We start from the raw sequence: 57,671 nt of genomic DNA, 5'->3' as shown, positions 1-57,671 counted from the left end.
CGCCAGAAACACGCTTTAGGGCAAAATTTTCGCGATGCTTGCGCTCTCGGCGCAGCGTGATAGTTTAATCTTAAAATAAAACGCTCTCTAAATGAGATACGGGGAATATCGTGATGCCGACTACGAGCTATATGCACCGGCTTTCGCCGTCCATCGATTCGTTCCAGGACACCATGTCCGGGCTGCTCCGGCCTTGCCGCATCTCGAAGAAATCCAGCCGGACCTACCGCACCGAAGTCGCCCACGGGCGCATGCGGCCCTTCGGCCTGACGGCAATCCGCGTCGGCGGCCATGCCCGCATCGAGGTGGACGCGCATAATGATATGACCTTGTTGCAGGTTCCGTTGCAGGGCATCTTCGTTTCACGCGACCGGCGCGGCGACGAGCTTTTGTATCAGTCGGGCATGAATGCGCAGCTGGTCGATGCGCATTCGGCCATCGACCTTGAGTTTCACCCGTCCACGCGCATGCTGATCTTCAGCCTCAACGATACCCAGATCGATATACTGGGCGGCAAGGAATTCATCGAGCAGTTTACCCATAACAAGCGGGTCGTGTCATTCGATACGCCGGTCGGCCATGCCTTCTATCATCTGGCGCATTTCGTCATGAACGAGATCGAGAAGGACAAGGAAGCTTTCTTCCATGGCGGTCTGTCGGAGCGGCTGGAGGACAGCCTGATGGCGTCACTTGCGGCGGCGCTCGATACGCAGCCGCGTGCACGACCGCTGATGAGCGCGGTGCCGAGCTATGTCCAGCGCGCCGAAAAATTCATGCTCGACAATCTCGACAAGCAGCTGACCTTGCAGGAGCTTGTCGATGCAACAGGCACCAGCGCCCGCACCTTGCACCGCACCTTCCGCAGTGTCCGGGGCAACACGCCGCTCGGTGTGTTCAAGAACATGCGGCTGGACAAGGTGCATGCGGAACTTGCCCGCGGATATGCCGGGCCCGGTGATATTACGCGCATCGCCATGGCCTGGGCTTTCAATCATATGGGCCTGTTCTCCGCCGATTACCGCCAGCGCTTTGGCTATCTTCCGTCGGAAACGGTGCGCCGCGCGCAATAGGGTTGCGGTTGCTACAAGTGGTCCTCCCGATAACAAAATGTTGCGCAATTGCGCCGGTCCGTGGCAACGGACCGTGCTTCCGTTGTGGGATCAAGCCCCTTAAAATTGGAGGTTCGAAACCGCTTCGGGAATGAACGAATGACACGACAGTTGCATCTCACCGCCTTCATGCGCCCCGTCAGCCTGCACACTGGCGCTTGGCGATATCCGGGAGCCTATCCCGACGCCAATTTCAATTTCCGCCATCTGAAGTCTTTTGCGCAGAAGCTGGAAGCCGCCAAATTCGACGCCTTCTTCATGGCCGATCATCTGGCCGTGCTGAACATGCCGGAAGAGGCGTTGAAGCGCAGCCACACCGTGACATCTTTTGAGCCGTTCACCTTACTGTCGGCGCTGGCGGCGGTGACGGATAGGATCGGTCTGGCGGCAACGGCCTCGACAACCTTCGATGAGCCTTACCATATCGCCCGGCGTTTTGCCTCGCTCGACCATATCAGTCAGGGGCGGGCGGCATGGAACATCGTCACGACCTCCAATCCCGATGCGGCGCTCAATTTCGGCAAGGAAGAGCATCTCGTTCATGGCGAGCGCTACAAGCGCGCGCGTGAATTTTTTGATGTCGTGACGGGATTGTGGGACAGTTTTGCCGATGACGCATTTTTGCGCGATCAGCAATCCGGCATCTTTTTCGACCCATCGCGTATGCATGTTCTCGAGCATAAGGGTGACGACTTCAATGTGCGCGGCCCGCTCAATATTGCGCGCCCGGTGCAGGGCTGGCCGGTGATCGTGCAGGCAGGCCAATCGGAGCCGGGACGCCAGCTGGCCGCAGAGACCGCCGAGGTTGTCTTCTGCGCGCCGCGCGGATTGTCGGATGCAAAGAAACTTTATGCTGATCTGAAGAGCCGAGTTGCAGCCGCTGGGCGAAATCCGGACCACCTCAAAATATTGCCCGCCGCCTTCATCGTGATAGGTGACACGATTGAAGATGCAAAGGAAAAGCGCGCAAAGCTTGATAGTCTGGTGCATTACGACAGCGCCATCGCATCGCTGTCGATTGCCATCGGGCACGATGTATCCGGCCTCGATCCAGATTCATATCTGCCTGAACTGCCCGATACCAATGCCAGCAAGTCGAGCCAGGAACAGGTGTTGAAGCTGGCGCGCGAAGAAAAACTGACGGTTCGCCAGCTTGCCCAGCGCTATGGCGGCTATTCGGGTCTGGCTTTTGTGGGCACGCCCGAAAGTGTCGCCGACGAGATGCAGCAATGGCTGGACGAGGCCGGTTGCGACGGCTTTACGGTGGTGTTTCCGTTCGTGCCGCAAGGGCTGGACGACGTGGTGGAAAGACTGGTGCCGGAATTGCAGCGGCGCAATATTTTCCGCAGCGATTATGAGGGTTCTACCCTGCGCGAACATCTCGGACTACCGCGCCCAAGAAACCAGTTTTTCGGATAGAAAAACCATAACGAAAACACCGCAACCGATCAGGCGTGATCGGCTACGGTGTTGTCAGTTTCGCTCGGCTCGGATCAGTTTGCTGCACCAAAGACGCTGTAGCAATTGCGTCCCTTGCCCTTGGCCTGATAGAGCGCGATGTCGGCATTGCGCGCCAGATCCTGTGGGGTGACGCCGTCACGCGGCGCAACCACCGCGCCGATGCTGGCAGAAACATCCAGAACGATGCCGTGAATGATAAACGGTTCGCGGAATGCGTCGACAATCTTTGCTGCAACGGTTTCAATCTCGTCTGGGCCGCTTAACGTTGGCAGAACGACAGCAAATTCATCGCCGCCAACCCGGACCGGCAGATCGCTGGCGCCAAGAGTGGAGCGCAGACGCCGCGCGGCCTCAATCAGCAGTGCATCGCCCATAATATGTCCATGCGTGTCGTTCACGGCCTTGAAGCGGTCGAGATCGATCAGCAGCGCGCCGACGGATTTTCCCTGCTTCAGCGCATCTTCGATCATCGGGATCGCCAGCTCATAGAGCGCGCCGCGATTATAGAGTTTCGTCAGCCGGTCAGTCAGCGCCAGACGCTTCAGGGCGATGGAATCGTCATTGAGAAACTTGTTGGTCTTTTGCAGGCGCAACAGCCCGCTGGCGATGCTGGCAAAGTCTTCCAGCCTGGCCAGTTCGCTTTTGGAAATCTGCCGGGGCTTGTTGTCGAGAATGCAAAGCGAACCAACGGTCAGGCCCGCATCCACCGAAACCGGCGCCCCTGCATAGAACCGGAAGAGCGGTTCGCCGGTGACATAGGGCATGGTGCAGAAGAAACGGTCTTCAACCATATCCTCGACCACGAAGCTCTTGCCGCTTTCCACCACGAATGTGCAGGCGGTCATCTCGCGCGGGCAGCTATCCACATGCTGACCGGCATTGGCCGCGACGCGTTGCCAGTCCTGATCGATGATGTTGAGCGCAGACGTGCTCGCGCCAAAAGCCTCCTTGACGAGACCGACAAGCGTGTCGAGTTCTGGCAGGCCGATGCTGGACAGGGAGACGAGGCTGCGAACGCTTTCGAGCCGTTCGACTTCATTGGCCGGAATGGAAAAGCTTCGTTCCGGCTGTGTGAAGCCCTGCGCACCTGTATTCATCATCGTCACCATCATGCATTTCTCATCCCGCCCAGATCATAGATAGGCAATACGACAGCAACAGCAAGCAAAGCCTGCTCATGGTGAAGAAGTTTGAACAAAATTTGTAGTGTGCTTATGCCGCCTCGATATCGCGAACCGGCGGATTGCCGTAGAGGCGGCTATATTCGCGGCTGAATTGCGAAGGGCTTTGATAGCCCACCCGATGTCCTGCCGTGCCTGCATCCAGTCTTTCAACCAGCATCAGCCGCCGCGCTTCGCTCAGCCGCAGCTGCTTTTGATACTGAATCGGCGTCATGGCTGTGATCGACTTGAAATGGTGGTGGAAAGACGACGGGCTCATATTCACATATTCGGCCAGCTGTTCGATGCGCAGGGGTAGCGCAAAATGCTGGCGCAACCATCCGATGGCGCGCGCAATCCGGTTGGCCTGGCTGTCCACGGTGGCGATATTGATCAGGCGGTCGCCGCTGGGGCCGGTCAGCAGGCGATAGAGGATTTCCTGTTCGATCAGCGGCGCCATGACCGGAATATCCTCCGGGCTGTCGAGAAGGCGCAAGAGCCTGATCACCGCATCAACCAGCCCGGCAGGTGCAGCGTTGACGCTGATGCCCCACTGGTTTTCCGATTGGGAGATGCTTCTGCGAATATCACTGCGGCCAAGCAGATCGACCAGTTTTTCACTGTCGATGGCGAGTGAAAGGCAAAGATGCGGCGCCTCCGCGCTGGCTTCGACCACCCGCCACGTGACCGGCAGATCAAGCGAGGTGACCAGATATTCTCCCGTAGCATAATTGATCGTGGCCGACCCAAGGCGCAGCGACTTCGAACCTTGAAGAACCATGGCGAGACACGGGCGATAGCTGCCGTGGCAGGGAACGCTCGGCGTCGAACGCCTGCTCAAGGAGAGGCCGTCGATCGCGGTTCTGCACTCGCCATCGGTTTCGATGAAGCGCTTGGCGAGCGAAGCCAGCTCCCTATATGCATCGACGGGTAAGTTCATGGGCACCTCGGTTTGTCAACGATCCGACATGGTCTTCATTTATCCAGTTCGGAAAACGAAACCAAGAGACAGGGTAGGTCATGCGGGCCAGATTTGCAGGATTATGCAAGAAGCTTGCAGGATCGGTCTACCCTCTTTCCTCAGGTTCACGGCATAGTCAATCATCTCATCCTTCCCCAATTTTCCCTGAAAAACGGAGTTTATTATGGCTATTGCAAGAGGTTATGCCGCAACCGATGCGGATCAGCCGCTGGTGCCGTTCACATTTGAACGTCGTGAACCCAATGCCGACGATGTGGTCATCTCGATCCAGTATTGCGGTGTGTGCCATTCCGACATTCATACGGTTCGCAACGAATGGAAAAACGCCGTTTATCCAATCGTTCCCGGCCATGAAATTGCGGGCGTCGTCACGGCTGTCGGCGACAACGTGACCAAGTTCAAGGTTGGCGACAAGGTCGGCGTCGGCTGCTTCGTGGATTCCTGCGTTGGTTGCGCAGCACGCGACGTTGATAACGAGCAATATCTGCCGGGTCTCATTCAGACCTATAACTGCGATGACGCAGAAGGAAAGACGCGCACGCAGGGCGGCTATTCCGACCAGATCGTCGTCAAGGAAGGCTATGTGCTGTCCATTCCGGACAATCTGCCGCTCAATGCCTCGGCCCCGCTGCTTTGCGCCGGCATCACGCTTTATTCGCCGCTCCGCCACTGGAATGCGGGCCCGGGAAAGCGCGTGGCCATCGTCGGCATGGGCGGGCTTGGCCACATGGGCGTCAAGCTGGCCAGTGCGATGGGCGCACATGTCACGGTGCTGAGCCAATCGCTTTCGAAAAAGGATGACGGCCTCAAGCTCGGCGCAAAGGAATATTACGCCACCAGCGATGCTTCGACCTTCGAGAAGCTCGCAGGCAGTTTCGATCTGATCATCTGTACGGTTGGCGTCGCCATCGACTGGAATGCGTATCTCGGCCTGCTCAAGGTCAATGGAACCATGGTGAATGTCGGCGCGCCGGAACATATGGTGCCGGTCCATGCCTTCTCGCTCATTCCGGGCCGCAAGAGCCTTGCCGGTTCGATGATCGGTTCGATCAAGGAAACCCAGGAAATGCTGGATTTCTGCGGCGAACACAACATCGTCTCGGAAATCGAGATGATCAATATTCAGGATATCAACGAGGCTTACGAGCGCGTTCTGAAAAGCGACGTGCGCTATCGCTTCGTAATCGATATGGCTTCTCTGGCAGCCTGATAAAATAAGCGGCGGGATCTATTGGTCCCGCCTTTTTCATAGCGCCGCAGGAACAGGCTCTCAGAACTGGAGTACCTGGCTTAGCACCAGCACCGTGCCGACGGCACACGAACAGGCGAAAAGCGTCAGCTCCGAAGCGGTCAGCCGGTCGATCCAGATCGGTCGCTTCAATGGTCGGTTTGTTCGCGATGGTGTGTGGGCGTGCAATTCCGCTTTTGCCCCATTATCCTTTTTCATTGAACTGCTGTGCATTTTTCATTTTCTCCCCCATCCAACGCCAACTGCGTTGGGTCGCCGCAAGATCGGCGCATGTTTACTAAACATTAACCAATTTTCCGGCGGCGGGAAACAGCGAAATTGGATGAACCAACACGCCCGTTTGGCGAATGACCATGCAAGTCCCGCTACGCTTCAAGCGCGGTAGCTTGTCTGCATGGTTGCAATCGGGCCCGGCTTCTGGTCAAAGCCTGCAACGGTTTGCAGAAATGTCAGAACAAGACCCGAAGCAGGATTTGTTGAACCATGCCCGATAATGGCGCATCCGCACCATTCATTGCTGTCAATGGCGTCGGTTATGCGATAGCCGGGCGGCCAATCCTGCACGGTGTTTCGCTTCACTCCAATGCGCGCAGAATGGGCATTGTCGGCAGAAACGGCTCCGGCAAGAGCACGCTTGCGCGGCTTCTGGCGGGGCTGCTGAAACCAACGGAAGGCGCGATCCGTATCGCTGGCCACGATATTTATGAAGACCGCAAGGCCGCGCTTTCAACCGTCGGCATCCTGTTTCAAAACCCCGAACACCAGATCATCTTTCCAACGGTCATCGAGGAAATTGCATTCGGCCTGCGCCAGCAGGGCGCGACCAAAGCCGATGCGCGCACGATGGCGACCAAGGTACTGGCCGATTTCGGCAAGGACCATTGGGCCGATGCTGCCATCCAGTCGCTGTCGCAAGGGCAGAAGCATCTGGTCTGCATGATGGCGGTGGTCGCCATGCGCCCGGCGCTGATCATTCTCGACGAACCTTTTGCCGGTCTCGATATTCCGACACGGCATCAGCTGGCGCGCTATCTGAACGGCGGCGAGGCGCGCCTTCTGCACATTTCCCATCACCCGGAAGACCTGCACGGTTATGAGGAAGTGTTCTGGATCGATCAGGGCCAGATCCGGGAAACCGGGGATGCGCAAACGGTTCTGACCCGTTATGTTGAAGAAATGATCCTTCAGGGCAAGAGCGATGATCTCTCTCACCTCTCCCGTTAAAACACGCGCGCATCAATGGCCGGTGGCGGCCAAGGTGGCCGCGCTTTGCATCGCCACCACGACGCTTTTCATGGTCACGTCGGTCTGGTTCCAGCTTGGCGCGCTGGTGGTCTGTCTCGCGCTCTACGCCCTCCCGGGGCGCGTATTCTTTCGCGCCGGCTTGCAGGCCATGCGGCCGGTTCTACCCTTTGTTGCGGTGATTTTTCTCTGGCATCTGGCTTTCTACACCGCGCTTGAAGGGGTGGAGATCACGGTGCGCGTGGCCACGATGATTGCGCTCGCCAATCTGGTGACGATGACGACACCGCTTGAAGATTTCGTGCATCTGCTCCGGTTCTTAAACACGCCTATGCGCCGCCTTGGCCTGCCGACGAAAATTCTCGAAACGGCCATCCCGCTGGTGATACGCTTTACGCCGGTGCTGATTGTCCGGGCCAGACAGCTTGTTGAAGCCTGGCGCGCCCGGTCGCGCAGGCGTCCGGGCTGGCAACTGGTGCTGCCGCTGTCGCTGGCGGCGCTCGACGATGCCGATCATGTTGCCGAAGCATTGCGTGCTCGCGGCGGAACTCTCAAGTAAAGGCTCCCCTATGGAAAGAAATGTCGCCCACGTGGCTCTGTTTGCAGCGCTGATCTGCGCACTCGGATTTCTGCCAGCCGTTACGCTCGGCTTCGGCGTGCCGATTACCGCGCAAAATCTTGGCGTCATGCTGGCCGGTGCTGTGCTGGGGCCAAAACGCGGTGTTGCCGCTGTGGCGCTGGTCATTCTTCTGGTGGCAATCGGATTGCCGGTTCTGGCGGTCGGACGCGGCGGTCTCGGCGTTTTTGCCGGCCCGACGGTCGGCTTTCTGCTCGGCTGGATACCGGCGGTTTATGTGACCGGCCTTTTCATCGAGCGTGCACCCATCACCAATCTCGGCGTGTCCACCTTTCTCGGCGCGGTGCTGGGCTGTATCGGGGTGCTCTATCTGTTCGGCGCTATCGGCATGTCGCTGATCCTTGCAAAGCCTTTTCTTGAAGCGGTCAAGCTCCTTGCCATCTTCATTCCGGGCGATCTGGTCAAGGCTGTCATCACCGGTGTTCTGGTGTCGGCACTTGCCAAAATACGACCGCAGGATATTCATCGCGGTCAAACCATACGCTGAAAAGCTGTGCGTTCACGGTAACTTGTATCGCGCCGCAAAGCAGATCGGTATTCCTGATGCTTTCTCCAATTGGAGAGATTACGATAATTCTTCGTAGCGAATCGATGTCGAGCTTGGGAGACATTGCATGGCAGCAGAGACCGGTGCGGCGCGTACCATTCGGACCATTGTTGAAACCATTCAACCGCAATTGAATGTCAAACTGTGGGACGGCACCCAGATCGGCGCTTTCGACGGGCCAACGCTGGCGATCAAGGACCCCTCGGTCGTGCGTCAGGTGGTGTTGAAGCCGAATTACGACACGCTTATCAGTCTCTGGACCTCCGGCGCGGTGGATATCGAAAACGGAACCATCTTCGATGTCGCAGAAACAAAGATCGACGGTCATCTCAAGGAGCGCATCAAGGCGCTGCCGAAATGGCAGTTGCTGAAAGGCATTCCATCACTGCTCTTTGCCGGAAAGGCGAAGGACCAGGCGAATATCGACGGAAAGTCGCCCTTCGTCAGCGGCTCCAACAAGGAAGCGATCACCCATCACTACGATGTGTCGAACGAGTTCTATCAGCTGTTTCTTGATGAACGCATGGTCTATACCTGCGCCTATTTCACCGACTGGCAAAACAGTCTGGATCAGGCGCAGTATGACAAGCTGGACCTGATCTGCCGCAAGCTGCGCCTGAAACCGGGCGACCGCTTTCTCGATATCGGCTGCGGCTGGGGCGCGCTTTTGATCCATGCCGTGCAGAATTACGGCGTGATCGGAACCGGCGTTTCTCTGTCGGAAGCGCAAACGGCACTCGCCCGACAAAGGATCAAGGCTGCCGGGCTGGAAGACAAGATCACCATCCACATCAAGTCTTATACCGAGCTTGATCAGGAGTTCGACAAGATTTCTTCCATCGGCATGTTCGAACATGTCGGCATTGCCAATTATGATACCTATTTCAAGTCTGTGCGACGTTTGCTGCGGCCGGGCGGCCTCTATATGCATCACGCCATCACCCGCCGGATGAAGAAGAACAAGAAGAGCTTCAACCGCAAAAGTGCGGAACATCTGGCGCTGGTAAAATATATCTTCCCCGGCGGCGAGCTGGACCATCTGGGCATGACCGTCGAGAATCTTGAAGGCCATGGCTTCGAGGTGCATGACGTGGAAAATCTCCGTGAGCACTATGGGCGCACCTGCCGCCTGTGGGCGGAACGGCTTCATGCCAATTTCGACAAGGCTGTCGCCGAGGTCGGTTATCCGAAGGCGCGGCTCTGGATACTTTATCTCGCGGGCTGTGCGCTGGCGTTTGAACGCGGAACAGTCCAGATCAACCAGACACTTGCCTCGAAGCGTAAACGCGGCATTTCGGCTGTGCCGCAAACCCGCGCGGATATTTATCAGAGTTAAACAGGTGGAGCAGAAAGCCCCGCCTGCCGCCTGAAGGATTATCGGACTTCGCGGTCGATATCGCGCCGCAGCACGAAGGCCGTGGTGATGTCGTCCACGATATCATGGGCGGCAACGAGGTCGCGCACGCGGTTGAGGTCGTCGATTGTCGCCGCTTCCAGCTCGACAACCAGATCAAGCTGCCCGCTGACCGATGAGACGCGGCGGACTTCAGCGTGCTGCGCCAATATGTCGAGAAGCGCCAGCGCAGGCGTGCGTTTCAGGCTTACGAGCAATATGGCGCGGATGAAATTGGTATCGATCTCGCCAATATCCGCGCGATAGCCGCGAATGACGCCGCTGCGTTCCAGATTTGTGACGCGCTCGCTGGTCGCGCTGCGGGACAAGCCGATACGACCGGCCAGCGTCTTCAGCGCGATGCGCGCTTCCTTGGACAGAATTGCCAGTATTTCGCGATCTTTCGCGTCAAGTTCCCGCATCGTTACCCTATACGCATGACCGGACATATGCCGGTCCATTCCGACAAAGTGCCGGTTCTTCCGACAGGATACTTGATGCCCGAAAACGCATTGCGTGCCAAGGTTCTGATAAGAAATCTAAACTGGAAACGCACTATCCATGACCGATCTGTCCCATCCGAACCCGCAGTTTTCCGCAGCCGATGCCGAGAAGCTGGCCATTGAAGTCTTTGGTGTCACTGCCACGGCATCGCCGCTCGACAGCGAACGCGATCGCAATTTTCGTCTGGAGACCGGAACGGATGCCGACTGGATTTTAAAAATCGTCAATGCCAGCGAGCCGCAGGTCGAAAGCGAATTCCAGACCGCGCTTCTGCAGCATCTGGCCAGTGCCGATGCGAAGCTCGCGGTTCCGCATCTGAAGCCAAGCCTTTCGGGCGATGTGCTTGCATCGGCTGTGGCGAGCGGTGGCGAGCGCCATGCCATGCGGCTGGTCGGCTGGCTGCCGGGTGTTCCCCTCGCGGAAGTCAAACGCACGTTTGGGCTGATGCGCAATCTCGGTCGCGCGCTTGGCGAACTGGATCATGCCTTGCAGGGCTTCATCCATCCGGGCGCCGTGCGCGATCTCGATTGGGATTTGCGCCATGCGGCCCGTACGCGCACGCGCCTGCATTTCGTCGGCGATGCCGACAGGCGTTCGCTGCTTGAGCGCTTCATCGTGCGTTTTGAAAACCGCGTCGCGCCGAAACTGTCGCGCCTGCGTGCACAGGTCATCCACAATGATGCGAATGACTGGAATGTACTGGTCAGCACGAGCGACCATGAACAGATTGCCGGATTGATCGATTTCGGCGATGCCGTTCACACGGTTCTGATTGCCGAAGTCGCCATTGCCTGCGCCTATTCCATTCTCGACATGGAAGATCCAATTGGTGCGGCAGCGGCACTGGCCGCCGGATTCCACGAAAAATACCCGCTCAAGGCGGAAGAAATCGACGTTCTGTTCGATCTCATCGCCATGCGTCTTGTCACCAGCGTGACCTTCTCTGCTTCGCGCCACGACAAGACGGACGACAATCCATATCTGGCGATCAGCGAGGCTCCGGCCTGGCGTCTTCTGGAAAAGATGGACGCGATGAACCCGCGTTTTGCGACCGCTATTCTGCGCAAGGCCTGCGGCTTCGACGCTATCGAGGGTGCAGGCGCGGTTCGCAAATGGATTGCGGATAACAGCAAGACCTTTGCGCCGATTGTGCATCCGGCACCGGCAACCATGACCAAGGCGCTCGTGCCATATGGCGATGAAACGCATGTCATGACGGTTGCCTCCGCTGAACAGCGCGCCAGGGAAGCGACGGAATGGTGGGATAATTTCTGCACTTACAACAACGTTCAGCTCGGTATCGGCCCCTGGGGCGAAAAGCGCACTGTCTATACCGACACCGCGTTTGAATCGCGTTTCATCGAAGGGCAGCGCCGCATCCACCATTTGGGCGTCGATCTGTTCATGCCTGCCGGAACGCCGCTTTACACGCCGCTGGCCGCAACGGTCGTCAGCGTTGAAATCGAACGCGAACCGCTCGGCTATGGCGGTCTCGTCAAGCTTGAGCATCGCCCGGAAGGCTGCCCGCCTTTCGTGACCCTCTGGGGGCATATGGCACATGAGGCGCTCGGTCGTCTCAAGCCGGGCGAGAGGCTGGAAGCTGGCGATCTCGTCGGCCATATGGGCGATATTCACGAAAATGGCGGGTGGACCCCGCATCTGCATTTCGAAATGACGACGGATATCAATCTGTCGGCAACCGAAATTCTGGGCGTCGGCGAAGCGGCCTATCTCGACGTCTGGGCCGATGTTTTCCCGGATGTGGCGGGGCTGGCGGGCATTCCGCCGGAGACCTTCCATCAGGATGGACGCACCCGCGCAGAAATCATCGCGAAGCGCAAGGAAATACTGCTGCCGAACCTGTCGATTTCCTATTCCGAGCCGATCAAGTTCGTGCGCGGCGAGGGGACGTGGCTGATCGACAATTACGGTCGCGCCTATCTCGATTGCTTCAACAATGTTTGCCATCTGGGGCACGCCCATCCGGAAGTGGTGGAAGCCATCGCCCGTCAGGCGGCGCTGCTCAATACCAACACCCGCTATCTGCACGACAACATCGTGGCCTACGCCGAACGGCTGACGGCAACCTTGCCGGAAGGACTGACGGTCGCGTCCTTCGCCTGCTCGGGTAGCGAAGCAAACAGCCTGATGCTGCGCATGGCACGCAATCATACGGGCCGCAAGGAAGCCATCGTTCTCGACTGGGCCTATCACGGCACCACGCAGGAGCTGATCGATCTCAGCCCCTACAAATACAAGCGGAAGGGCGGTAAAGGGCGACCGGATCACGTCTATGAGGCGGTCATTCCCGACAGCTACCACGCGCCGGAAGACTGGCCGCTGGAGGAACATGGCAAGCGCTTTGCCGAGAGCATTGCCGAACAGATCGACACCATGCGCAAGCAGGGTCGTGCGCCGGCTATGTTCTTTGCGGAATCGATTCCAAGTGTCGCCGGTCAGGTATTCCTGCCAGAAGGCTACCTCAGGGAAGTCTACGCTATGGTTCGTGCCGAAGGCGGACTTTGCGTTGCCGACGAAGTGCAGGTCGGTTTCGGTCGCGTCGGCAGCCATTGGTGGGCGTTTGAAATGCAGGATGTGGTGCCGGATATCGTCACCATGGGCAAGCCGATTGGCAATGGCCATCCCATGTCGGCTGTGGTGACCACCCGTGAAGTTGCAGACAGCTTCAATAACGGCATGGAATATTTCAACACCTTCGGCGGCAATCCGGTGTCCTGTGCCGCTGGTCTTGCAGTCATCGACGTGATCGAACGCGACAAGCTGCGCGAGAATGCGCTGACTGTCGGAAACTATCTCATCAACGGTTTCCGTAAGATGCAGCAGCGCTTCGATATTATCGGCGATGTTCGCGGTCAGGGACTGTTCCTCGGTATCGAGCTTGTCACGGATCGCAAGACCAAGGCGCCAGCAACGGCGCTGGCCCGCAAGATCAATGACGGCGCGCGCGAACGCGGCATCCTGATGGGGACTGAGGGTCCGCATGACAACGTGTTGAAGATGCGCCCGTCCATGGTGTTCAGCCGCGCCAATGCAGATCATTTGCTCAGCGTTCTGGCCGACAGTTTCGAGGCTGCGTTGAAGTAAAGCCTCCAACATCAGGGCCGATTTTCAAGGCCGCATTCCGATCCGGTTTGCCGGGTGGGAGTGCGGCCTTTTCTTTTAAAATCGCGCCCTCGACCGCCGACAATATGCCGGTCATTTCCGGCAATGTGTCGGGCTGGCAGTCATATTGCAGGATGCTTGGAAACAAGGCCTGTGCCAAGCTCTGTCGATGAAGGTTGATGGCAAACCATAAGCCTAACAATAAGACCAATCCAGAGGAAACACCAAAGCCATGAATAGCAAGCTCAAGACCATGTTTGCGGCTGCAGCCGTAGCACTCGCCGCCGCCTTTTCCGCCATGCCAGCGCATGCGGATGAGCTGGAAAAGCTCAAGGAAACCGGTGAGTTACGCGTCGCCATGAGTGGCGCCTATCCTCCGTTCAGCTTCACCAATGCCGATAATCAGGTGGTAGGCTTCGATGCCTCCATCGGAACAGAAATCGCCAATCGTCTGGGCGTGAAGGTCAAGCTCGTGACCACGCCATTTGACGGTATCATTGCAGGTCTTCTGGCCAAGAAATACGATGCTGTTGTCGCCTCCATGACCATCACCCCAGAGCGTGAAAAGGCCGTCGATTTTGTGGGACCCTACTACCATGCGGGTCGCACGGTCGTGGTCAAAGAAGACGCCCCAATCCAGAAACTGGAAGACCTCAATGGCAAAACCGTGGGTGTGACCATGGGTGATGCCCATGAGAAGTGGGCCAAGGCACAGGGCGACCTCAATGTTCGCACCTATAAGGGCCTGCCGGAAATGTTGATTGATCTTGATGCAGGCCGCATCGATGCTCTTGTCATGGACAGCATTCCGGTGAAGATCGCGGTGAAGGAAACCGGCCAGAAGGTTCGCATTCTGGATACGCCGAATATCGAAGGCGGTCGTGAGGCGCTCGGCATTGCCATTCGCAAGAACAATCCGGAACTCAAGGCTGCCATGCAGAAGGCACTCGACGACATGCTCGCCGATGGCGGCTACGAGAAGATCTCGATGCAGTGGATCGGTAGCGATATTCGCTAAGCTGGCTTTTAATCCGGCCCGGTTTATCCGGGCCGGTACATGCGATCTTCCGGAGTAGTTCTATGGATCTTGCGTTAATGCGGCACGTCCTCCCGTTTTTTCTGGAGGCGGCATGGGTAACTGTGCAGATTTCCGTGCTTGCTCTTGTGTTGGGATTCGTCATTGCGGGCATTCTGGTCGTCGGACGCCTTTCTAACAGCTTTGTTCTGCGTTTTTTGTCCGGCGCCTATGTCAGCATTTTTCGTGGAACGCCCTGCCTCGTGCAGCTGTTCGTGCTTTATTTCGGTGGCCCGCAGATCGGGCTCGAACTGGAGCCCTATGCGGCGGGTGTCATCGGTCTGGGGCTCAATATCGGCGCTTACATGGCCGAGTCTATTCGCGGCGCAATTGCAAGCGTGGATCGGGGCCAGGACGAGGCAGCCCGCTCGATTGGGTTTGGCCGCGGCCAGACGCTGCGCCTCATCATTCTGCCACAGGCCGCACGCCTGATGATCCGCCCGCTCGGTGTGAATGCGGTTGCTCTGGTCAAGGGTTCGGCGCTGGTATCGACCATTTCCGTGGTTGAACTCACCTATACGGCGCAACGCTTCATCAGCTCGACCTACAAGCCATTCGAGATTTTCGCAGTTGCTGCGGTCATTTACATGCTCATCGTCTATGTGGTGGCGTCGCTTGTCGATCTGCTCGACAAGCGCTTCGCTGCACGCTGAGGGAGGACGCAATGCCAGCTCTCGATTTCAGTATCGTCGCTCCCTATACCGATCTGCTCTTGACCGGATTGTGGTGGACCATCGTTCTTGCGGTCGCATCCAGCGCGCTGAGCTTCATCCTCGGCATCGTCTTTGCGCTGGTTGTGCTTTATGCACCGGCTTTGTTCGCCTATCCGGTCCGCTTCTTCATGTGGCTCTTCATGGGAACGCCGCTGCTTTTGCAGCTCTATCTCATCTATTACGGTCTGGTGCAGATCGGGATCGACATTCCGGCCCTGTTTGCGGGCATTCTCGGATTGAGTCTGCATTTCGCGGTCTATAATGCGGATGTGTTCCGGGCGGGCATCGTCTCGGTCGATCCGGGGCAGACGGAAGGTGCGCGATCCATCGGGCTAAGTCAGGGGCAGACGCTGCGCTATATCATCATCCCGCAGGCCATCCGCAACACCATCCCGCCCATCGGCAACAACATGATCGTGCTGTTGAAAGACACATCGCTCGTGTCGATCATCGGCATTGCCGAACTGGTTCACAGCGCGCAGATCGCCATCAGTGAAACCTATAGTCCGTTTGAGTTCTATCTGACTGCCGCCGCACTTTATTACGTGGTCAACCTCGTCATGGAAGCGGGCCTGCGGCATATCGAAAGAAAAGTGGAGGTTACGCGATGAGCGCCTTGAAGCCTATGGTTGAAGTGAAAGGCGCCCGCAAAGCCTATGGTGCGCTGGAGGTTCTGAAAGGGATCGATCTTTCGGTATCGCGTGGCCAGATCATCGCGATCATCGGCCCGAGTGGTTCGGGCAAGAGCACATTGCTGCGCTCCATCAATCATCTGGAGACGCTGAATGGCGGCGAAGTCTGGCTCGACGGGTTGCAGGTCAACCAGCCGCTGAGCGGGCAGGCTTTTGAAAAGCACATCAACGCGGTGCGCCAGCAGATGGGCATGGTGTTTCAGCACTTCAATCTGTTTCCGCATCTCACCGTGCTGGAAAACATCACGCTGGGACCGACAAAGCTGAAGGGCATGTCCAAATCGGCGGCCCGCGAACTGGCGCTGGAACTGCTCAACAAGGTGGGGCTCGCCAGCAAGGTGGACGTCTACCCGTCACGCCTGTCCGGCGGCCAGAAACAGCGCGTTGCCATTGCCCGCGCGCTTGCCATGCAGCCGAAGGTGATGCTGTTCGACGAGGCGACCTCGGCGCTCGATCCGGAACTGGTCGATGAAGTGAATGCGGTCATGAAGCAGCTTGCAGCCGAGCATATGACGATGCTGATCGTGACGCATGAAATGCGCTTTGCCGGTGAGGTTGCCGACAGGATCATCTTCATGGACGGCGGCTTTGTGGTCGAAGAAGGCGCGCCCGCAGACGTGTTGCGCAACCCGCAGCAGGACCGGACGCGGGCCTTCCTGAAAAACTATATCGCTTCTTAAGCGTCACCTCGAAATGAAAGCCCCCGGACCAACCAAGTCCGGGGGCTTTTTCTTAGAGCATTTCCAGCAAAAGTGCGTAGCGGTTTTGCGTAGGATAATGCGCAAAACAAATAGATAGAGCGGTTCCACGATTCCGTTTTAACCGGAACCGCTCTGGGAAAGCAGGGCTTGCGATCAGCCTTCCTTATGCTGTTGCGCGGCCAGTTCCTCGACGCTCATATCCGGCTCGTTGCGGGTCTTGTAGAGCGAGTAGAGCACACCGCTTGCGAGAATGCCGAGCGTTACCACCAGCGACAGCAGTGTGTTGATATGAACACCCAGCGGCACGAGGAAAATCTTGATACCGATCAGCACCAGAATGATCGCCAGCGATACCTGAAGATAGCGGAAGCGGTTCATGGCGGCGGCGAGTGCGAAATAGAGCGCGCGCAGGCCGAGGACGGCGAAGATGTTCGAGGTGTAGACGATAAACGTATCCTGCGTGACGGCAAACACGGCAGGGACGGAGTCTACGGCAAAGATCAGATCGACGGTCTCAACCATGATCAGCGCGACCGCAAGCGGCGTTAGCCAGGTGACGAGCTTGCCGGTTTTCGGGTGCGGCTTCTTGACGGTGAAATGGCGCCCGTGCACCTCGCTGGTGATATTGAAGCGCTTGCGCAGGAACCGGAAAACCGCATTCTGCTCGATATCGGGCGTTTCATCCTGATGGCGGAACATCTTGAAGCCGGTGAAGACGAGGAAAGCGCCGAACAGGAACAGGATCCAATTGAACTCATGCACCAATGCCGCGCCCAGCCCGATCAGAACCGCGCGGAAGGCGATGACGCCCAGAATACCCCAGAACAGCACGCGGTGCTGATAAAGGCGCGGGATGGCGAGAAAGCCGAAAATCGTTGCGATGACGAACATATTGTCCATCGCAAGGCTCTGCTCGATCAGATAGCCGGTGTAGAATTCGAGGCCCGCCTGCGCGCCGCGTTCCCACCAGACCCAGCCGCCGAAAGCCAATGCGATGACGACATAGAAGCCGTAAAGGAGCAGGCTCTCCTTGGCTCCGATTTCATGTTCGTCGCGATGCAGAATACCAAGATCGAAAACCAGCAAACCCACGACGATCGTGATGAATGCCGCCCAGAAGTATACAGGTGTGCCGAGAAAATCGCCCGAAAGGGCTAAAATAAGCGAATCCATCGCCGGACCATCTCCATTTGAACAAGTGGAGCAGCCCCGACATCGCCATAGCGGAAAACCATGACCAGAGGGGCCCGGCGCTGCCTTCTTCAAATGTGTATGTTTTTGCCCGGTTCAAGGGTGGAGTGTAAAATTTTTGTGAGGGGGTGTGGCAGTCTGGAGCGGATTCCCGCTCCAGACGGATTTCGTTGCAATATCAATGTTGTGGCGCGGGCGTTTCTTCTGCGTCCGGTTCCTTGATGCGGAACCATGCCACATAGAGCGCTGGCAGGAACAGGAGGGTGATCGCCGTGCCAGCGATGATGCCGCCCATCATGGCATAGGCCATCGGCCCCCAGAACACTTCGCGGGCAATGGGGATCAGCGCAAGGCTTGCCGCCGCCGCCGTCAGTGCAATCGGGCGCATACGGTGCTGGCTGGCGATCATCACAGCATCCCAGGGCTTCATGCCTTCGGTGATATGTTCCTCGATCTGCACAATCAGGATGACGGAGTTTCGGATCAGAATGCCGATCAGCGCCAGCACGCCTAGAATGGCGACGAAACCAAGCGGTTTGCCGCTTGGCAGGAGTGCTGCAACCACGCCGATCAATCCAAGCGGCGCAACCGCCACCACGAGGAACAGGCGCTGGAAACTCTGCAACTGCAGCATCAGCACAGTCGCCATCACAAACAGCATCAGCGGAACAACGGCTGCAATCGGGCCCTGGCTCTTGCCGCTTTCCTCAACCGTGCCTGCGGTCTGAATATAGTAGCCAGCCGGTAGCTTGTCGGCGAAAGCCTTGATCGCGGGGCCGAGGTCTTTCACGATCGTATCCGGCATGGTCTTGTCGATAATGCCTGCCGCGACCGTGATCGTCGGGATGCGTGACCGCCGGTAGATGACGGGCTGCTCAAGCTCGTAACGGAAATTGGCGATGGAAGCGAGCGGCACCGAGGTGCCGTTGCCGGTCGCAATTTGCAGGCTCTGCAAGGTGTCGATGGAATCGCGTTCGTGCTTTTGCGCGCGCACGACGACATCGATCAGATAGATCGAATCCCGCACCTGCGTGATGGTGATGCCGCCGACGACACCGTTCAGCGTCGTGGCAATATCCTTGGATGAAATGCCAAGCTTGCGCGCCTTGTCCTGCATGACATCGACACGGATCACGCGGCCGGGTTCATTCCAGTTATAATTGACCACCCCCAGTCTTTCGTCGGCAGTCAGGATGCCCGCGAAATCCTGCGCCAGACCGCGCAGTTTTTGAATGTCCGGGCCGGAAATGCGGTATTGCACGGGGCGTCCGACCGGCGGTCCAAGCTCCAGGAATTTCACATAGACGTCGGTGCCGACATAATCCTTGCGGAAGACCTCATCAAACTTGGCCTTCAGGCGGTCTCGCGCTTCGACATCCTTGGCGACGACGACCATCTGGCCGAAATAGGGATTGTTCGGCTGCACGTCGAAGGAGAGGATGAACCGGATCGCGCTTTGCCCGACATAGGTGCTCCAATGCTCGATATCGGGATTGCCTTTTAGCATGGTTTCTTCGAAACGCTCCATCTGCGCCCGGGTTTCGGCGATGGAGCTGTTTTGCGGCAAGGTCCAGTCGAGAACCAGTTCCGGACGATCCGACTGCGGGAAGAACTGCTGTTCGATGAAGCGCATCCCGAAAACTGAAACCGCAAACAGAAGGACGGTTGTCACGATGGTCACCCAGCGATAGCGCATCGCCAGCAACAGCGCCCTGGAAAAGGCTTCAAAGAAGCGGCTGCGCTTTTCCGCATGGGGCTTCATTTTCTTGGGCAGGAATGTGACGCCCAGCAGCGGCGCAAACAGCACCGCGACAATCCACGACACTACCAGCGAAACGGCGATCACCACAAAGAGCGTATAGGTATATTCACCCGCCTGACTGGAATTGAGGCCGATCGGGATGAAGCCCGCAATGGTCACAAGCGTGCCTGTCAGCATCGGAAAGGCCGTATGCGAATAGACGTAAGTGGCGGCCTTGTTGATCGGGTCGCCGAATTCCAGTCGCGCCACCATCATCTCGACCGCAATCATGGCATCATCGACCAAAAGGCCGAGCGCGATGATAAGCGCGCCGAGCGACACGCGTTGCAGTGAAATATCCAGAAGCGACATCGACAGGAAGGTGATCGCAAGCACGAGCGGGATCGACAGCGACACCACGAAACCGGCGCGCAGGCCAAGGCTGACAAAGCTGACCGCAAGCACGATGACCACGGCTTCGAACAGTGCGCTGGTAAAGCCGGACACGGCTTCCTTCACGACATGCGGCTGGTCGGCCACCTTGAACACCTTGACGCCGACAGGGAGTTCCGCCGTCACCTGCTGCATCATCTTGTCGAGCGCCGCGCCAAATTCCAGCAGATTTCCGTTCGGCTTCATACCGATGCCAAGCCCGATGGAATCCGCGCCATTGACGCGGAAGATGGATGTTGGCGGGTCGACATAGCCGCGCGTGATGGTGGCCACATCGGACAAGCGGAAGAACCGGTCATTGACGCGCAGATTGACCGCGCGCAGATCTGCTTCGGAATTGAACTGGCCGCTGACGCGGACACTGATCCGTTCCGGCCCGGCCTGAACGACGCCCGATGGCGTGATCGCGTTCTGGTCCTGCAAGGCCTGAAGCACGGCCTGCTGGTCGAGACCAAGTGCTGCGACCTGCCGCGTCGAAAATTCGAGATAGATCGCCTCGTCCTGCGCGCCAATCAGCTCGACCTTACCGGCATTGGGCAGCGTCAAAATCTTGGCGCGCACATCTTCCGCATAATCACGCAGCTGTCGCATGGACAGACCATCAGCGGTGAAGGCGAAGATATTCCCGAAAACATCGCCGAACTTGTCGTTATAATAAGGCCCATAAACGCCATCAGGCAGTTCCGGCTTGATATCGTCCAGCATATGCCGGACTTCATTCCAGGCGTCGGTGACCTGACGTTTGCGCACCGTGTCCTTCAGGAAAACGAAGACGACAGACTGGCCCGCGGTCGTGACGCTGCGCGTATAATCGAGCGTATCGAGTTCCTCGAGCTTCTTCTCGATGCGATCCGTGACCTGATTGAGCGTTTCTTCCACGGAAGCGCCCGGCCAGTTGGCCTGCACCACCATCGTCTTGACGGTGAATTCCGGGTCTTCTTCGCGACCGAGATCGAGATAGGACACGAAGCCTGCGACCAGAAACACGAGCATGAAATACCAGACCAGCGATCTGTGGTTCAAAGCCCAGTCGGACAGATTGAATCCCTTTTTCACAGGCCAGTTCCTTTCTGGTCCAGACGGACTTTCTGTCCTTCTTTCAATTCATAGACGCCAGCAATCGCCACATAGCTGCCGACCTCGACACCACCGGCAACGAAATTGCCGCCCTGCCGCGCGATAACCTGAACATCGTGCAGCGAGACGGTCTGTTTGTCGGGATCGATAATCCAGATGCTTGTCTTGCCGTTGTCCTCGCGCAGGGCCTGGATCGGCAGGCGCACCACATCCTTCTCCGGCGTCGCCAAAGCGGCGCGGATGGTCGCCCCGAGACGGAAACCGTCGGGAGGATTGTCGAGGGCAATTCTGACCCGGCGGCTGCGGGTCTGCGCATCCGCCTGCGGCGCGACTTCCCGCACAGTGCCGGTTCCCGTCACCGACGGATCAGCCTGAAGCTGCACATTGAAGGCAGCACCCGGCGCGAAATACTGTGTCATGCTGTCGGGAATATCGACCACGGCTTCACGAATGTCCGGGCGCGCCACCGTCATCACTGCCTGACCGGCGGCGACCACTTGTCCAACCTCGGCATTGGTTGCCGAAATTACCCCGTCATAGTCGGGGCGCAACACGGCATAGCTGCGCTGGTCCTGCGCCTTTTTCAGCCCGGCCCGGGCCTTTTCCAGTCCTGCACTGGCGCTGTCGCGCGCCTGTCTGGCGGCATCATAATCGGCCTGCGAAACATTGTTGCCTTGCAGCAAAATGCGCTGCCGCTCCTCGCTGGCCGAGGCATTGGCATATTGCGCCTCGGCGCTCGCCAGATCGGCCTTCGCCGACTGGATCGCCAGATCAAGCGTCGACGGATCAAGCGTTGCGACGCTCTCACCCTTCTGCACCAGATCGCCCACCTGCACCGGACGGCTGATGATGCGCCCAAGCACGCGGAAGGCGAGATCGGTCGAATAGCGCGGCTCGATCGTACCGGCAAACCCCGCCTGCGTGGCCGGTCGCGGTTCAACAACCATGTAGAGAACCGGGCGAACGGGTTCGGCCTCCGCTTCGCTTTCATCGCTCTTGCCGCAGGCTGCGAGCGCAAGCGTGGTCATCAGCACAGCGGCGCGCATCAGGGGGAGGGCAATGGGCTTTCGGAATTCTCGCATCATTGCGCAACCGCCCCTTCCTGCGTCTGCATGATTTCGGTCGGCTCGCCCGACCGCAGCATCTGCGCGCCTTTCGTGACGATCAGTTCGCCGTCGTTCAAGCCGCCATCCACGATCACCCGTTCCTTTTCATAGGAAAGCACGGTGATTGGAACCAGCGTTGTAACATGGGTATCGTCAGCCACCCGCCAAACAGCGGGGCGTCCGGCGTCGGATGTCATGGCGCTCCATGGCAGGACGATGACTTGACGGCTATCCATATGCACTGTTCCGGTGACGGTCGCACCAAGCGCCATCTGTGGCGGGGTTTTGGCAATGCCAACCTTGACCCGGACCGTGCCGGTCTGCGCATCGACGACCGGAGAGATTTCGCGGATTTGTCCTTCTGCAACAATGGAAGCGTCCGACAGCAGCGCAATTGTCACGCCCATGCCGTCCTTGGCGTGGTTGACCAGCGTTTCCTGCACGTCGAAGACGGCATCGCGTGGTCCATCCTCGGCAATCGAAAACGCCGTCTGCGCGGCCTGTATCACCTGACCCGCTTCGATGTTGCGCGCCGTGACGACACCGGAAACCGGGGCGCGCAGTTCGGTGTAGGAAAGCTGGTCGCGCGCGTCGCTAAGCTGGCTTTCGGCGCTCGAAAGCGCGCTTTGCGCGGTTTGCAGGGTCTGGTTTGCCTGATCATAGGTGCTGCGGGTCGTGAAACCCTGCGCGAGAAGCGCCTTCTGGCGTTTGAAATTGGCGTCCGCCTGAACGAGCTGCGCCTGCGCGGCATCCTTCGAGGCCTGAGCAACACGCAGATTCGCCTGCTGTTCGGCATCGTCGATACGGGCGATCAACTCGCCTTTGTCGACATGCTGGCCGATCTCGGTCTTGCGCTCCACGACCTGCCCGCCAAGGCGAAATGAGGTGTTGACCAGCGAGCGGGCGGCAATCGCGCCGGAAAGCGTCAATCGGGGCTGATAATCGCTTGCCGCCACCTTCATCACGGCAACCGGAACCACATTGCGGGAATCGGCACGGGCCGGAGCGCCAAATGTTATTGCCGAAATGCAGAATGCAAAGGCAGCCGTGGTTCCGAATATGACGCTTCGTCCGGAGCGGAGGAAACGGTAGGAAGGTTTTGCAATCATTGAACGATCCCGGTGGTTCGCATCTGCGGGAGAATGCAATCAAACGGCTTTCAACGAAAGCTTATTTTTTACGTAGGCGTCAATTCAACCGGGTCCATAGCGCACTTTAAAATTGCGAAACTGTAATAGGGCTTGATATCGCCTTTGTTGACACCCGCGCGACCGGATTGCGTCACGAAACCGTCATGAGCCACTTCTAGTATTCCGTGCAATTGCGCGGAGTCGTCGCGGCTTCGGGTGTTATCTTCAGCTTATGGTGTGAACATGTTCGAGAGTAGCCATCTGGACCGTATCAAGGCGGAAATCGCCGACAGTTTCGATGAAGAGCTGGAAATGCAGATCGAGGAAGAGCGGCTTGACGCGCTGGTCGCCGAGGGCATGTCCGGCCCCGCCGAACAGACGCTTGAACGCCGCCTTTATTTCCGCGAGCTGTTTCGTCTCCAGCATGAGCTGGTGAAGCTTCAGGACTGGGTGCAGCACAAGAAGCTCAAAGTCGTCGTGCTGTTCGAAGGCCGCGATTCCGCTGGCAAGGGTGGCGCGATCAAGCGCGTGACGCAGCGTCTCAATCCGCGTGTCTGCCGCGTCGTCGCGCTGCCTGCTCCCACCGAACGCGAGCGCAATCAGTGGTATTTCCAGCGTTATGTGCCGCATCTGCCGACCGCTGGCGAAATGGTCCTGTTCGACCGCTCCTGGTATAATCGGGCCGGTGTCGAGCGGGTCATGGGCTTTTGCACGAAGGAGGAACTGGAAGAGTTTTTCCGCTCCGTTCCCGAATTTGAACGCATGCTGGTGCGTTCCGGGATCATTCTCATCAAATACTGGTTCTCGATCACCGACGAAGAGCAGGAATTCCGCTTCAACATGCGTATCCACGATCCGCTGAAGCAGTGGAAGCTTTCGCCGATGGACCTCGAAAGCCGCGTTCATTGGGAAGACTACACCAAGGCCAAGGAAGAGATGCTGCACCGCACCCATATTGCCGAAGCGCCATGGTGGGTTGTCGAGGCCGTCGACAAGAAAAAGGCGCGCCTCAATTGCATCGCCCATCTTCTGTCGCAGATCCCTTATGAGGATGTGCCGAAGTCGGCCATCCATCTGCCGGAACGCGTGCGCCATGACGATTATGTACGTCATCAGACCCCGTCCGAAATGTATGTGCCGGAAGTGTATTAGAGGCTCGATGCGGGGCCGCTTTGTTCCGGGTATTGGTACACGACATTGAACATTATTCACGGTTCGCTGAAGGAACATAGTACCGGTCTGGTGGGGGCCTATCACAAGCGCCCCGATCATGCGGTTGTGGAACTCAAGGCAGACGAAGTGGATGCTGCGCTGGCCGCTAATGACGGCTGGGTGTGGCTGCATGTCGATCTGGTCGATCAGCGGTCACAGGGCTGGCTCTCGGAGCGCTGTGCCTTGCCCGCGTCGGCGCGGGCAATATTGGAAGGGCATGACGATAGCCTGGTGCTCAGCCATGAGGCAGGAACGATCCATGGCGTCATCGCCGACATGCATCAGGACATGGAGCGCATGTCCACCACAATCGGCCGTCTGCATTTTGCGGTGATGGGTGGGCTTCTGGTAACCGGCAGGCGGCATCCTCTGGAAGCCGTAGACAGGGTGCGCCATTCCTTTGCCAGCGGTTTTTGCCCGGCAACGGCCTATGAATTATTTGAGGCGGTGGTTACGGCCTTCTGCAAGAACACCGCAATCAGGCTCAATGAGGCGAGCAAAATGCTCGATACTGTTGAGGATCGGTTGGTGACCGAGCGGTTGAATGATGAACGCAGGGATCTTAAGGAAGTGCGCAGACTGGCGGTCTCGCTGCATCGTCCGGTGGCCGGTATGGTGGCTTTGTTTGAAGAGGAAGACCGTCTGGACTGGACCTTGCCTGAGATGGGGCATGCCGCGTTGACGCGGCTTTCCATGCGGCTCGAGCGCCTCGACCGTGAAATCGTTATGGTCAATGATCGTGCGCGGTTGTTGCAGGAAGAGATTGCAGCGGAACTGGCGGATGATTCAAACCGCAGCCTCAAAGTGATGGCGGTGATGAGCGCATTGCTGCTGCCCGGCACGCTGATCGCCGGTATTTTCGGGATGAACACTGCCGGATTGCCCTTCACGGGCGACGGGTCCGGTTTCGGCTGGGCGATTGTTCTGGGTGTCGGTGCGACAGCGCTGTTTTACTGGCTTCTACGCAAGGCTGGTATCAGCTTGCGGCTTTGAACAGCGGTATCCCGAACAGGAGGCGCCGTTTCGAAGGGCCTCCTGTTGGAATATATTTTACTTCTGGGTGGGCGCCGTAGTTTCTGCGCTTGCCGTTGTTTGCGGCTTTTCCATTTTTGTTGACGATTGCGCATTGTGGTAAGTGCAGTCTGCCATCGCAGCCGTAACCGACAGAGCGAGGACAGCGGTCGTTACAAATACGACTTTCATATCTGTCTCCATTCAGTGTTAGTTTCGTGGGGCATTACACCGACAACTCTAGCAAATACTGCCAGTCTTGTCTCATCACTTCATATTCTAGTGGATTGAATTTGACGTTTGAATCCCGGCTGACATAGATGCTGTTTCAAACGTCAAATTCGAAAAATCCACTAGATACATATACTTGCTAGTGGTCTTTTTGATTCCAACATTTGCTCAGCGCGTGAACCGAGGGATGCAAATGTTGGAATCAGACCACTAGTCTCTGGGCAGTTGCCGTGCGCCCCATTCGCTTTCGGGGATGGCGTGGCCGATGGCATAGCTGAAGGACTGGATCGACATGGCCTCCGCATTGACCTGACATTTGAAATCCACGCCATACCATTGGGCGCGGCTGCGAAAGGCGCCGTTGCTGACCGTCAGACCGCTGTTGGAAACCGAACCGCCCGCGCGCGCCAGCATGTCGGGGAAAGCGCCGGGCTGCTGGCGGCGGATCTGTTCAAGCGCCTCGATGCTGCAAATCTGGATGACGCGATCCGTGGGCGAGAGTTTGCCGAGCGCCTGTTTCACACGCGGGTCAGACAGGGCATCCTTGGAATAAAGCCTGCGCGCCTGTTTGAAGTTTTCAGCCTTTTGCTCCGAAACGGCCTTGGTGGCCGGCTTTGCCTGTTCCGGTTTGGGCTGCGGAATAGGCGGGTTCTGAATAGGAGGGGCTGCCGCCTCGTTCGCGTTCTCCGCAGTTGCGGATTGAGCCTGCAGCTCCGCCGCTTCCTGTTCTTTGTCCTGCGGCTGCTCGTTCTTGGTCTCGGTTGTCGGGCGCGCAGTTTCGTCGGGCTTTTCGCTTGTTTCTGGTGCGGCGGGCGGAACGTCAGGTTCCTCCGGCGCCTCATCCTTCGGATCGTTGGAAGCGGACTCAAAGGCAAGCTTCTGGGCCTGCGCCTGCTGTTGCGCAGGAGCGGGCTTTTCCTGGTCCTGTTTGGGCTTGTCCTCGGCGGGTGGCGGCGGGGGAACAAGCTCTACATTGACGCTCTGTTCCTGCGCGGTTGGCAATTCCGGCAGGCGGACGAGCAGAACAATGGCCAGCAACAGATGCAGGACGATCGAGCTTGGAATACCCCAGCCGATTTCTGCAAACATTTTTCTGGCCAATTGCTGCATCGCTCAAACGATCATGGATATCCAACTACACCGGCACTCTCACGTGCCGATGGTGATACCACATTGGAGCGCCAACAACAGGTGTCGGGCGGAACTATTCACTCAAGGCTCGATGCAGCGCATCATCGCCGAAGCTTATGCGGCCTCCAGTGCCTGCTCGCATCGCAGCAACATGCCGTAGAGATCGCGCGGTTCATCCGGGTCCGCCAGCATGTCGAGTTCGGCATAAAGGCCGGTCTCTTCCAGTTTGCTGAAGACATAGCGCAGGGCGGAAAAATCTTCGGTTGCAAAGCCGACGCTGTCGAACAGCGTGATGGCGCGATCCGATGTTCTGCCCGGCAGTTTACCGGTGATCACTTCCCACAATTCCTTGACCGGATAATCTTCCGGCAATTGCTGGATTTCGCCCTCGATGCGGGTCTGTGGCGGATATTCGACAAAAATATCCGAGCGCAGGAGAATTTCCTTGTTCAGTTCGGTCTTGCCGGGGCAATCGCCGCCAACCGCATTGATATGCACGCCGGGGCCAACCATGTTGTCGCTCAAAATGGTAGCATATTGCTTGTCGGCGGTGACGGTGGTGATGATATCCGCGCCCTCGACAGCCTCCTGCGACGACCCGCAGATGGTGACCGAAAATCCCTTGTCCGCTAGATTGGCCGCACAGCGCTCGCTCGCCGAACGGTCGATATCGAACAGACGCAGCGTGTCGATGCCGAGCAGAGCCTTGAAGGCCAGCGCCTGAAATTCGCTCTGCGCGCCGTTGCCGATGATCGTCAGCGTTTTGGAATCCGGTCGCGCCAGATGTTTGGCGGCCACTGCCGACGTGGCGGCGGTGCGCAGCGCGGTCAGAATGGTCATCTCTGTCAGGAGCAGCGGATAGCCGCTGTCCACATCGGAGAGTACGCCGAAGGCCGCAACCGTCTGACGGCCCGTCCGGTTGTTTTTTGGGTGGCCATTGACATATTTGAAGCCATAAAGCGTGCCGTCGCTGGTTGGCATCAGTTCAATGACACCTTCCTGCGAATGGGAGGCGACGCGCGCCGTCTTGTCGAACTGTTCCCAGCGACGAAAATCTTCTTCGACAATTGCCGCCAGTTCCTTGAGGAAGGTTTCGACACCAACGGTCAGAACCAGCTTCATCATGTGATCGACGCTGACAAAGGGAACGATATTCAGCTTTTCATTGGTCATGGGAGTGAACCTTTATTCAATGGGCGGACGCGCCCGATCAGCGGGCGTTGTTTCCAGCCTTTGCCGCGAGGAATTTTTCAGCGATCATCGAAACGATCTGCGGCAGAACCTCGAAGGCGTAGGGCGCGTGGACGCGCTCCAGCTTCTGGTGGAATTCGCGACCCCATGGGCCGATATTGACCACCGGGAAACGTAGCGCGTTGGCGGCTGGATGATCGACGAGGCGCGACACCGGCGTGTTCTGCGACACGATATCCTGCCCAAGCGTTGCCTGACCGAGAAAGCTCATATCGGAAATGCCCTGGAAATGGGGCTTCCAGACCAGGCTCTGGTCGGGGAAGGCCGCAAAGACCTTGATCGTCTCGTCGATGGCCTCTCTGAAAAGGCGGTCATTGGTTTTGGTGTCGTCAAGATGGCTTGCCGGATAGTGCAGCCCGGCAAAGCCGACGACAATCGCCGGTCCGGCAAGGTGCGCAACACCCACCAGCCATTCGGTCAGCTGGCGGCTGACGGAAAGCGGATTGTCGATGCCGGAAAGGCGCTGTTCCTGTTCGTCATAGAGACGTTCGAAGTCGTTGCCTGCGATCTGTGCTGCCATGGCGCGCAGCTCTGTGAATGTCAAAAGCTTCGGCGCTGGCGGGGTTGCCCCGGCGCGCTTGCCGACCAGCTTGCCATAGGCTTCGGCCTGCGCGGTGAAGCGTGCGACCGCATCAACGGCGCCGGTGCGCACTTCATCCTGAAAGCGCTTGAAGAGCTCTTCCGCAGTCATGCCATGATAGAGCCAGTTGAGCGCGATCCAGAAACGTTCAGGCGTCGTGACTTCATAGCCGTCGCGCAAATCCTTTGCCTCAAGGCAGATGGGCGGCGGGGAAATATCGTTGTCGTCGCGGTCGGCCAGATCGGCATTGCCTTCGAAGCGCGTGAGAATACCAGCCGCCATGGCCTGTGCGCTGACGCCTTCATAAGGGTAGCTGGCGTGGGAGCTGCAACCGATGACGAGCGCGAAAGGCAGGAGCTTGCCGATGGTTCCGGCATAGACGGCGCGGCCTTCGCTGCCATCGCCCTGATCGGACGTTACATCAAGATTGATAGCCGACGAAATATCGAGATCGAAGTCCCGCGCAATATCCGGCAGCGCATTGCGCATCGACCGCATGCCCCGGCTTTCGCGCTCTTCGTCCGGTGTTACGATCAGGACCAGATTGCCACTGCGGTCGGGATCGGCCGCAAAACGCTCAAGGCAGGCAATACCGGCGGCGATGCCGCTTTTCATGTCCAGAAGGCCACGGCCCGGCAGGAAATCGCCGCTCAGAAGATCTTCCAAAGCGCGCTCTTCCTGGGCCGAGCGCGCGCGCTTGCCAAGGTCCTTGATCAGCGCGTCTTTCAGGTTGAGGCTGTCGCAGGAAAGCGATTTCAACTCGTGATAATTGTCGGTCGCAACCGTGTCGAAGTGGCCAGCGAGAACCACCGTGTCACGGCCCTTGCCGCGCACCAGCGCCACCACATTATGGGTCAGCGGATCGCCATGGCTGGCAACCGTGCGGATATTGGCCGGGTTCTCCTGGAAATAAGGAATTTCCTTGAGCAATTCGACAAAGCGACCAGAGAATTCCGCTTCACCGGGCGTGCCCGTTTCGCTACGCCAGCTGACCATGCGAAGAGCCAGCTCTTCGACATGCTGCGCATCGATATGGTTGTGCGCCATCGTTACGGCGTTTTGCGCGCCGTTTGAAACATTCGCAGTCATTGAGTAGTCTCCGTAATTTAGTGCGAAAGATGCTTTCGCAGGAAAGCGCGGGTCCGTTCCTCTTTCGGATTGGACAACATCTGGTCCGGCGGACCCTGCTCGACCACCACGCCGCCATCCATGAACATCACATGGTCGGATACTTCAGCGGCGAAGCGCATTTCGTGGGTCACGATCAGCATGGTCATGTGCTCTCTGGCGAGCTGCTTCATCACCTGATTAACCTCTTCCACCAGCTCGGGATCGAGCGCCGATGTGGCCTCGTCGAACAGCATCACCTTGGGCTGCATGGCGAGCGCGCGCGCAATCGCCACGCGCTGCTTCTGGCCGCCGGAAAGGCGCGCCGGATAGGCATTGCCCTTGTCCACCAGCCCGACCTTCGCCAACAGCGTGTTGGCGCGGTCCAGCGCTTCGGCGCGGGGCAGATGCTTGAGCCGCATCGGACCGATCATGATGTTCTGCAGCACGGTCAGGTGCGGAAACAGGTTAAACTGCTGGAACACCATGCCCATTTCCTGACGGATATGGTTGATGTGCTTTTCGAAGGCATGGCCCTTGAGCGGCTTGTTGACCTGATTGCCATCAAGCCAGATTTCTCCGCCCGAGGTTTCTTCCAGCATGTTGATGGAGCGCAGAAGCGTGCTTTTTCCCGACCCGCTGGGGCCGATGATGGATACGATCTTGCCGCGCGGAACCGTCAGGTCGATGCCCTTGAGAACCTCGTGGTTGCCATAGGATTTCCTGATCTGGCGCAATTCGATCATGGGTGTCTGAGTGTTCATCGGATAGCTTCCGCTTTCTTGGCCGCTTTGCTCAATGCCCATTCCATCAGAAGATTGACGGCATAATAGAGCACGGCGGCGACGAAATAGAATTCGAAGGGTCGATAGGTTTCGCTGATGGCGCGCTGTGCGTTCAGAACCAGTTCCGTGATGCCCAGGACGGACAGCACCGCTGTATCCTTGAGCAGGATGATGCTGTTATTGCCCACCTGCGGCAGCGCGGTCAGGATCGCCTGCGGAATGATGAAATAGCGCAGCGACATGCCCCGGCTGAAGCCCAGCGAACGGGCGGCTTCCATCTGCCCGGCGTCCACAGCTTGCAGCGAAGCGCGGAAAATATCGGCGTTATAGGCGGCATAATGCATGCCAAGGCCGAACACGCCGGTCCAGAAGGCCGGAACCATGATGCCGATCTGCGACAGGCCATAATAGAGAAGATAGAGCTGGAGCAGCAGTGGCGTGCCCATGAAGAGGAACACGATGCCGCGCACCGGTAGGCTGACGATTTTTGGCCCGTGCAATGTCACCAGAGCGATGACGACGCCCAGCACCACGCTGATGACACCGGCCAGAACGGTGATCAGCACCGTCCAGAGCAGGCCGATGAAGAGCAGTTCCAGATAGGAGGGAACGACCGTGAAATCGAGGCTCATGCTTCGGCCCTCCTATCTCGGTTGAAGAAGGTTTCCATGCCGCGAACGATCATCGAAATGACGGCAATGATGACGATGTAGGCGATGCCCGCGATCGTGAAGACTTCGAAGGGCTTATAGGTCGAGGTCACGAAACGCTGCGCGGAATAGGTCAGTTCAACCACGCCGATTGTCGAGACAAGTGCTGTACTCTTGGTCAGGATGATCGTGTTGACGCCGAGCGAACGGATCATCAGGGGTGCTGCCTGCGGCAGAATGAAAAGCCGCATGGTGTTGAAGCGTCCAAAGCCGATGCTGCGGGCCGCTTCGTTCTGCCCCTTATCGACGGCCAGAATGGCGCCACGTATGCCTTCCGACATATAGGCTCCGATGTTGAAGCCCATGGTGATCACGCCAGCCATGAATGGGCTGAATTCCAGACCGAATTGAGGGCCGCCGAAGAAGACCAGAAAAAGCTGCACCAGCAGCGGCGTGCCGCGCATGATGCTGACATAGCCCGTGGCGAACCAGCGGAACGGCTTGAAGCGCGAAAAGCGGGCAATAACCAGAACGGTTGCAACGACCAGACCGATCAGAAGCGATACGACTGTCAGCTGGACGGTGACCCAGCCAGACTGAACAATGAAGGGAAAAATCCGCTCGATAAGTGCGATATCCATCCTTCAACCTTTCTTCCCCATCGGTGGCTCGTGGAGATGGGCCACCGAATGGCCGGAGGAACAGCGCCGCTGTTCGCCCAAAGGGTGGTGGGCAGAAAGCGAACAGTACCAGATTTGGGGGATCAATTTCGAAGATGGGTTGCTTGTCACAACCCCTCTTCCGGAGAGGGAAGATTAGCGGATATCCGCGCCAATCCACTTTTCGGAAATGGCCTTGTAGGTGCCGTCGGCCATCATGTCGTCCAGAGCCTTCTGCATGGCGGCAGCCAGTTCCGGATTGTTCTTGCGTACGGCGATGCCGATGTCGTAGCGGGGCAGTTGGTCATCCTTGACCTGCTTGATCGGCGCATTGCTCTTGGTGATGGCAACCAGAACCGGTACGTCGTCGGCGACAACGGCATCGATACGGCCAGAGCCCAGATCAAGCAGCATTTCCGGCAGGCCCTTATAGGTGCGAACGTCGTATTTGCCCTGTTCGCGGACCCATTTTTCGGAGGTTTCGCCGAGCGTCACGCCGATGGTCTTGCCTTCAAATTCCTTGAGCGAGGTGGCAGCGTCGTCCTTGCGGACGAACAGCGCCAGACCCGAGCGATAGTAAGGGCCGACAAAGGCAATTGCCTTCTTGCGTTCTTCGGTGATGCCCATCGAACCGACAATGGTGTCGTAGCGACCGGTCACCAGACCAGCGATGATGCCGTCCCAGGCGGTCGTGACGATTTCTGGCTCGGCCTTCAGGCGGCGCGCGATTTCAGAGCCGATATCGACGTCGAAACCGACGACCTTGTTGGATTCATCCACAAAGCTGAAAGGAGGAAAAACGCCGGACAGGGCAATCGACATTTTGCCTGCCTTCTGGATCTTTTCCAGATCGTCGGCCTTGGCCGCGTTCATGGAAAAGGTGAGACCGAGCGCCAGAAGCGCCGTGGAGAAAAATTTCGCGGTATTCATGTAGGTCAGTTCCCCATTTGAAGCCCCGGACGCCGGGACCGTGAAATCGCCGTTTGCATGCGCTTGTTTTCGTGACCTTGTGACCGGTCCAAGCCGGGATTGGTCATGGGTTTCCATCGCGATCAACGTCTGGAAACCACCTGGGCAATCCCCTTGCAGAAAATGAATATCTGCAATCAGATTGACAAAAAAGAATATAAAGTGATTATTTTTATAAATTACTGCCGATATAGGTAGTCGCACTTACTAAAAAGAAAGAGGGGGTCATGGACGAGCTTGACAAGAGACTGATCACGGAATTGCGCATCAATGGACGCGCATCGGTGCCGCAACTGGCCGAGCTTCTTGGCGTGGCGCGCGCAACAGCCCAGAAGCGGCTCGACCGCATGGTGGCCAATGGCGACATCAAGGGCTTTACGGTCCGTGTGCGCGACGATATCGGCAAGGACCAGATCAGGGCTTTCATGCTGATCGAAATGTCAGGCTCTTCGCTCAAAGCCACGATCAGCGCCATCAAGCGCGTGCCGGGGCTGACGGGTCTGTTCAACACCAATGGCATGTGGGACGTGATTGCCGAGCTGGAAGTGGCGACGATTTCGGAACTCAACGAGGTGATCTCGACGATCCGCTCGCTTCAGGGCGTCAGCAAAAGCGAGACCAATATCATGCTTGGCCCCGCCTGACGCTGCGTGCTCATTCGCCGTCGAGCCGATCGGCGACCAGATCGGCATAGACCAGATAGCGAAGCGGTCCGGGCGTGATTGCATCGAAGGGATAGCATGTCGCAAGAACGAGGTGTTTTCCCGTGGCCTGCGGGTCGATGGGCGCTTCGTCCCAACGGGCCACAGCCATATGGGTCGTGCGATAGGTCACGATCTTTCCGTCACGGCGCGTGATGCGGATCAAATCGTTCGGCTCGACATTTTTCAGGAAAGCGAAATGGGTATCGCGATGGGCGGCATAGACCGCCGTGCCCTGATCTCCCGCTTCCGGCGTATTATCGAGGTGTCCGGGCCCGAAGGCGAGTGCCTGACCGCTCGCGCCTTTCAGCGCAATCGCTGCGGTTTCCAGTCGCGGCACTTCGATGCGCGCCACCGGCCATGTGTCGGCCCAGCTCCACGGCTTGACAGGCGCCCCCGTCTCCACACTCTGCGTGAAAGCGCGCTCCAGCAGGATTTGTGCGGCAAAGGCCTTGGCGTGAATCCAGAAGCCCTGTCCGGCGAGGACCAGACCGCCTGTGATCAGAACGCAGGCGAGAAGTGTCGAGAGGGAGCGCGCAAGCGCGCGCCCCTTCAGGATGGTCTGACGATTACTCATGGCTGCCTGCCTTTTCACGACGCGTGAACCAGAAGAGAAGGGCACCGATCAGCACGGCCAGCAAACCTTGCAGCATGAGAAGCGTTGCAGGTGTCGCCGTTTGCGGCAGTGGAAGACTCGGAACGGGTAGGGTCGGAGCGATCTCCTCAGCTTTACTGTCGACGCCACTCCAGTCGGCGTTTTCGCTGTCGGTTGGCTGTCCGGCATTCGCGTCGCGCGTGGCGCTGATGCCGAGCAATGTGCGATAGTCCCAGCCAGCGGGCAGATGCAGCGGAATATCGGCCTTGGTCAGCGGTATATTGGCGGCGCGTGATGGCGTGACATCCACGGCGATGAGACTGGTCAGGCGCGTCACCAGATGGTGATCGAGCGCAAGCCGCAGGATACGGGCGTCGGCGGCATCCTGATTGATCTCGCCAAGCGTGGCAGCGACTTCGGCATCGTCAATCTTGCGGCGCGCCCAGATTTTGGAAATGCCTTCCGCGTGACTTGCCTGATCAAGCGGCAGTGTCACGGTCCAGGGGTGGTCACCGACCATGCCGCTGACGGTCAGTTCGCCGGTCGCCTTGCCCATGCGGGCGGCAATGACAAGCGGCTCGCCGCGATAAAGATCAGGCAGCAATGTCGGCGTGAGGCTGACATTCTTTTCGGTAAACGCGGCGCGGATGTCAGTTACGGCTGGGTTTTCCAGCTTGTCGAACAGGGCACGCATGCGCTCGTCGACTTCCGCTGCCGAACCGATATGGGCGAAGCTCCCGCGACCAAGCTCGGCGGCGCGGTTCACCAGATAGCTGTTCGGGGCTGAACCAATGCCGACCATGAAGATGCGCGAGCGTCCGCGCCGGGCGGCGATTGTATCGAGTAGCTCCAATTCGTTGCTCACTTCGCCATCGGTCAGGAAAACGATCTGGCGCAAGCCCTTGCTCTGATGGCTGTCATCGAGGGCGGCGTGCAGCGGCGGCAGCATTTCCGTGCCGCCAGCGGCTTCAAGCTGGCCGACAAAGCTGCGCGCAGCGGCGACATTTTCGCCGGTTGCGGCAACGCTGTCCGGGAAAAATTTGGTCATTGTGTCATCGAAGCGGATGACGTTGAAATGGTCGTTCGGTTCCAGTCGCGACAGGGCATAATCGAGGCTGGCTTTTGCTTGCACCATGGAGGTGCCGCCCATTGAACCGGAATTGTCGATCACGAAGACAATCTCGCGACCGGTCTTCCTGGCCGGCGCCAGAACCGGCGGCGTGACATAGGCAAGCACAAAGTCTTCCTTGCCGACCCGTTCGCGAAACAGACCGACAGTTGGCGTGTTGCTCGCCGCAGCGCTCCATTCAAGCACGAAGTCGCGGTCGGCAATTGCGTCGCCTTGCAGTGTGATCTGGCGCGCGTCGCCATTCAGCCGGTCGATCTTGACGGGATGGTAGAGGCTTTTCAGTCCATCGACCGGGAACCCCGCATCCAGCTTGATTGCAAGCGTGACCGGGTTGGTCCGTGCACTGTCCGGTCCGATCAGTGCCGTATCGATCGGTGCAGCCTGAGTGTTCTGTGTCGTGCTGGCGGCGGATTGTCCCCAGCCACCATTCAGCTTGGCGCGCTGGTCGATTGCGGCCTTGTCCTGCGGATTATAGCGCGGGGCAACGACCAGCGGCACGCGCAGCGAAAAGCGATTATCGGCCAGACGCACTGCCTGCTGATATTCGATCTGTACAACGACCTTCTCATGCGGACCGATATTGGCGACGGCATTGGTGAAGACATTGAACCGCTGCTGTTCCACGAGTGCGGTTTTTTTGCCTTCGCTGCGGGCCTTCTCATAGATGGCGCGTGCGGCCTGCTTTCCCTTGATATCGGCCACGACGACGCGATTGCCGATGATCAGCTTCAGCGAATGAACGGCGCTGTCTTCAGGCAACGGAAACACATAGAGCGCCTCGACCCAGCCATCGGTGGGGTTTTCGAAAGCCTGTGTGAGACGCGCCCGCGCCGTCGGTCCGCTGACAGTGATATCCACATCGGTGGCGAGCCGCGGGGCCTCGACATATTGCCCGGCCTGTTCGGTCTGCATCAGCAGGCTGCCCGATTCCATTTCATTGGGCGATACGAAAGCGGAGGTTTCCGCACGCGCCTGCAAGGGGTGAAGCAGGGCAAGTATCACGCCGAGCGCGGGAAGCAAAATTGCATTCCCGAACCAGAGAAACTGGCAGAACCGGACGAGAAAATTTCTCCGGTTCCTTTGATGTGAAACAGTGATTGCGGTGTGCATGACGGGCTCCCTTTCCGTAATGGATGAACTGGAGCGATTGTCTGAAACGCGCTGTTGCCTCGCCAGCGTCAGCTTTGACCTCTTTCGTCCGCATCTTGCCGCAAAGCGTCTTGCCGCTGGCGGATATGTGTGGAATTGTGAAAGAAAGTACGCAATCAGGACATTGGCGCATGGTCCACGGGGACCCTTATCTGTCGGAAAATCAAAGCAGTAGCGTTGCGGCCCGGGTTCGCGAGGAAATCGCGCGGCGGCGTATTTCGCGCCAGCGACTCGCGGACGACGCGCGGATCAGCCTTTCAACGCTAGAAAAGGCGCTATCGGGGCATCGTCCTTTCACGCTCGCCACCATCATCCGGCTGGAACAGGCAATGGGTGTGGCCCTGCGCGAACCGGGCGCGGCGCAGGCGCCCAAGGCAGGCGACACCATCGAGCGCCCTGTTGCGAGCGGCACAGGCAGCGGCCATGCGCCGGAGGAGCTGGGTGCCTATTCGCGGCCCGCCGTTGCGTGGCTAGAGGGAACCTATCTGACCCTGCGTCCGTCCTTTGGCGATGCGGATGCGATCTTCGCCTATTGCACGGAAATCGTCTGGGATGACGAGGGAACGCGGCTGCGGTTCCGGGAACGGGAGCGCACCGATGCGTCTTTCTCCCAGCATGGCTCGGTATCTGTGCCGCATCGGTCGGGGCATATCTATCTTGTCACCAACACATCCGGGCAATATCGGATGGTGGTTCTGTCGCGACCCAGCATTACGGGCGAGATGTTCGGCCTGCTGACGACGTTGCGGGCGGGGCAGGGCGCGCAGCTGACGCCGGTTTCGACGCCGCTGGTGCTTTTGCCGCTATCTGCCTTTGAGGAACCCTCCTTCGGGCGTATCGCCAGGGACGGCGATCATTATGGCGCTTATTCGGCCCTGTTGGGCAAGGTGCTGGATGAGAATTATGCAGCCTTCATCGGCTGACACTCTATTCGCTTGAACGCCCCTCCGTCTTGTGCCAGCATTCAGGCGGAGGAGGATGGTCATGGTGTCGACACTGTCGCACATCAAGGAGATTGAGCGCGTCGCCATGGGCGGGGCCTCGGATCGTGATCGCCCTGTCATTCAATCCTGGTTGCGCTGCCTCAATGATTATCGGCTTAATCCCGCCCAGACGCAGGAAGCCTATATCGTGCCCGACACATTGCTGCGGGAACATCGCGAGCAGTCGGAAGAGCTCATCCGCATCGGGCGTACCGGCCTCGAAGCGCTTTTCAGACAAGTCGCCGATCAAAGCTACGTCCTGCTGCTGTCGGATGCGCGCGGCGTTACAGTCGAGTTCATGGGCGACCCCACTTTCGACAATCAGCTGCGCAAGGCGGGGCTTTATCTCGGATCGGAATGGTCGGAAGACAGGGCGGGAACCTGCGCCGTCGGGGCCTGCATGGTTTCAGGCAAGCCCGTCATCATCCATCAGGACGATCATTTCGACGCCTGCCATATCGGCCTGACCTGCACGGCGGCGCCCATTTTCGATACGTTCGGCGATCTGTCGGCGGTGCTCGATATTTCGCAACTGCGCTCGCCGACCGCGAAGGCCAGCCAGCAGCTGGCGCTGCATCTGGTTGCTTCCACTGCGCGGCGGATCGAGCTTGCGAATCTCATGACCCGGGCGCGCGAGGATTGGGTTTTGCGTCTGGCGCGACTGCCAGATTTTCTGGACGTCGATCCCGATGCCGCGATGACGATTGATGGCAACGGCGTAATCACCGGCATGACACATGGCGGTTTCGGCTCTGTTGCGCGCGGCATGAATCTGAGCACGGTCTCGACGAAGGACTTCATCGGGAAACCCATCTCCAGCGTCTTCGATATCGATATCGATCAGCTTCCGGCCCTGATGCGCGGACGCCCCAATGGCGAGCGTTTGCTCCGGGCGCGCAACGGTCTGGCGCTTTTTGCAAGCGCCATTGCGCCGGTCAGCAGTTTCCGTGCGCCTGCGACCAGCAGCATATCGGTGCGGCTGCCTGGGGCGCTGCGCCAGTTGAGTTTCGGCGACCCGGCCATGGAGGCGCTGCAGGCCCGCGCCGCCAAACTGGCGGATCGCCGTCTGCCGATCCTCATCAAAGGCGAAACCGGCAGCGGCAAGGAATATCTGGCGCGCGCCATCCATGATAGCACCGCCAAGCCCGGTCCGTTTATCGCGGTCAATTGCGCGGCAATACCCGAACAGCTGATCGAATCCGAATTGTTCGGCTATGTCCCCGGCGCTTTCACCGGCGCAATGCAGAAGGGGAAGACCGGGCTTATCGAAGCGGCCAATGGTGGCACGCTGTTTCTGGACGAGATTGGCGACATGCCACTCGCTCTTCAAAGCCGGTTGCTGCGGGTTCTTTCGGAAAACGAAATTCAGCCAGTCGGCGCGCTGAAACCGAAGCCGGTCAGGTTCCGGCTTTTGTCGGCATCGCATCGCGATCTGGCGGCGCTTGCTGCCGAGGGCCGTTTTCGCGAAGATTTGCTCTATCGGCTCAATGCCGCGACGCTGACCCTGCCGCCGCTGCGACAGAGACAGGATTTCGACAGCCTCGTTGATCACCTTCTGCGCCGTATCGGCGAAGAAGAGGGCGAGACAATCACGCTTGACCGCGCTGCGCGAAAGGCGCTTGCAGCCTATGGCTGGCCGGGCAATCTGCGCGAGCTGGACAATACGTTGCGTGTTGCAGCGGCGGTTGCAACAGACGCCACAATCACCACCGATTGCCTGCCCGAACATTTCCAGACTGTGACCGCGGCGGACAATGACCGTTCCGATCAGCAGGTTTTGCGCCGTCAACTTGACGAGTGCGGCAACAATATTTCCGCGCTGGCCCGAAAACTGGGTGTCAATCGTTCCACGATCCACCGCCGCCTGAAGCCCACACATTAATGCTGCAACAGGTGCAACACCTGTTGCACGATAGCTGTTGCATCATTTGCGGCTGCAATGCTTCTTCTGAATAAAATAATGCAAAAACAATAGCTTGGCGATTGCAAGCCATCTGGCACGCCGTTTGCTCATCCTTCTCCGACGGGCCTTGGGAGAAGTCCGCTATCCACATCCACGGGAGGAAATTGCAATGCTTGAGAAAACACCGACAGTCCGCGTACAGGCCTTTCTCGACAAGTTCGGCGCAGCACTGGAAGGCGGGCGGATCGATGAAGCGGTTTCGATGTTTGCCGATGATTGCTACTGGCGCGATCTGGTTGCCTTCACTTGGAACATCAAGACCGTGGAAGGGCATGATCAGGTGCGCGACATGCTGCAATCCCAATTGCAGCTGGTGAAGCCAACCAAATGGCTCGTCGCCTCTGGTGAAACAGCGACGGAAGCCGATGGCGTCACCGAAAGCTGGATATCCTTCGAGACGGAAGTTGCGCGCGGCTACGGTCTCATTCGCCTGAAGGGTGGCAAGATATGGACCCTTCTCACCGTCATGTCGGAATTGAAGGGGCATGAGGAAAAATCAGGCTTCACCCGTCCGCTGGGCGCGAAGCATGGTCACGACCTTGGCGCCAAGACATGGAAGGAAGAACGTGAGGAGGAAGCCCGCACGCTCGGCTATGAAAAACAGCCCTATGTGCTGGTGATCGGCGGCGGACAGGGCGGTATTGCGCTCGGCGCGCGCCTGCGGCAGCTCGGCGTGCCGACGATCATCGTCGAACGCAACGAACGACCGGGCGATTCATGGCGCAAGCGCTACAAGTCGCTCTGCCTGCATGACCCCGTCTGGTACGACCATCTGCCCTATATCGACTTTCCGAAAAACTGGCCGGTTTTTGCGCCCAAGGACAAGATTGGCGACTGGCTGGAATTCTATACCAAGGTGATGGAGCTGAATTACTGGACGCGCTCCACCGTCAAGTCGGCGAAATGGAACGAAGACGAGAAGGAATGGTCGGTCGTCGTAGACCGCGACGGCGAGGAAGTCATCCTGCGTCCAAAGCAACTGGTCTTCGCAACCGGCATGTCGGGCAAGGCGAATATTCCAAACGTCAAGGGACAGGATTGCTTCAAGGGCGAACAGCAGCATTCATCCCGCCATCCCGGGCCGGATGGTTACAAGGGCAAAAAGGTCGTCGTCATCGGGTCGAACAATTCGGCGCATGATATTTGCGCAGCCCTTTGCGAGGCGGGTGTCGATGTCACCATGGTGCAGCGGTCATCGACGCATATTGTGCGCTCGGAGCCGCTGATGAAACACGGGCTCGGCGCGCTTTATTCGGAAGAGGCGGTGCAAAATGGCGTCACGACGGCCAAGGCCGATCTGATCTTCGCCTCGCTGCCTTATCGTATCATGCATGAGTTTCAAAAGCCCATCTATGACAAGATCCGCGAGATCGATGCTGATTTCTATGCCGCGCTTGAAAAGGCTGGTTTCCAGCTGGATTTCGGCTCGGACGGTTCGGGCCTGTTCCTCAAATATCTGCGGCGCGGCTCCGGCTATTATATCGATATCGGCGCTTCGCAGCTCATCATCGACGGCAAGATCAAGCTCGCTTCAGGGCAGATAGAGGAGATTACCGAAAACTCCGTGCGGCTTGCCAATGGAACCGAACTGCCTGCCGATCTGATCGTCTATGCGACGGGCTACGGTTCGATGAACGGCTGGGTCGCGGATATCATCGATCAGGAAACGGCGGACAAGGTCGGCAAGGTCTGGGGTCTCGGGTCGGAAACGCCGAAGGACCCCGGCCCGTGGGAAGGCGAACAGCGCAATATGTGGAAGCCGACGCAGCAGGAGGCGCTGTGGTTCCACGGCGGCAACCTGCATCAGTCGCGGCATTATTCGCAATATTTGTCGCTGCAGCTGAAAGCCCGCATGGAGGGCATCGATACGCCGGTCTATGAACTGCAGACCGTGCATCATTTGCGATAAAGCGATTGCGGTTTTCACGGATTAAAAAATTGGCCGGGGTTTGTGCCCCGGCCAATCCGTTTGTGTGATGCCTGCCTAAAAATTAAGCGGCAAGCGCTTCGTCTTCCGAAGTCGGAACTTCAGAAATGGTCTTCAGCACCTGGGAGGCAATCTGGTATGGGCAGCCCTGCGAGTTCGGGCGGCGATCTTCGAGGTAGCCTTTATAGCCGTTCTTGACGAAGGCATGCGGCACGCGGATCGAAGCGCCACGGTCGGCAACGCCGTAGGAGAACTTGTCCAGCGGAGCCGTTTCATGCTTGCCCGTCAGTCGCAGATGGTTGTCGGGTCCGTAGACGTCGATATGTTCCTGCAGGTTCTTGTCGAACTGGGCCATCAGGGCTTCGAAATAATCCTTGCCGCCAACTTCGCGCATGAACTTGGTCGAGAAGTTGCAATGCATGCCCGAGCCGTTCCAGTCGGTGTCGCCCAGCGGCTTGCAATGGAATTCGATGTCGATTTCATACTGTTCGCAAAGGCGAAGCAGGAGATAGCGCGCCATCCAGATCTGGTCTGCTGCGGTCTTGGAACCCTTGCCGAAAATCTGGAATTCCCACTGGCCCTTGGCCACTTCGGCATTGATGCCTTCGTGGTTGATGCCGGCGGCCAGGCAGAGGTCAAGATGTTCCTCGACGATCTTGCGGGCGATCGGACCGACATTGCTGGAGCCGACGCCGCAGTAATATGGGCCCTGCGGTGCGGGGAAACCATGCTCAGGGAAGCCGAGCGGACGACCGTTCTGATAGAAGAAATATTCCTGTTCGAAGCCAAACCATGCGTCGTCGTCGTCAAGAACGGTTGCGCGGTTGTTCGATGGGTGCGGCGTGACGCCATCCGGCATCATGACTTCGCACATGACGAGAGCGCCGTTCGTGCGGGCTGGATCGGGATAGACCGCGACCGGCTTCAAAACGCAATCGGAGCTGCGGCCTTCGGCCTGCATCGTCGACGAACCGTCGAAACCCCAGAGCGGCAGTTGCTCGAGCGTCGGGAACGCATCGAATTCCTTCACCTGTGTCTTGCCACGCAGGTTGGGTGTCGGAGTGTAACCGTCAAGCCAAATGTACTCGAGCTTATACTTTGTCATCGCCTAGTCTCTTTTATGACGGGTATTGAACCAACGCAGTAGGGCAGCCAACCGTCAATATGCTCTTCCCTGCTTATGTAAAATAAGAAAGCAAGTGTCATGCCAGTTTCGTAAAATGTATGTTTTCTGGCCGCGCCTTTGGCCTAAGGCCTTGAAAAGATAAAATTTATTAAATGGTCAAAATTTGAGGCAGGATTCCGCGAAGCGAAGCAAGGTCGTCAGGCGGGCAGCACTTAACCGGCGCTGAAAACGATTTTGATTATAAAATAGGCATTCGTCTAAATAATCGCCATTTGGCGTTGCACGCACAGCGCATAAAAAAGGCGAAGCCGAAACTTCGCCCTTTGTTTCACGCATCATACGGAGACGGTCGCGACCGATCACAGCGTGTTCTTCTGCATGCGGCCATCCTTCATGATGACCGCCAGACTTTCGGCAGGCTTTTCCAGCGCGTGGATATCTTCAAGCGGGTTGGTGTTCACAACAAGCAGATCCGCTAGCGCGTCCTTTTCAATCACGCCCAGCTTGCCCGGATAAGGATTACGCAGGTTGGAAAGGGTCAGAAGTTCCGCATTGCCGGACGTTGCCATGCGCAGCGCCTCGGCGTTCGAATACCACTGGCTGAGATGGGTGAGCATGAAGCTCTGCCGCGGAGCCAGTTGGGGTGAAAACAGAATATCTGAACCCCATGCGGTCTTGACCCCGTGCTTGCGGATCAGTTCATACATACGGGGCGTTGCGGCGAACAATTGCTGGGCTCTTTCAGCAGAAGGGCCGGTCAGTGTGCCGGTATCGTCCATGCTGAGAAAGGGCTGCGTGCTGAGCCAGACATTCTTGTCGACAAACATTCGCGCGGTTTCATCGTCCATCAGATGCGCATGTTCAATACAGCCTACACCGACATTCAGCGAGCGCTGCACGGTGTGCGGTGCATAGGCATGCACCGTCATATAGGTGTTCCAGTCGCGCGCCACGTCATTGGCGGCGCGTATTTCGTTTTCGTCGAAAGTGGACATATCGAGTGGGCTGCGCGGGGTTGAAACACCGCCGCCACCGACCAGCTTCACCTGCGACGCGCCTTGCATCAACTGCTCACGGACCCGCATCTTGAGGCTGCCCGCATCGTCCACGATGGCCGCGCCGCCGATCTTTTCACCGAGGCTAAGCTCGTTGCCGCCACGCGGAACCTCGAAAGGCATTCTAAGGTCGCCGTGTCCGCCCGTCGTGGTGATCATCGCGCCGGATGGGTAAATACGAGGCCCCGGAATAATGCCGTTATCAATCGCCTGTTTGAAAGTGAACACCGGCCCGCCCATGTCGCGAACCGTCGTAAAGCCACGCTCCAGCGTGCGCTCAGCCTCCGCCGTCGATGAGGCGAATATGCCCGCAGGATCGCCGGTCAACAGCACATTCAAAGGCACGGCAGCATATAAAGTGTGCCAGTGCGCGTCGATCAGACCGGGCATCAGAACGCGACCGCCGCAATTAACCACCGTGGCGCCTTCGGGCGGCGCGCTGTTTGTCGTGTCCACGGCGACGATCTTGTTGCCTTCGACGAGAATCTGGACATCGGCGCGCAGGCTGTCCGACTTGCCGTCAAACAGGCTGACCTGCCGGAACAAGGTCTTGGCTGATGGACCGGCCGTCTGGGCGTGGAGTTTCTTCGGGGCGGCCGCCGCGATGGCGGTTGCTCCCAGCCCGGCAAGGAAGGAGCGGCGTGAAAAACTGTCCAACCGGCGGGAAACCTGTTGCAAGGACGGGCTGAAACAGGAGCAGCCGGAGCCATGGACGAAGGATTGATATTTTTGTCCCAGCCGAAACATAACGGTTCCTCCTCTGTTACCGGAATGGTAATTTACAATAGAATTGAACGCTATGCGGATGCTAGAAATTCTATGAAAATAAGTATTGCAGAGTCAATGCTTATGAATATTTCTACATTTTATTCTTGTAATCACGTCAATGCAAATTTGCGTCTGTTTCCACCAGAAGCGGCTCGTCATTCGACATCAGCGCGGCGATCCACGCAGCGGAAGGGGCTGCCGCGCAATAGACGATGACGGCGATCAGGATCGGAACGCCAATGAATGCGCCAGCAATGCCCCACATGAAACTCCAAAAGAACACCGCGAATATGACCGCGAAGGGCGAGATCGACAGCGATGCACCGGCCAGCCGGGGTTCAAGATAACTGCCGATCACGAACTGGATGACATTGAGGCTGAGAAACACCACCAGGGCAAATTGCCAGGAGTCGAACTGGACGATGGCGAACAGTGTTGGCAAGGTCGTCGCAAAGAGCGGCCCCAGCACCGGAATATAGTTGAAGGAAAAGGCGATTGCGCCCCAGGCGGTCGCCAGTTCCAGACCTGCACCCAGCGCAAACAACCAGACAATCAGGCCAGTGAGAACGCTGGCAAATGTGCGCACCAGCATATAGCGCCGCAGCTTGGCGCCGATGATGCGGTTGCAGAGCAGGATGGTCTTGCCATAGGGCTGGGCGCGGGGGGAGGTGAGGCGCTTGTTGAAGTCGTCCACTTCCAAAAGGCCCAGCATGAGGAAGATGAAGACGAGAAGCAGGAAGCCGGCAAAGCTGTTCAGCCGTCCCGCCATGCCCTGCATGAAACGAACCGCCCACAGAACATCGAAACGGTCAGCCAATGGCCCGACGAGCGCAATGCCATGCTCCTCAAGCCAGCCGGTCCAGCTGAGATAAATCGCCTGCAAGCGATCAGCATTGATGAAGAACCATTGTCCGAGTTTGCTGACGCCCCAGACCAGCGATGATCCGACGACGATCATCACGGCCATGGAGACCACCAGCGTTATCAGCAGGGCAAGGCCGCGCGGCATATAGCGCTGCAGAACAGACTGGCACGGCCAGACCATGGCGATGATGAACAGCGAAAAGACGAGCGGCGCGAAAACCGACTGCGCCACATACATCAGGGCAAGGACCAGTATGGCTGGTACGATGGCACCGAACGTCCGCGTGCCTCCCGTCATTCGCACGAAACCTCGCCTAGTAGTCCACAGCGTCGCGAATGATGGGGCAGGTCATGCAATGGCCGCCGCCACGACCGCGCCCAAGTTCCGCGCCAGTGATGGTGATGACTTCAATGCCCTGTTTGCGCAGCAGCGTGTTGGCATAGGTGTTGCGGTCATAGGCAAAGACGACGCCGGGCGAGGCGCAGACAAGGTTTGCGCCGCTATCCCATTGGGTGCGTTCACGCATGTAATCATTGCCGCCGGTTTCGACGACGCGCATCTTCTTCAGGCCCAGCGCATCGCGCACCGTATCGACGAAGCTGCCCTTGTCCTTGTGCAGTTCGACGCCACCCTTGCCATCAGGCCGATAGGAAAAGGCATCGATCCCATCGACGATATCCGGATAAATCAGCACGCAATCGCGGTCGGCGAAGGTGAAAACCGTATCGAGATGCATGGCAGCGCGCAGTTTTGGCATAGCGGCGACGATGACACGTTCGGCTCCACCCTTGGCGAACAGGGCTTGCGCGACCTGACTGATCGCCTGCCTGGAGGTGCGCTCGCTCATGCCGATCAGCACATTGCCCTTGCCGATGGGCATCACATCGCCCCCTTCCAGGGTGGCGAGGCCCCAATCCTTTGTCGGGTCGCCCCACCAGACATTGACCTTGCCCGCAAAGTCGGGATGGAACTTGTAGATCGAAGACGTCAGGATCGTTTCTTCATGGCGCGCTGGCCAATAGAGCGAGTTCAGCGTCACGCCGCCATAAATCCAGCAGGTGGTGTCGCGGGTATAGAGAGTATTGGGCAGCGGCGGCAGCAGATATTCATTGGCCCCGGCGGCATCGCGGATCAGCGCCAGTTGTTCGCCGCCGATATCCTCCGGAAATTCCGTCGTGGACAGGCCGCCGATCAGCGTTTCAGCAAGCTCGCGGTTTGACAGGCCTTCGAGATAGGAACGCACTTCATCGATCAGCCCAAGCCCGATCTGGTTGGGCACGATCTGATGATCGAGAATCCAAGCCTTGGCTTCCGGCACAGCCAGCGTCTCGGCGAGGAGATTATGCATTTCCAGAACTTCGATGCCGCGGTCGCGCATCTTGGTCATGAAGTCGAAATGGTCGCGCTTGGCGTTATCGACCCACATGACATCATCGAACAACAGGTCGTCGCAATTGCTGGGCGTCAGGCGCTGGTGCGCGCGTCCCGGTGCGCAGACAAGCACCTTGCGCAATTGACCGACTTCAGAATGTACACCAAGCGGAGTGTCGTTTGTCATGGTGCTTGAACCTCCCTACGCGTGATTATTCGCCGAACATTCAATGGGTGATGAGGCCGGTCAGCAGACCGTAGAAACCGATCAAACCGGCAATCACGGTGATGGCAAAGATGACCAGTTCCACCGTGGTGAAGAGCTGCACCTTCTGTTCCCGCCTTGCCCAGAAATAAAGGATCGTGCCGGGCACGAAGAGCACGGCCACCAGCAGCACATATTTCAGCCCGGCGGCGATGAACATGAAGATGGTGTAGATGGCGGCAATCCAGGCAAAAACCTGATCGCGCCCGCGTCCGCGCGCATCGGCCTCATAACCTTCGCCGCGACGGGTCACCAAAATGCCGTAGCCCGCCACAAGCAGATAAGGCAAAAGCGACGTCACGCTCGTCATGTCCAGCATGAAGTTGAAGGCGTCCCGTGACCAGTAGGTCGAGATGACGAACAGCGAGACGACGATATTGGTCAGCCACAATGCATTGGCTGGAACCCGGTTGTTGTTTTGCGCCGCGAACAGTTTCGGCATGTCGTCCGATTTTGCGGCGGCAAACAAAACTTCGGCGCAGATAAGCGACCATGCAAGATAGGCGCCGAGAACGGAAACCAGCACGCCGATGGAAATGAACACCGCGCCCCAATGGCCAGCCACCACTTCGAGGACGCTGGCGAGCGAGGGTTGCTGAACGGCAGCGATTGCCGATTGCGGCATCACGGCATAGGGCAGCAGCGTGACTGCAACCATCAGGCCCAGCACGCCGACAAAGCCGAGAATGGTTGCCGTGCCCACATCGGAGCGCTTCTTGGCGAAGCGGGAATAAACGCTGGCGCCTTCGATGCCGATAAACACGAAGACCGTGATCAGCATCGTGTCTCGCACCTGCGCGATCAGCGGCTTGGCAGGCATGTCCGGGCCGCCGAAGAAGTTTTCGGCAAACTGATCGTAATTGAATGCGAAGATCAAAATGAGAATGAAGACGATGATCGGCACGATCTTGGCCACGGTGACGATCGTGTTAATGAAAGTCGCCTGTTCCACACCACGCAGGATCATCATGTGAAACGACCAGATTCCGATCAGCGAGACGACGATGGCGGGCACGCTGCTGCCATCGCCGAAGATATCGGGGAAGAAGCGTCCGAGCGTGGAGCCGATCAGCACCCAGTAAAACACGTTGCCGAGGCAACTGCCGAGCCAATAGCCGAAAGCCGAAAGGAACCCCATATAGTTTCCGAAACCGGCTTTGGCATAAGCAAAGACGCCGGAGTCGATATCGGGTTTCTTCTCGGCTAGCACCTGAAAGACGCGCGCCAGCATATACATGCCGGTGCCAGCGATCAGCCAGGCGATGATTGCCCCAAAGGGACCTGTGGCCGCACCAAAACGACCGGGCAGGTTGAAGATACCTGCGCCGACCATCGATCCCACAACCATGGCGGTGAGCGCGAGAAGCGGAAGTTTCTGATTGTCGCCTGACGCCATAGTCCCCTCTCATTACAAAACGAATAAGAATAGATACGAAAGCAGTTCTGGGCAGAATATCGGGTCGTCTGATCTAGATCGGTTTCACTGAGGTTTGAAACCTTGCAAACACTCTAGTTTTTGGTGTTCAACTACATCTTATCCGACAGCCGCCAGTCACTTTTCACGATGCGCTCTGTACGACAGTTGGCTAAGATGCTCCCTCTCTATTGGTGGCTCCGAAGCTAATGCATGTCAAATGATAAGTAAACGGGCAAGATGACTGTAGCAGTTGCCAATAAGGCATATGTTTCAATTCGATACAGTCAGATTTATATATGCATAGGCGCGAAAAAGGGTTCGTCAAGACCAGTATCCAGAAATAAATTTTCCAGAACGGATCTCCGAATCTGCGGGATGGGAACCGGTTAGCGGCGCTCAACCATTTGCGATTTGGCGATGACCTTCACGACCCAGTCGGCAAAAACGCGCAGCCGGTTGCTGAGATGCCGGTTGGGCGGGTAAACCAGATAGATCGGCATCGGGTCGATCTCCCAGTCTTCGAGAACGGGCCTCAAGGTGCCTTTTTCCAGATCGTCCCGGACCATGAACAAAGGCGCCTGCGCGACCCCCAGACCGGCGCGTACCGCCGCCAGATAGGTGGTCGCTTCATTGGCGGCCACGACATAGCGCCCGTTGACTTCGATTTCCTCGGTGCCACGCCTGAACTGAAATGGCATTTGCTGCCCTGTGGACGGACGGAAATAGCCGACCGCATAGGTGCCGTTGGCAAGATCCGACGGGTGCCGCGGCGTGGAACAGCGATCCAGATATTCGGCGGAAGCGCAGGCGATGGAATGCATGTCGCCGATCCGTCGGGCGATCAGCGACTGGTCGGTCAATTCGCCAATCCGAATGGCGCAATCCACATTTTCCGCCACGTAATCGACCGGGCGATCCGATACGCCGAGATCGATCTGGATATCGGGATAGCGCTGGTGAAACTCGATCAGGGCTGGAATGACGATCAAATTGGCGACGGCGCTTGCCATTTCCACACGCAGGCGGCCTTTGGGCAAGGTCTGTGCGCTGGACAGGCTGCCGTCGAGTTCCTGCAGATCGGCCAGCAATCGCGCCGCGCGCTCATAGTAAAGTGCGCCGTCCGGTGTTACGAGAACACGACGGGTGGTGCGATTGAGGAGTTTTGCGCCCAGATGGGCTTCCAATCCCTGAATGAGATTGCTGATGGTTGCCTTGGGCATGCCGAGTGACGCGGAGGCGCGCGTAAAGTTTCCGGTTTCGACAACCCGGAGAAAGGCGCGCATGGCCGAAAGTTGGTCCATTGATCAATAACCGTCATTGTTCGAGATTTTGGATAGTGTAACCAATCTAGGGGGACTATTCCAGATAATAGACAATGCTAATATCTGACCATGGCGGTTTGCCGCTAGACATGAAAGCTAAGAAAGATGTGCGAGAAGTTTACGGTTGAAACAATGCAGGCTGGCAATTGCACCTGCACGGCACGCATTTATCGCGGCGCCAAATTGCTTTCACCGCCGCCTGTGGTGCTGCATCTCCATGGTGGGGCTTTCTCGACAGATTGTCCAGATACCTGCGAGGGTGTTGCCGAAGCTCTTGCCGATGCGGGAGCAGTGGTGGTCTCGCCGGAATATTCGTCGGCCTGTCTCAACCCGTTCCCGGCGGCGCTTGAGGTGGCCTATGCCATTCTGACTTCGATGCGTGCGCGTTGCCCGGAATTTGCACACAAGAAGTCGATGCTGTTCGTCGCCGGTGAAGAGGCGGGCGGTAATATCGCAGCCGGTTTGGCGCTTATGGCGCGAGATCAGAATCTGACGGATCTCAAAGGTCAGATATTGCTTTCGCCCATGCTCGACCCGTGCCTTGCGACGGCGTCTTTCCGCAAATACTGCCCGGAAAGTGCGGTGCAGGCCATGTCGGATGGCTGGCAGCATTATCTGGGTCAGTGCGGAGGGTTCACTCACCCCTACGCTGCGCCTGCGCTGTGTACGCGTCTTGCCGGTCTGGTGCCGACACTGCTCGTTACCAGTGCCGAATGTCCGATGCGCGACGAGACCCAGTCCTATGCCGAGCGGCTGCGTCAGGCAGGCGTCAAGGTTCAGTCCCATGTCCTGCCGGGTCAGGCTGGCTGGATACCGGAAAGTAACGTGGCGGACCGTGAGTGGTCGCCACAGAAAGAAGCTCTTGTCGGCCTGTTTTCGGATTTCTTCCAGCGGGCCGGTGCGAAAGCAATAGCAGCATAACGTCAGTTCGAAAGTCCTCCCAAGCTTTCATTTGACGATCAGAATGTAGCCGGCCCTGACCGGCAAGGAGATACAACATGACGTCGATCATTGGACGCCGGGCCCTGTGGGGCGCCGGCCTGAGTATCCTATTGTCTGCAGCTGGCGGTGGTGCCATTCTTTTTGGCGTTCCGCATCTGAAGGCGGATGCGGCGACGGATATTTCCGCGCCGCCTCCCGCGGTGCCGGTTTCGGTTGCCAAGGCGGAATCGCGCCGCATCTCGACCTGGGAAGAGTTTTCGGGTCGCCTTGAGGCAATCGAGCGCGTCGAAATTCGCCCGCGTGTCGGCGGAGCCATCCTGAAAGCGCATTTCCGTGAGGGCGCGCTGGTCAAACAGGGCGACTTGCTGGTCACCATTGATCCGGAGCCCTATGCGGCAGCGGTTGAAAAAGCCAGGGCGCAGGTTTCCGCCGAGGAAGCGCGTGTCGCGCTGGCCAAGACGGAACTGGATCGCGGTCGCCAGCTTGTAACCTCACGTACGCTCGCCCAGAGCGGTCTGGACCAGCGGTCAAGCGCCTTTGACGAAGCGCAGGCAAGCTTGCGGTCGGCCAAGGCGGCGTTGCGTTCGGCTGAACTCGATCTTCAATATACGGAAGTGCGCGCACCGATCTCCGGTCGCGTCGGGCGGCTGGAGGTGACAGCCGGTAATCTGGTTGCCGCAAGCTCCGCTTCGCCGGTGCTGACCACGCTCGTTTCGGTCGATCCGATCTATGCAAGCTTCAGCGCCAATGAAGAGGTTGTCACCAAGGCGCTTGCCAAGCTTGCCGCATCGCCGGGCGGCAGCGCCATCGAACGTATTCCCGTCCAGATCGGGACAGCTGCCGATGATGGCACGCCGATTTCCGGCCATATCCAGCTGATCAACAATGAAGTGGATGCCACCACGGGCACGATCCGCGTGCGCGCATCCATCGACAATCCGGATGGCAAGCTCATTCCCGGCCAGTTTGTGCGCATTCGCTTTGGCGAACCGGAACCGGGTGAAAAGCTGGTGGTGAGCGACCGCGCCATTGCCTCCGATCAGGACAAGAAATTCGTCTTCGTCGTGGGTGCGGACAACAAGGTTGAATACCGGCAGGTGGTGCTCGGTCGCAATTATGACGGCTTGCGCATTGTCGAAAGCGGCCTGAAGGCTGGCGAGAACATCGTCGTCAACGGCCTGCAGCGTATTCGTCCGGGCGTGGTCGTCGCACCGCAACCCGTAACCGAAACACTTGCCAAGAATTAACTGAAACGGCGCGTCTGACGACGCGCGCTAAACGCAAAAGCTCAGCCTATTCAATCCGCGAGAACGCATGTTTTCGCGGAACGGGAGAGTTTTCGCTCATCCGCCTAAAGGGGGATAAACAGATGAACTTCTCACGCTTCTTCGTAGACCGACCAGTCTTCGCTGGCGTTCTGTCGGTTCTGATCTTCGTGGCCGGACTGATCGGCATGACAGGTCTGCCGATTTCGGAATATCCGGAAGTGGTGCCGCCGCAAATCGTGGTCCGCGCGCAATATCCGGGCGCCAATCCCGCCGTGATTTCCGAAACTGTCGCGACACCGCTGGAAGAACAGATCAACGGTGTTGAAGGCATGCTCTATATGCAGAGTCAGGCGACAGCCGACGGTGTCATGACATTGACCGTCACCTTCGCGCTTGGCACCGATCCCGATCAGGCGCAGCAGCTTGTGCAGAACCGCATCTCGCAGGCTGAGCCGCGCCTGCCGGAAGAGGTGCGGACCCTTGGCGTCACCACCGCAAAAAGCTCGCCCGACCTGACGCTGGTGGTTCACCTCATCTCGCCCGATGGCCGGTATGACGTGAATTATCTGCGCAACTATGCCGTTTTGAACGTCAAGGATCGTATCGCCCGTATTCCGGGTGTCGGTCAGGTGCAGATATTCGGCGGCGGCGACTATTCCATGCGCGTGTGGATCGATCCGCAAAAGGCGGCCGAGCGCGGACTGTCGGCCAGCGATATCGCAAACGCAATCCGGCAGCAAAACGTGCAGGCCGCCGCTGGCGTGATCGGTGCTTCGCCGTCTGTTTCCGGCCTTGATCTCCAGCTTTCCGTCAACGCGCAAGGCCGCCTTCAGACACCCGAAGATTTCGCCAATATCGTCGTGAAATCGGGCAATGAAGGCGAAATCACCCGCCTCGGCGACGTTGCGCGTGTCGAGATGGGCGCCGCCGATTATTCGTTGCGCTCGCTGCTCGATAACAAGCAGGCGGTTGGTATGGGCGTGTTTCAGGCGCCGGGTTCCAACGCGCTGCAAATTTCGGAAAATGTTCACGCGGCCATGGCCGATCTGAAGAAGACCATGCCGGAAGGCGTGGATTTCGACATCGTCTATGATACGACCCAGTTCGTGAAGGCCTCGATTGAATCCGTCATTCACACCCTGCTGGAAGCCATCGTTCTGGTGGTGATCGTGGTCATCCTGTTTTTGCAGACATGGCGCGCGTCGATCATTCCACTGGTTGCGGTCCCCGTTTCCATCGTGGGTACGTTTGCGGTCATGTATGTGTTCGGCTTCTCCATCAACGCTCTCAGCCTGTTCGGTCTGGTGCTGGCCATCGGTATCGTCGTCGATGACGCCATCGTGGTGGTTGAAAATGTCGAACGCAACATTGAACAGGGACTGTCGCCCGTCGAAGCGACCTATCGCGCCATGCAGGAAGTGTCCGGCCCGATCATCGCGATTGCGCTGGTGCTGGTTGCGGTGTTTGTGCCACTGGCTTTCATTACCGGCCTTACCGGCCAGTTCTATCGCCAGTTTGCGCTGACCATCGCCATCTCGACGGTGATCTCGGCCTTCAACTCGCTGACCTTGTCGCCTGCTTTGGCGGCGCTGCTGCTGCGTGGCCATGATGCGCCGAAGGATCGTCTGACCCGCATCATGGACAAGGCGTTCGGCTGGTTCTTCCGTGGTTTCAACCGCTTCTTCGGTGCAAGCTCGAATGCCTATGGTCGCGGCGTGGGCGCAATTCTCTCGCGCAAGTCGCTGGTGATGGGCCTTTATGTCGTGCTGCTCGGCGTCACCTTCGTTCTGTTCCGCGCGGTGCCCGGCGGCTTCGTTCCGGCACAGGACAAGCAATATCTGATCGGCTTCGCGCAATTGCCGGATGCGGCAACACTCGACCGTTCGGAAGATGTCATCCGCCGAATGACGGATATCGCGCTTAACCAGCCGGGCGTTGCCAATGCCATTGCCTTCCCGGGCCTTTCGATCAATGGTTTCACCAACTCGTCGAATTCCGGCATTGTCTTCGTCACGCTGAAGCCGTTCGAGGAACGCAAGACGCCCGACCTGTCGGCGGGCGCTATCACCATGCAGCTGAACCAGAAGTTCGGCTCCATTCAAGATGCGTTCATTGCCATGTTCCCGCCGCCGCCCGTGCAGGGTCTGGGAACCACCGGGGGCTTCAAGCTGCAGCTTGAAGATCGCAACGGTCTTGGCTTCCGCGCGCTGGACGATGCCACCAAGGCGTTTCTCGCCAAGGCCTATCAGACACCTGAACTGGCCGGTCTCTATTCGAGCTACCAGATCAACGTGCCGCAGCTTTATGCCGATCTGGATCGTGTGAAGGCGCGCCAGCTGGGTGTGGCGGTGACTGATGTGTTTGAAACCCTGCAGATCTATCTGGGTTCGCTCTATGTCAACGACTTCAACGCGTTCGGACGCACCTACAGCGTGCGCATTCAGGCCGATGCGAATTATCGCAGCCATGCCGAAGATATCGGCAAGCTGAAGGTTCGTTCGCAGTCGGGCGAAATGATCCCGCTGTCGGCGCTGATGAAAGTGGAGCAGACCGTGGGTGCGGAACGCGCCATCCGGTATAACGGCTTCCTGTCTGCCGATATCAACGGCAATCCGGCCCCCGGCTTCTCGTCCGGTCAGGCGCAGGCGGCCATCGAGCGGATTGCGCAGGAAACCTTACCTGCGGGCATCGCCTTCGAGTGGACCGATCTGACCTACCAGCAGATTCTGGCTGGCAATTCAGGCTTCCTCGTCTTCCCGCTGGCGCTGCTGCTGGTCTATCTAGTGCTGGCCGCGCAATATGAAAGCCTTGCTCTGCCCCTGTCGATCATCATGATTGTTCCAATGGGTATCATGGCGGCGCTCACCGGCGTCTGGCTGACGGGAGGCGACAACAATGTCTTCACCCAGATTGGCTTGATAGTCCTTGTGGGGCTATCGGCGAAGAACGCGATCCTGATCGTGGAATTTGCCCGCGAGCTGGAGCTTTCCGGTCGAAGTGTGGTGCAGGCCGCCGTCGAGGCCAGCCGGTTGCGTCTGCGCCCGATCCTGATGACCTCCATGGCCTTCATCATGGGTGTGGTGCCGCTGGTCACATCCACGGGTGCCGGTGCGGAAATGCGCTCCGCAATGGGTATCGCGGTCTTCGCGGGCATGATCGGCGTGACGGCCTTCGGCATCTTCATGACGCCGGTATTTTATGTGCTGATCCGAAAGCTGAGCGGCGAACGCCCGCTCAAGCATTCGGGGGCAAAGATCGAAGCACCGCATCTGGTGCCGGGCGAGTGATCGGAGCCGACAGAAAGATAAAAGGGCCGGAGCAATCCGGCCCTTTTCATATGGGTTATTGATTATCGCTGAAGGCGTGGATGATCGCGTCTTTCGAGCTGCCATTGGCAATAAGCGCCGCCAGCAGAATGCGCGCCTGACCGGGACGAAGTGTGCGGGCAGGGATCGCCCCTGCCGCCGCAAGATCGTATCCGCCGCCACCACCGCCATAGCTTGGCGTCAACAAACCTTCCGGGACGCGGCTCGATACCACGACTGGGATGCCTCTTTCGGTGCAAAGCTTGACGGCTTCGACAATTGCCGGCGTCGCATTGCCGGAGCCAAGTGCCGCCAGAACGATGCCACGCGCGCCTGCTGCAACACTGGCCGCGACATGGGTGGCATCGCAGCCGGGATAAATGGCAACCGTATCGACGCGGCTATCATCAAGCGGTGACGGCAGCTTCACATCCGGCAGCGCAGCTAGCATGCGTGTTGGATGAAACGCATCAGCACTGTCGCTGCTGGCCTTATAAACACCCCATGCAGGCAAAACCCGCCCGCCAAAAGCGATCAGCACGCCGCGCGCGGCATTGGCCGGATCCGTGGCAAGCCTGACCGCATCAGCCAGATTGGCAGGGCCATCGGCATGGGGACTATCCGCTGTAAACTGCGCACCGGTAAAGATAACCGGCTTTGCAAGCCGGTGCTGAAGCTGCACCAAAAGCGCGGTTTCCTCCATGGAGTCGGTGCCATGCAGGACGACAACGCCGTTGATGTCGGGTTTCTCCATCGCTTCGCCGACTGCATTGCTGATATGCTGCATGTCGGCCAACGTGAGCAGCGAGGAATCCTTCTCCATCAGGTTGATGGGGCGCAGATCGGCCTTGAGATCCGGCAATAGCGCAAGTAGGTCTCCGCCGGATAAGGTCGGCGTGCTCGCGCCATTTTCACCGCGTTTGCTTGCAATGGTGCCCCCGGTGGCGATGACCGCCACCACAGGCTTGATCGGCGATGTGTTCACGTTTCCCCTCGCTTGCTTAGTGTGCTTGCATCTATAGCACGTTATGTAGCAAGTCGATGGATACGGTCGCGCATCAGATACCATCCGATGATGAGGAGGGGGATGATGATCAGCAGCGAGGCGATGGTCATGGTTCCAACCGGATAATCGAACGCCATCAGCACCAGCACGCCAAGCAGGAAAGCAAGCGTCAGGATACCCGTATAGGGCGCGCCGAACATCTTGAAATCAGGCCGTTCGATTTCGCCGCGCCGCGCCAGATACCAGAGCTTCAGCTGGCAGAGAACGATGACGCCCCATGCGGTGATGATGCCGAGCGCGGAGAGATTGAGGGCAATTTCGAAGGCGTCCGAAGGCACGATGGCATTGAGAACGACGCCTATCACTGTCACGACGGCGGTGACCGCGATGCCGATAAAGGGAACGCCGTTCTTGTTCATCTTGGCGAGTGCGGCAGGCGCGGAGCCTGAAACAGCCATGGAGTGCAGAATGCGGCCTGTCGAATAGAGACCAGCATTAAGCGATGAGAGAACCGCCGTCAGTACCACGAGGTTCATGATGATATCCGCACCTTCGAAGCCAATCTTGCTGAAGAAGGTGACGAACGGGCTTTCACCGGCGGAATAGGCCGTATAGGGCAGCAGCAGCGAAAGCAGCAGAACCGAACCGACATAGAAGACGAGCAGGCGGAAGACCACGGTGCGGATTGCGCCGGGCATCACCTTGCGCGGGTCTTCGGTTTCGCCAGCCGTTGTGCCGATCAGTTCGATGGAGGCATAAGCGAAGACGACGCCCTGTATGATCACGAAGGCCGGTAATATGCCGTTCGGAAAGAAGCCGCCGCTATCGGAAATGATGCTGAAACCAGCGGCATGGCCGTCAATCGGCGTGCCAGAAACCACGAAATAAATGCCGACCGCCAGGAATATGACCAGCGACAGCACCTTGACGACACTGAACCAGAATTCCATCTCGCCGAAGACTTTCACCGACATCATGTTCATCGCAAGCACGATGAACAGGGCAGCCAGCGCAAACATCCACTGGTCGACCCCTTGCAGCCAGGGAACATAGTGCTTGAAGAAATTCATATAGAGCGCAACGGCAGTGACATCGGCCACCGAGGTCATCGCCCAGTTCATCCAGTACATCCAGCCAGCCGCAAAGGCCAGTTTCTCGCCGTAGAACTCGCGAGCATAGGAGACGAACGACCCCGAACTTGGCCGATGCATGATCAATTCGCCCAATGCGCGTAAAACTAGAAAGGCAAAGAAGCCGCAAAGCGCATAGACGAAAACGAGGGCAGGCCCCGCCTGCGCGAGGCGTCCGCCTGCGCCGAGGAAAAGTCCGGTGCCAATCGCCCCGCCGATGGCGATCATCTGGATTTGCCGCGGCTTCAGTGCCTTGTGGTAGCCGTTGTCTTCTTCGATAAATATTTCTCGTTCTATCGGCTTGGCCCCCAGACCGACCTTCACTGTATCAATCGACATTGCTCCTCCCGGGTAAGCGCTTTGCAAGCGCGTTTTCGATAGGGCCATTTCACAGCTTGAATCGCTAATTACAGCGCGCCGTTGGCCGTTCAATAGGGGTGTTACGTCACCCAATTATGAGGGTAATCTGTTAAGCTGTATGACAGATTAGGAGGTCTGTTAACGCATATTGA

The 57,671-nt window shown here is 58.1% G+C and carries 46 protein-coding genes; 21 read left to right on the top strand and 25 right to left on the bottom strand.

The annotated features are described in order from the left end of the window. Positions 1-113 precede the first annotated feature (113 nt). Together ABWW11_RS18285 and ABWW11_RS18280 are read left to right on the top strand one after the other, a co-directional pair. The gene (locus ABWW11_RS18285) at positions 114-1,070 is read left to right on the top strand and encodes an AraC family transcriptional regulator (RefSeq protein ID WP_109366850.1); all 957 of its coding nucleotides are present in this window, start codon (positions 114-116) and stop codon (positions 1,068-1,070) included. A gap of 138 nt (positions 1,071-1,208) precedes the next feature. Beyond that, positions 1,209-2,528 carry an LLM class flavin-dependent oxidoreductase gene (locus tag ABWW11_RS18280; protein ID WP_121538422.1) on the top strand — a complete coding sequence of 440 codons (1,320 nt, stop codon included), beginning with the start codon at positions 1,209-1,211 and terminating at the stop codon, positions 2,526-2,528. Between the two features lie 74 nt (positions 2,529-2,602). On the opposite strand, the gene ABWW11_RS18275 is transcribed toward ABWW11_RS18280, so the two are convergent. Both ABWW11_RS18275 and ABWW11_RS18270 read right to left on the bottom strand, forming a co-directional pair. Beyond that, the gene (locus ABWW11_RS18275) at positions 2,603-3,682 is read right to left on the bottom strand and encodes a sensor domain-containing diguanylate cyclase (RefSeq protein ID WP_109366852.1); all 1,080 of its coding nucleotides are present in this window, start codon (positions 3,680-3,682) and stop codon (positions 2,603-2,605) included. A 100-nt stretch (positions 3,683-3,782) separates the two neighbouring features. After that, entirely contained in the window at positions 3,783-4,670 is an 888-nt protein-coding gene (locus ABWW11_RS18270) for an AraC family transcriptional regulator (protein ID WP_109366853.1), read from the bottom strand. Positions 4,671-4,875: 205 nt separating this feature from the next. Here ABWW11_RS18270 and ABWW11_RS18265 point away from each other — a divergent pair, with 205 nt between their 5' ends. Beyond that, on the top strand, positions 4,876-5,922 hold the full coding sequence (locus ABWW11_RS18265) for an NAD(P)-dependent alcohol dehydrogenase (RefSeq protein WP_109366854.1): 1,047 nt from the start codon (positions 4,876-4,878) through the stop codon (positions 5,920-5,922). A 60-nt stretch (positions 5,923-5,982) separates the two neighbouring features. Here the strand turns inward: ABWW11_RS18265 and ABWW11_RS18260 are convergent, their stop codons facing one another. After that, a complete protein-coding gene (locus ABWW11_RS18260; protein ID WP_124915313.1) occupies positions 5,983-6,174 on the bottom strand; it encodes a hypothetical protein in 192 nt (63 codons plus the stop codon). A 270-nt stretch (positions 6,175-6,444) separates the two neighbouring features. Between ABWW11_RS18260 and ABWW11_RS18255 the strand changes: the two genes are divergently transcribed. From ABWW11_RS18255 to ABWW11_RS18240, 4 genes are all read left to right on the top strand, one after another. Beyond that, complete coding sequence (locus tag ABWW11_RS18255; protein WP_109366855.1) at positions 6,445-7,185, top strand: energy-coupling factor ABC transporter ATP-binding protein; 741 nt, start codon at positions 6,445-6,447, stop codon at positions 7,183-7,185. Continuing rightward, positions 7,160-7,762, top strand: coding sequence for an energy-coupling factor transporter transmembrane component T family protein (locus ABWW11_RS18250; protein ID WP_109366856.1), 603 nt, complete (start codon positions 7,160-7,162; stop codon positions 7,760-7,762). Before ABWW11_RS18255 ends, ABWW11_RS18250 begins: the two co-directional genes overlap by 26 nt. Positions 7,763-7,772: 10 nt before the next feature. Continuing rightward, positions 7,773-8,327 carry a biotin transporter BioY gene (locus tag ABWW11_RS18245; protein WP_109366857.1) on the top strand — a complete coding sequence of 185 codons (555 nt, stop codon included), beginning with the start codon at positions 7,773-7,775 and terminating at the stop codon, positions 8,325-8,327. 127 nt (positions 8,328-8,454) lie between these two features. Next, positions 8,455-9,723, top strand: a complete 1,269-nt coding sequence (locus tag ABWW11_RS18240; RefSeq protein WP_109366858.1) for an SAM-dependent methyltransferase — start codon at positions 8,455-8,457, stop codon at positions 9,721-9,723. 38 nt (positions 9,724-9,761) lie between these two features. On the opposite strand, the gene ABWW11_RS18235 is transcribed toward ABWW11_RS18240, so the two are convergent. Continuing rightward, positions 9,762-10,202: an Lrp/AsnC family transcriptional regulator gene (locus ABWW11_RS18235; protein WP_078338226.1), complete on the bottom strand. Its 441-nt coding sequence runs from the start codon at positions 10,200-10,202 to the stop codon at positions 9,762-9,764. 139 nt (positions 10,203-10,341) lie between these two features. Here ABWW11_RS18235 and ABWW11_RS18230 point away from each other — a divergent pair, with 139 nt between their 5' ends. From ABWW11_RS18230 to ABWW11_RS18210, 5 genes are all read left to right on the top strand, one after another. Next, the gene (locus ABWW11_RS18230; protein WP_109366859.1) at positions 10,342-13,389 is read left to right on the top strand and encodes an aminotransferase class III-fold pyridoxal phosphate-dependent enzyme; all 3,048 of its coding nucleotides are present in this window, start codon (positions 10,342-10,344) and stop codon (positions 13,387-13,389) included. Positions 13,390-13,639: 250 nt separating this feature from the next. Next, on the top strand, positions 13,640-14,425 hold the full coding sequence (locus ABWW11_RS18225) for an ABC transporter substrate-binding protein (protein ID WP_109366860.1): 786 nt from the start codon (positions 13,640-13,642) through the stop codon (positions 14,423-14,425). 62 nt (positions 14,426-14,487) lie between these two features. After that, positions 14,488-15,135, top strand: coding sequence for an amino acid ABC transporter permease (locus ABWW11_RS18220; RefSeq protein WP_109366861.1), 648 nt, complete (start codon positions 14,488-14,490; stop codon positions 15,133-15,135). Between the two features lie 11 nt (positions 15,136-15,146). Beyond that, the gene (locus ABWW11_RS18215) at positions 15,147-15,806 is read left to right on the top strand and encodes an amino acid ABC transporter permease (RefSeq protein ID WP_109366862.1); all 660 of its coding nucleotides are present in this window, start codon (positions 15,147-15,149) and stop codon (positions 15,804-15,806) included. Then, on the top strand, positions 15,803-16,567 hold the full coding sequence (locus ABWW11_RS18210; protein ID WP_280176229.1) for an amino acid ABC transporter ATP-binding protein: 765 nt from the start codon (positions 15,803-15,805) through the stop codon (positions 16,565-16,567). Before ABWW11_RS18215 ends, ABWW11_RS18210 begins: the two co-directional genes overlap by 4 nt. A 174-nt stretch (positions 16,568-16,741) precedes the next feature. On the opposite strand, the gene ABWW11_RS18205 is transcribed toward ABWW11_RS18210, so the two are convergent. From ABWW11_RS18205 to ABWW11_RS18190, 4 genes are all read right to left on the bottom strand, one after another. Continuing rightward, entirely contained in the window at positions 16,742-17,761 is a 1,020-nt protein-coding gene (locus ABWW11_RS18205) for a TerC family protein (RefSeq protein WP_109366863.1), read from the bottom strand. 196 nt (positions 17,762-17,957) lie between these two features. Next, positions 17,958-21,029: an efflux RND transporter permease subunit gene (locus tag ABWW11_RS18200; protein WP_124915314.1), complete on the bottom strand. Its 3,072-nt coding sequence runs from the start codon at positions 21,027-21,029 to the stop codon at positions 17,958-17,960. Further along, complete coding sequence (locus ABWW11_RS18195) at positions 21,026-22,096, bottom strand: efflux RND transporter periplasmic adaptor subunit (RefSeq protein WP_235858973.1); 1,071 nt, start codon at positions 22,094-22,096, stop codon at positions 21,026-21,028. Before ABWW11_RS18195 ends, ABWW11_RS18200 begins: the two co-directional genes overlap by 4 nt. Positions 22,097-22,131: 35 nt before the next feature. Then, a complete protein-coding gene (locus ABWW11_RS18190; RefSeq protein WP_109366865.1) occupies positions 22,132-23,265 on the bottom strand; it encodes an efflux RND transporter periplasmic adaptor subunit in 1,134 nt (377 codons plus the stop codon). A gap of 264 nt (positions 23,266-23,529) precedes the next feature. Between ABWW11_RS18190 and ppk2 the strand changes: the two genes are divergently transcribed. Then, complete coding sequence (gene ppk2 / locus ABWW11_RS18185; protein WP_109367940.1) at positions 23,530-24,438, top strand: polyphosphate kinase 2; 909 nt, start codon at positions 23,530-23,532, stop codon at positions 24,436-24,438. 45 nt (positions 24,439-24,483) lie between these two features. Next, positions 24,484-25,491 (top strand): CorA family divalent cation transporter, encoded by a 1,008-nt coding sequence (locus tag ABWW11_RS18180; protein WP_109366866.1) that lies wholly within the window; start codon positions 24,484-24,486, stop codon positions 25,489-25,491. Positions 25,492-25,950: 459 nt separating this feature from the next. Here ABWW11_RS18180 and ABWW11_RS18175 read toward each other — a convergent pair whose 3' ends face one another. The 7 genes from ABWW11_RS18175 to ABWW11_RS18145 all read right to left on the bottom strand — a co-directional run bounded on the left by ABWW11_RS18175 (position 25,951) and on the right by ABWW11_RS18145 (position 32,833). Beyond that, positions 25,951-26,829, bottom strand: coding sequence for a DUF930 domain-containing protein (locus tag ABWW11_RS18175; protein WP_244597118.1), 879 nt, complete (start codon positions 26,827-26,829; stop codon positions 25,951-25,953). 156 nt (positions 26,830-26,985) lie between these two features. Next, a complete protein-coding gene (gene ocd / locus ABWW11_RS18170) occupies positions 26,986-28,044 on the bottom strand; it encodes an ornithine cyclodeaminase (RefSeq protein ID WP_109366868.1) in 1,059 nt (352 codons plus the stop codon). Between the two features lie 37 nt (positions 28,045-28,081). Continuing rightward, positions 28,082-29,791, bottom strand: coding sequence for a M20/M25/M40 family metallo-hydrolase (locus tag ABWW11_RS18165; protein ID WP_109366869.1), 1,710 nt, complete (start codon positions 29,789-29,791; stop codon positions 28,082-28,084). Positions 29,792-29,808: 17 nt separating this feature from the next. Next, entirely contained in the window at positions 29,809-30,573 is a 765-nt protein-coding gene (locus ABWW11_RS18160; RefSeq protein WP_109366870.1) for an amino acid ABC transporter ATP-binding protein, read from the bottom strand. Next, a complete protein-coding gene (locus ABWW11_RS18155; RefSeq protein WP_109366871.1) occupies positions 30,570-31,226 on the bottom strand; it encodes an amino acid ABC transporter permease in 657 nt (218 codons plus the stop codon). The genes ABWW11_RS18160 and ABWW11_RS18155 overlap by 4 nt, the downstream gene beginning before the upstream one ends. Continuing rightward, positions 31,223-31,885, bottom strand: coding sequence for an amino acid ABC transporter permease (locus ABWW11_RS18150; protein ID WP_121538432.1), 663 nt, complete (start codon positions 31,883-31,885; stop codon positions 31,223-31,225). Before ABWW11_RS18150 ends, ABWW11_RS18155 begins: the two co-directional genes overlap by 4 nt. A gap of 174 nt (positions 31,886-32,059) precedes the next feature. Further along, positions 32,060-32,833 (bottom strand): transporter substrate-binding domain-containing protein, encoded by a 774-nt coding sequence (locus ABWW11_RS18145; RefSeq protein WP_109366873.1) that lies wholly within the window; start codon positions 32,831-32,833, stop codon positions 32,060-32,062. A gap of 266 nt (positions 32,834-33,099) precedes the next feature. On the opposite strand from ABWW11_RS18145, the gene ABWW11_RS18140 reads away from it, so the two are divergent. Next, positions 33,100-33,516 carry an Lrp/AsnC family transcriptional regulator gene (locus tag ABWW11_RS18140; protein ID WP_109366874.1) on the top strand — a complete coding sequence of 139 codons (417 nt, stop codon included), beginning with the start codon at positions 33,100-33,102 and terminating at the stop codon, positions 33,514-33,516. Positions 33,517-33,526: 10 nt separating this feature from the next. Here the strand turns inward: ABWW11_RS18140 and ABWW11_RS18135 are convergent, their stop codons facing one another. Both ABWW11_RS18135 and ABWW11_RS18130 read right to left on the bottom strand, forming a co-directional pair. After that, positions 33,527-34,150 (bottom strand): class GN sortase, encoded by a 624-nt coding sequence (locus ABWW11_RS18135; protein WP_109366875.1) that lies wholly within the window; start codon positions 34,148-34,150, stop codon positions 33,527-33,529. Further along, the gene (locus ABWW11_RS18130; protein ID WP_283736230.1) at positions 34,143-36,317 is read right to left on the bottom strand and encodes a marine proteobacterial sortase target protein; all 2,175 of its coding nucleotides are present in this window, start codon (positions 36,315-36,317) and stop codon (positions 34,143-34,145) included. The genes ABWW11_RS18135 and ABWW11_RS18130 overlap by 8 nt, the downstream gene beginning before the upstream one ends. Positions 36,318-36,577: 260 nt before the next feature. Here ABWW11_RS18130 and ABWW11_RS18125 point away from each other — a divergent pair, with 260 nt between their 5' ends. From ABWW11_RS18125 to ABWW11_RS18115, 3 genes are all read left to right on the top strand, one after another. Further along, positions 36,578-37,369, top strand: a complete 792-nt coding sequence (locus ABWW11_RS18125; protein ID WP_121538436.1) for a helix-turn-helix domain-containing protein — start codon at positions 36,578-36,580, stop codon at positions 37,367-37,369. A gap of 61 nt (positions 37,370-37,430) precedes the next feature. Next, positions 37,431-39,311 (top strand): sigma-54-dependent Fis family transcriptional regulator, encoded by a 1,881-nt coding sequence (locus ABWW11_RS18120; RefSeq protein ID WP_121538438.1) that lies wholly within the window; start codon positions 37,431-37,433, stop codon positions 39,309-39,311. Positions 39,312-39,501: 190 nt separating this feature from the next. Next, positions 39,502-41,301: an NAD(P)/FAD-dependent oxidoreductase gene (locus ABWW11_RS18115; RefSeq protein WP_319080894.1), complete on the top strand. Its 1,800-nt coding sequence runs from the start codon at positions 39,502-39,504 to the stop codon at positions 41,299-41,301. Positions 41,302-41,383: 82 nt separating this feature from the next. Here the strand turns inward: ABWW11_RS18115 and ABWW11_RS18110 are convergent, their stop codons facing one another. From ABWW11_RS18110 to ABWW11_RS18085, 6 genes are all read right to left on the bottom strand, one after another. Further along, positions 41,384-42,424 carry a glutamine synthetase beta-grasp domain-containing protein gene (locus ABWW11_RS18110; RefSeq protein WP_109366880.1) on the bottom strand — a complete coding sequence of 347 codons (1,041 nt, stop codon included), beginning with the start codon at positions 42,422-42,424 and terminating at the stop codon, positions 41,384-41,386. A 380-nt stretch (positions 42,425-42,804) separates the two neighbouring features. After that, on the bottom strand, positions 42,805-44,247 hold the full coding sequence (locus ABWW11_RS18105) for a metal-dependent hydrolase family protein (RefSeq protein WP_109366882.1): 1,443 nt from the start codon (positions 44,245-44,247) through the stop codon (positions 42,805-42,807). 136 nt (positions 44,248-44,383) lie between these two features. After that, positions 44,384-45,430 carry an AI-2E family transporter gene (locus ABWW11_RS18100; RefSeq protein WP_109366883.1) on the bottom strand — a complete coding sequence of 349 codons (1,047 nt, stop codon included), beginning with the start codon at positions 45,428-45,430 and terminating at the stop codon, positions 44,384-44,386. A 16-nt stretch (positions 45,431-45,446) separates the two neighbouring features. Then, the gene (arcA, locus tag ABWW11_RS18095) at positions 45,447-46,691 is read right to left on the bottom strand and encodes an arginine deiminase (protein WP_109366884.1); all 1,245 of its coding nucleotides are present in this window, start codon (positions 46,689-46,691) and stop codon (positions 45,447-45,449) included. Between the two features lie 40 nt (positions 46,692-46,731). Continuing rightward, positions 46,732-48,165, bottom strand: a complete 1,434-nt coding sequence (locus tag ABWW11_RS18090; RefSeq protein ID WP_121538440.1) for a basic amino acid/polyamine antiporter — start codon at positions 48,163-48,165, stop codon at positions 46,732-46,734. Positions 48,166-48,572: 407 nt separating this feature from the next. Beyond that, positions 48,573-49,487 carry a LysR family transcriptional regulator gene (locus ABWW11_RS18085; protein WP_109366886.1) on the bottom strand — a complete coding sequence of 305 codons (915 nt, stop codon included), beginning with the start codon at positions 49,485-49,487 and terminating at the stop codon, positions 48,573-48,575. Positions 49,488-49,613: 126 nt separating this feature from the next. Between ABWW11_RS18085 and ABWW11_RS18080 the strand changes: the two genes are divergently transcribed. The 3 genes from ABWW11_RS18080 to ABWW11_RS18070 all read left to right on the top strand — a co-directional run bounded on the left by ABWW11_RS18080 (position 49,614) and on the right by ABWW11_RS18070 (position 55,005). After that, the gene (locus ABWW11_RS18080; RefSeq protein WP_109366887.1) at positions 49,614-50,429 is read left to right on the top strand and encodes an alpha/beta hydrolase; all 816 of its coding nucleotides are present in this window, start codon (positions 49,614-49,616) and stop codon (positions 50,427-50,429) included. A 77-nt stretch (positions 50,430-50,506) separates the two neighbouring features. Next, positions 50,507-51,697 (top strand): efflux RND transporter periplasmic adaptor subunit, encoded by a 1,191-nt coding sequence (locus tag ABWW11_RS18075; protein WP_109366888.1) that lies wholly within the window; start codon positions 50,507-50,509, stop codon positions 51,695-51,697. A gap of 122 nt (positions 51,698-51,819) precedes the next feature. Beyond that, positions 51,820-55,005: an efflux RND transporter permease subunit gene (locus ABWW11_RS18070; protein ID WP_109366889.1), complete on the top strand. Its 3,186-nt coding sequence runs from the start codon at positions 51,820-51,822 to the stop codon at positions 55,003-55,005. 55 nt (positions 55,006-55,060) lie between these two features. Here the strand turns inward: ABWW11_RS18070 and ABWW11_RS18065 are convergent, their stop codons facing one another. Both ABWW11_RS18065 and ABWW11_RS18060 read right to left on the bottom strand, forming a co-directional pair. Next, positions 55,061-56,008 carry an asparaginase gene (locus ABWW11_RS18065; protein WP_109366890.1) on the bottom strand — a complete coding sequence of 316 codons (948 nt, stop codon included), beginning with the start codon at positions 56,006-56,008 and terminating at the stop codon, positions 55,061-55,063. Between the two features lie 41 nt (positions 56,009-56,049). Then, a complete protein-coding gene (locus ABWW11_RS18060) occupies positions 56,050-57,498 on the bottom strand; it encodes an amino acid permease (RefSeq protein WP_109366891.1) in 1,449 nt (482 codons plus the stop codon). Positions 57,499-57,671 lie beyond the last annotated feature (173 nt).

This window comes from Brucella sp. NBRC 113783, from assembly GCF_040372265.1.
Taxonomy (GTDB): domain Bacteria; phylum Pseudomonadota; class Alphaproteobacteria; order Rhizobiales; family Rhizobiaceae; genus Brucella; species Brucella teleogrylli.
This window is presented reverse-complemented; position numbering and strand designations above follow the sequence as displayed.

What these genes read in the sequence shown, in the direction of transcription:
- arcA (WP_109366884.1), bottom strand. Translation starts at nt 46,691, where the DNA reads ATGACAAACGACACTCCGCTTGGTGTACATTCTGAAGTCGGTCAATTG.
- ABWW11_RS18250 (WP_109366856.1), top strand. Translation starts at nt 7,160, where the DNA reads ATGATCTCTCTCACCTCTCCCGTTAAAACACGCGCGCATCAATGGCCG.
- ABWW11_RS18115 (WP_319080894.1), top strand. Translation starts at nt 39,502, where the DNA reads ATGCTTGAGAAAACACCGACAGTCCGCGTACAGGCCTTTCTCGACAAG.
- ABWW11_RS18230 (WP_109366859.1), top strand. Translation starts at nt 10,342, where the DNA reads ATGACCGATCTGTCCCATCCGAACCCGCAGTTTTCCGCAGCCGATGCC.
- ABWW11_RS18110 (WP_109366880.1), bottom strand. Translation starts at nt 42,424, where the DNA reads ATGACAAAGTATAAGCTCGAGTACATTTGGCTTGACGGTTACACTCCG.
- ABWW11_RS18285 (WP_109366850.1), top strand. Translation starts at nt 114, where the DNA reads ATGCCGACTACGAGCTATATGCACCGGCTTTCGCCGTCCATCGATTCG.
- ABWW11_RS18150 (WP_121538432.1), bottom strand. Translation starts at nt 31,885, where the DNA reads ATGGATATCGCACTTATCGAGCGGATTTTTCCCTTCATTGTTCAGTCT.
- ABWW11_RS18190 (WP_109366865.1), bottom strand. Translation starts at nt 23,265, where the DNA reads ATGATTGCAAAACCTTCCTACCGTTTCCTCCGCTCCGGACGAAGCGTC.
- ABWW11_RS18105 (WP_109366882.1), bottom strand. Translation starts at nt 44,247, where the DNA reads ATGTTTCGGCTGGGACAAAAATATCAATCCTTCGTCCATGGCTCCGGC.
- ppk2 (WP_109367940.1), top strand. Translation starts at nt 23,530, where the DNA reads ATGTTCGAGAGTAGCCATCTGGACCGTATCAAGGCGGAAATCGCCGAC.
- ABWW11_RS18280 (WP_121538422.1), top strand. Translation starts at nt 1,209, where the DNA reads ATGACACGACAGTTGCATCTCACCGCCTTCATGCGCCCCGTCAGCCTG.
- ABWW11_RS18235 (WP_078338226.1), bottom strand. Translation starts at nt 10,202, where the DNA reads ATGCGGGAACTTGACGCGAAAGATCGCGAAATACTGGCAATTCTGTCC.
- ABWW11_RS18240 (WP_109366858.1), top strand. Translation starts at nt 8,455, where the DNA reads ATGGCAGCAGAGACCGGTGCGGCGCGTACCATTCGGACCATTGTTGAA.
- ocd (WP_109366868.1), bottom strand. Translation starts at nt 28,044, where the DNA reads ATGACCAATGAAAAGCTGAATATCGTTCCCTTTGTCAGCGTCGATCAC.
- ABWW11_RS18225 (WP_109366860.1), top strand. Translation starts at nt 13,640, where the DNA reads ATGAATAGCAAGCTCAAGACCATGTTTGCGGCTGCAGCCGTAGCACTC.
- ABWW11_RS18090 (WP_121538440.1), bottom strand. Translation starts at nt 48,165, where the DNA reads ATGGCGTCAGGCGACAATCAGAAACTTCCGCTTCTCGCGCTCACCGCC.
- ABWW11_RS18155 (WP_109366871.1), bottom strand. Translation starts at nt 31,226, where the DNA reads ATGAGCCTCGATTTCACGGTCGTTCCCTCCTATCTGGAACTGCTCTTC.
- ABWW11_RS18260 (WP_124915313.1), bottom strand. Translation starts at nt 6,174, where the DNA reads ATGCACAGCAGTTCAATGAAAAAGGATAATGGGGCAAAAGCGGAATTG.
- ABWW11_RS18125 (WP_121538436.1), top strand. Translation starts at nt 36,578, where the DNA reads ATGGTCCACGGGGACCCTTATCTGTCGGAAAATCAAAGCAGTAGCGTT.
- ABWW11_RS18075 (WP_109366888.1), top strand. Translation starts at nt 50,507, where the DNA reads ATGACGTCGATCATTGGACGCCGGGCCCTGTGGGGCGCCGGCCTGAGT.
- ABWW11_RS18220 (WP_109366861.1), top strand. Translation starts at nt 14,488, where the DNA reads ATGGATCTTGCGTTAATGCGGCACGTCCTCCCGTTTTTTCTGGAGGCG.
- ABWW11_RS18275 (WP_109366852.1), bottom strand. Translation starts at nt 3,682, where the DNA reads ATGATGGTGACGATGATGAATACAGGTGCGCAGGGCTTCACACAGCCG.
- ABWW11_RS18140 (WP_109366874.1), top strand. Translation starts at nt 33,100, where the DNA reads ATGGACGAGCTTGACAAGAGACTGATCACGGAATTGCGCATCAATGGA.
- ABWW11_RS18160 (WP_109366870.1), bottom strand. Translation starts at nt 30,573, where the DNA reads ATGAACACTCAGACACCCATGATCGAATTGCGCCAGATCAGGAAATCC.
- ABWW11_RS18100 (WP_109366883.1), bottom strand. Translation starts at nt 45,430, where the DNA reads ATGACGGGAGGCACGCGGACGTTCGGTGCCATCGTACCAGCCATACTG.
- ABWW11_RS18070 (WP_109366889.1), top strand. Translation starts at nt 51,820, where the DNA reads ATGAACTTCTCACGCTTCTTCGTAGACCGACCAGTCTTCGCTGGCGTT.
- ABWW11_RS18195 (WP_235858973.1), bottom strand. Translation starts at nt 22,096, where the DNA reads ATGCGCGCCGCTGTGCTGATGACCACGCTTGCGCTCGCAGCCTGCGGC.
- ABWW11_RS18120 (WP_121538438.1), top strand. Translation starts at nt 37,431, where the DNA reads ATGGTGTCGACACTGTCGCACATCAAGGAGATTGAGCGCGTCGCCATG.
- ABWW11_RS18060 (WP_109366891.1), bottom strand. Translation starts at nt 57,498, where the DNA reads ATGTCGATTGATACAGTGAAGGTCGGTCTGGGGGCCAAGCCGATAGAA.
- ABWW11_RS18215 (WP_109366862.1), top strand. Translation starts at nt 15,147, where the DNA reads ATGCCAGCTCTCGATTTCAGTATCGTCGCTCCCTATACCGATCTGCTC.
- ABWW11_RS18175 (WP_244597118.1), bottom strand. Translation starts at nt 26,829, where the DNA reads ATGTTTGCAGAAATCGGCTGGGGTATTCCAAGCTCGATCGTCCTGCAT.
- ABWW11_RS18080 (WP_109366887.1), top strand. Translation starts at nt 49,614, where the DNA reads ATGTGCGAGAAGTTTACGGTTGAAACAATGCAGGCTGGCAATTGCACC.
- ABWW11_RS18085 (WP_109366886.1), bottom strand. Translation starts at nt 49,487, where the DNA reads ATGGACCAACTTTCGGCCATGCGCGCCTTTCTCCGGGTTGTCGAAACC.
- ABWW11_RS18205 (WP_109366863.1), bottom strand. Translation starts at nt 17,761, where the DNA reads ATGGATTCGCTTATTTTAGCCCTTTCGGGCGATTTTCTCGGCACACCT.
- ABWW11_RS18270 (WP_109366853.1), bottom strand. Translation starts at nt 4,670, where the DNA reads ATGAACTTACCCGTCGATGCATATAGGGAGCTGGCTTCGCTCGCCAAG.
- ABWW11_RS18255 (WP_109366855.1), top strand. Translation starts at nt 6,445, where the DNA reads ATGCCCGATAATGGCGCATCCGCACCATTCATTGCTGTCAATGGCGTC.
- ABWW11_RS18210 (WP_280176229.1), top strand. Translation starts at nt 15,803, where the DNA reads ATGAGCGCCTTGAAGCCTATGGTTGAAGTGAAAGGCGCCCGCAAAGCC.
- ABWW11_RS18145 (WP_109366873.1), bottom strand. Translation starts at nt 32,833, where the DNA reads ATGAATACCGCGAAATTTTTCTCCACGGCGCTTCTGGCGCTCGGTCTC.
- ABWW11_RS18245 (WP_109366857.1), top strand. Translation starts at nt 7,773, where the DNA reads ATGGAAAGAAATGTCGCCCACGTGGCTCTGTTTGCAGCGCTGATCTGC.
- ABWW11_RS18135 (WP_109366875.1), bottom strand. Translation starts at nt 34,150, where the DNA reads ATGAGTAATCGTCAGACCATCCTGAAGGGGCGCGCGCTTGCGCGCTCC.
- ABWW11_RS18265 (WP_109366854.1), top strand. Translation starts at nt 4,876, where the DNA reads ATGGCTATTGCAAGAGGTTATGCCGCAACCGATGCGGATCAGCCGCTG.
- ABWW11_RS18165 (WP_109366869.1), bottom strand. Translation starts at nt 29,791, where the DNA reads ATGACTGCGAATGTTTCAAACGGCGCGCAAAACGCCGTAACGATGGCG.